At 71.8% G+C, this 55,145-nt stretch carries 59 protein-coding genes (2 of these 59 cut by a window edge); 30 read left to right on the top strand and 29 right to left on the bottom strand.

The annotated features are described in order from the left end of the window. On the top strand, positions 1-1,222 hold the 3' portion of the coding sequence (locus FHU34_RS17600) for a hypothetical protein (protein WP_145781859.1). The gene continues 698 nt to the left of window position 1, outside the view; the window shows 1,222 of its 1,920 coding nt (coding positions 699-1,920); its start codon lies off the left edge, out of view; its stop codon occupies positions 1,220-1,222. Position 1,223: 1 nt separating this feature from the next. Here the strand turns inward: FHU34_RS17600 and FHU34_RS17595 are convergent, their stop codons facing one another. Then, positions 1,224-2,207: a LysR family transcriptional regulator gene (locus FHU34_RS17595; RefSeq protein ID WP_145781857.1), complete on the bottom strand. Its 984-nt coding sequence runs from the start codon at positions 2,205-2,207 to the stop codon at positions 1,224-1,226. A 125-nt stretch (positions 2,208-2,332) separates the two neighbouring features. Between FHU34_RS17595 and FHU34_RS17590 the strand changes: the two genes are divergently transcribed. Beyond that, positions 2,333-3,589 carry an MFS transporter gene (locus FHU34_RS17590; protein WP_244311713.1) on the top strand — a complete coding sequence of 419 codons (1,257 nt, stop codon included), beginning with the start codon at positions 2,333-2,335 and terminating at the stop codon, positions 3,587-3,589. Between the two features lie 69 nt (positions 3,590-3,658). Here the strand turns inward: FHU34_RS17590 and FHU34_RS17585 are convergent, their stop codons facing one another. Further along, positions 3,659-4,402 (bottom strand): SDR family oxidoreductase, encoded by a 744-nt coding sequence (locus tag FHU34_RS17585; RefSeq protein ID WP_244311712.1) that lies wholly within the window; start codon positions 4,400-4,402, stop codon positions 3,659-3,661. A gap of 127 nt (positions 4,403-4,529) precedes the next feature. On the opposite strand from FHU34_RS17585, the gene FHU34_RS17580 reads away from it, so the two are divergent. Beyond that, positions 4,530-5,012 carry an RrF2 family transcriptional regulator gene (locus FHU34_RS17580; protein ID WP_208745022.1) on the top strand — a complete coding sequence of 161 codons (483 nt, stop codon included), beginning with the start codon at positions 4,530-4,532 and terminating at the stop codon, positions 5,010-5,012. Between the two features lie 6 nt (positions 5,013-5,018). Here FHU34_RS17580 and FHU34_RS17575 read toward each other — a convergent pair whose 3' ends face one another. Beyond that, positions 5,019-6,572 (bottom strand): ArnT family glycosyltransferase, encoded by a 1,554-nt coding sequence (locus FHU34_RS17575; RefSeq protein WP_208745021.1) that lies wholly within the window; start codon positions 6,570-6,572, stop codon positions 5,019-5,021. 123 nt (positions 6,573-6,695) lie between these two features. On the opposite strand from FHU34_RS17575, the gene FHU34_RS17570 reads away from it, so the two are divergent. Genes FHU34_RS17570 through FHU34_RS17560 form a run of 3 tightly spaced genes read left to right on the top strand, consistent with a single transcriptional unit; the run spans position 6,696 to position 8,841 of the window. Further along, entirely contained in the window at positions 6,696-7,727 is a 1,032-nt protein-coding gene (locus FHU34_RS17570; protein WP_145781855.1) for an aldo/keto reductase, read from the top strand. Continuing rightward, complete coding sequence (locus FHU34_RS17565; protein WP_145781853.1) at positions 7,724-8,230, top strand: mycothiol transferase; 507 nt, start codon at positions 7,724-7,726, stop codon at positions 8,228-8,230. Before FHU34_RS17570 ends, FHU34_RS17565 begins: the two co-directional genes overlap by 4 nt. 23 nt (positions 8,231-8,253) lie before the next feature. Continuing rightward, on the top strand, positions 8,254-8,841 hold the full coding sequence (locus tag FHU34_RS17560) for a GNAT family N-acetyltransferase (RefSeq protein WP_145781851.1): 588 nt from the start codon (positions 8,254-8,256) through the stop codon (positions 8,839-8,841). A gap of 192 nt (positions 8,842-9,033) precedes the next feature. On the opposite strand, the gene FHU34_RS17550 is transcribed toward FHU34_RS17560, so the two are convergent. From FHU34_RS17550 to FHU34_RS17535, 4 genes are all read right to left on the bottom strand, one after another. Continuing rightward, complete coding sequence (locus FHU34_RS17550; RefSeq protein ID WP_145781848.1) at positions 9,034-10,302, bottom strand: hypothetical protein; 1,269 nt, start codon at positions 10,300-10,302, stop codon at positions 9,034-9,036. Next, entirely contained in the window at positions 10,299-10,820 is a 522-nt protein-coding gene (locus FHU34_RS17545) for a SigE family RNA polymerase sigma factor (protein WP_145781846.1), read from the bottom strand. The genes FHU34_RS17550 and FHU34_RS17545 overlap by 4 nt, the downstream gene beginning before the upstream one ends. A 110-nt stretch (positions 10,821-10,930) precedes the next feature. After that, entirely contained in the window at positions 10,931-11,176 is a 246-nt protein-coding gene (locus FHU34_RS17540) for a flavin reductase (RefSeq protein ID WP_145781844.1), read from the bottom strand. Next, positions 11,176-11,451: a hypothetical protein gene (locus FHU34_RS17535; RefSeq protein WP_145781841.1), complete on the bottom strand. Its 276-nt coding sequence runs from the start codon at positions 11,449-11,451 to the stop codon at positions 11,176-11,178. Before FHU34_RS17535 ends, FHU34_RS17540 begins: the two co-directional genes overlap by 1 nt. Before the next feature lie 204 nt (positions 11,452-11,655). On the opposite strand from FHU34_RS17535, the gene FHU34_RS17530 reads away from it, so the two are divergent. Further along, positions 11,656-12,426: a DUF5753 domain-containing protein gene (locus FHU34_RS17530; RefSeq protein WP_145781839.1), complete on the top strand. Its 771-nt coding sequence runs from the start codon at positions 11,656-11,658 to the stop codon at positions 12,424-12,426. Beyond that, entirely contained in the window at positions 12,417-12,617 is a 201-nt protein-coding gene (locus tag FHU34_RS17525; RefSeq protein ID WP_145781837.1) for a DUF397 domain-containing protein, read from the top strand. The genes FHU34_RS17530 and FHU34_RS17525 overlap by 10 nt, the downstream gene beginning before the upstream one ends. Here FHU34_RS17525 and FHU34_RS17520 read toward each other — a convergent pair. Then, entirely contained in the window at positions 12,614-13,846 is a 1,233-nt protein-coding gene (locus tag FHU34_RS17520; RefSeq protein ID WP_145781835.1) for an MFS transporter, read from the bottom strand. The genes FHU34_RS17525 and FHU34_RS17520 overlap by 4 nt on opposite strands. Positions 13,847-13,914: 68 nt before the next feature. Here FHU34_RS17520 and FHU34_RS17515 point away from each other — a divergent pair, with 68 nt between their 5' ends. The 7 genes from FHU34_RS17515 (at position 13,915) to FHU34_RS17485 (ending at position 18,175) form a co-directional block, all read left to right on the top strand. Continuing rightward, on the top strand, positions 13,915-14,409 hold the full coding sequence (locus FHU34_RS17515; protein WP_208745020.1) for a MarR family winged helix-turn-helix transcriptional regulator: 495 nt from the start codon (positions 13,915-13,917) through the stop codon (positions 14,407-14,409). Positions 14,410-14,483: 74 nt separating this feature from the next. Beyond that, entirely contained in the window at positions 14,484-14,999 is a 516-nt protein-coding gene (locus FHU34_RS17510; RefSeq protein ID WP_145781832.1) for a DUF2087 domain-containing protein, read from the top strand. Positions 15,000-15,051: 52 nt separating this feature from the next. Beyond that, positions 15,052-15,528, top strand: coding sequence for a MarR family winged helix-turn-helix transcriptional regulator (locus FHU34_RS17505; RefSeq protein WP_145781830.1), 477 nt, complete (start codon positions 15,052-15,054; stop codon positions 15,526-15,528). A 76-nt stretch (positions 15,529-15,604) separates the two neighbouring features. Continuing rightward, a complete protein-coding gene (locus FHU34_RS17500) occupies positions 15,605-16,018 on the top strand; it encodes a DUF6069 family protein (RefSeq protein WP_145781828.1) in 414 nt (137 codons plus the stop codon). Positions 16,019-16,033: 15 nt separating this feature from the next. Then, entirely contained in the window at positions 16,034-16,615 is a 582-nt protein-coding gene (locus tag FHU34_RS17495) for a GNAT family N-acetyltransferase (RefSeq protein ID WP_244311711.1), read from the top strand. 68 nt (positions 16,616-16,683) lie between these two features. Further along, a complete protein-coding gene (locus tag FHU34_RS17490; RefSeq protein WP_088991665.1) occupies positions 16,684-17,109 on the top strand; it encodes an Hsp20/alpha crystallin family protein in 426 nt (141 codons plus the stop codon). A gap of 67 nt (positions 17,110-17,176) precedes the next feature. After that, complete coding sequence (locus FHU34_RS17485) at positions 17,177-18,175, top strand: tyrosine-type recombinase/integrase (protein ID WP_145781827.1); 999 nt, start codon at positions 17,177-17,179, stop codon at positions 18,173-18,175. A gap of 40 nt (positions 18,176-18,215) precedes the next feature. Here the strand turns inward: FHU34_RS17485 and FHU34_RS17480 are convergent, their stop codons facing one another. Continuing rightward, positions 18,216-18,587 (bottom strand): VOC family protein, encoded by a 372-nt coding sequence (locus FHU34_RS17480; protein ID WP_145781825.1) that lies wholly within the window; start codon positions 18,585-18,587, stop codon positions 18,216-18,218. A gap of 85 nt (positions 18,588-18,672) precedes the next feature. Between FHU34_RS17480 and FHU34_RS17475 the strand changes: the two genes are divergently transcribed. Beyond that, positions 18,673-19,518 (top strand): LLM class flavin-dependent oxidoreductase, encoded by an 846-nt coding sequence (locus tag FHU34_RS17475; protein ID WP_145781823.1) that lies wholly within the window; start codon positions 18,673-18,675, stop codon positions 19,516-19,518. 9 nt (positions 19,519-19,527) lie between these two features. Here FHU34_RS17475 and FHU34_RS17470 read toward each other — a convergent pair whose 3' ends face one another. Next, complete coding sequence (locus FHU34_RS17470) at positions 19,528-20,700, bottom strand: outer membrane protein assembly factor BamB family protein (RefSeq protein WP_145781821.1); 1,173 nt, start codon at positions 20,698-20,700, stop codon at positions 19,528-19,530. Positions 20,701-20,731: 31 nt separating this feature from the next. Further along, positions 20,732-22,435: an acyl-CoA dehydrogenase family protein gene (locus FHU34_RS17465; protein WP_145781819.1), complete on the bottom strand. Its 1,704-nt coding sequence runs from the start codon at positions 22,433-22,435 to the stop codon at positions 20,732-20,734. 137 nt (positions 22,436-22,572) lie between these two features. On the opposite strand from FHU34_RS17465, the gene FHU34_RS17460 reads away from it, so the two are divergent. Further along, positions 22,573-23,031, top strand: coding sequence for an Rv0361 family membrane protein (locus FHU34_RS17460; protein ID WP_425280534.1), 459 nt, complete (start codon positions 22,573-22,575; stop codon positions 23,029-23,031). After that, positions 23,018-24,229, top strand: coding sequence for a low temperature requirement protein A (locus FHU34_RS17455; protein WP_145781816.1), 1,212 nt, complete (start codon positions 23,018-23,020; stop codon positions 24,227-24,229). Before FHU34_RS17460 ends, FHU34_RS17455 begins: the two co-directional genes overlap by 14 nt. Here the strand turns inward: FHU34_RS17455 and FHU34_RS17450 are convergent. The 4 genes from FHU34_RS17450 to FHU34_RS17435 form a co-directional block, all read right to left on the bottom strand. Then, complete coding sequence (locus tag FHU34_RS17450; protein ID WP_145781814.1) at positions 24,196-24,912, bottom strand: thymidine kinase; 717 nt, start codon at positions 24,910-24,912, stop codon at positions 24,196-24,198. The two genes, FHU34_RS17455 and FHU34_RS17450, sit on opposite strands and share 34 nt — an antisense overlap. Positions 24,913-24,968: 56 nt before the next feature. Beyond that, positions 24,969-26,360: an MFS transporter gene (locus FHU34_RS17445; RefSeq protein ID WP_145781812.1), complete on the bottom strand. Its 1,392-nt coding sequence runs from the start codon at positions 26,358-26,360 to the stop codon at positions 24,969-24,971. Between the two features lie 19 nt (positions 26,361-26,379). Beyond that, a complete protein-coding gene (locus tag FHU34_RS17440; RefSeq protein WP_145781810.1) occupies positions 26,380-27,147 on the bottom strand; it encodes a glycerophosphodiester phosphodiesterase family protein in 768 nt (255 codons plus the stop codon). A 409-nt stretch (positions 27,148-27,556) separates the two neighbouring features. Further along, complete coding sequence (locus tag FHU34_RS17435; RefSeq protein ID WP_145781808.1) at positions 27,557-28,330, bottom strand: lysophospholipid acyltransferase family protein; 774 nt, start codon at positions 28,328-28,330, stop codon at positions 27,557-27,559. A 176-nt stretch (positions 28,331-28,506) separates the two neighbouring features. Between FHU34_RS17435 and FHU34_RS17430 the strand changes: the two genes are divergently transcribed. From FHU34_RS17430 to FHU34_RS17415, 4 genes are read left to right on the top strand one after another with little or no spacing between them, the layout of a single operon-like run. After that, positions 28,507-29,919 carry a cytochrome ubiquinol oxidase subunit I gene (locus FHU34_RS17430; RefSeq protein WP_167524956.1) on the top strand — a complete coding sequence of 471 codons (1,413 nt, stop codon included), beginning with the start codon at positions 28,507-28,509 and terminating at the stop codon, positions 29,917-29,919. A gap of 14 nt (positions 29,920-29,933) precedes the next feature. Next, positions 29,934-30,932: a cytochrome d ubiquinol oxidase subunit II gene (gene cydB / locus FHU34_RS17425; RefSeq protein WP_145781804.1), complete on the top strand. Its 999-nt coding sequence runs from the start codon at positions 29,934-29,936 to the stop codon at positions 30,930-30,932. A 47-nt stretch (positions 30,933-30,979) separates the two neighbouring features. After that, positions 30,980-31,825, top strand: a complete 846-nt coding sequence (locus tag FHU34_RS17420) for an arginase family protein (RefSeq protein WP_145781802.1) — start codon at positions 30,980-30,982, stop codon at positions 31,823-31,825. Positions 31,826-31,867: 42 nt separating this feature from the next. Then, a complete protein-coding gene (locus FHU34_RS17415; protein ID WP_145781800.1) occupies positions 31,868-33,055 on the top strand; it encodes a GNAT family N-acetyltransferase in 1,188 nt (395 codons plus the stop codon). Positions 33,056-33,097: 42 nt separating this feature from the next. On the opposite strand, the gene FHU34_RS17410 is transcribed toward FHU34_RS17415, so the two are convergent. Then, complete coding sequence (locus FHU34_RS17410) at positions 33,098-33,529, bottom strand: MarR family winged helix-turn-helix transcriptional regulator (protein WP_145781798.1); 432 nt, start codon at positions 33,527-33,529, stop codon at positions 33,098-33,100. Between the two features lie 95 nt (positions 33,530-33,624). On the opposite strand from FHU34_RS17410, the gene FHU34_RS17405 reads away from it, so the two are divergent. Then, positions 33,625-34,077 (top strand): MarR family winged helix-turn-helix transcriptional regulator, encoded by a 453-nt coding sequence (locus FHU34_RS17405; protein WP_145781796.1) that lies wholly within the window; start codon positions 33,625-33,627, stop codon positions 34,075-34,077. Positions 34,078-34,083: 6 nt separating this feature from the next. Here FHU34_RS17405 and FHU34_RS17400 read toward each other — a convergent pair whose 3' ends face one another. The 3 genes from FHU34_RS17400 to FHU34_RS34055 all read right to left on the bottom strand — a co-directional run bounded on the left by FHU34_RS17400 (position 34,084) and on the right by FHU34_RS34055 (position 36,198). Beyond that, positions 34,084-34,770 carry a hypothetical protein gene (locus tag FHU34_RS17400; protein WP_145781794.1) on the bottom strand — a complete coding sequence of 229 codons (687 nt, stop codon included), beginning with the start codon at positions 34,768-34,770 and terminating at the stop codon, positions 34,084-34,086. A gap of 83 nt (positions 34,771-34,853) precedes the next feature. After that, positions 34,854-35,315 carry a peroxiredoxin gene (locus tag FHU34_RS17395; protein WP_280116489.1) on the bottom strand — a complete coding sequence of 154 codons (462 nt, stop codon included), beginning with the start codon at positions 35,313-35,315 and terminating at the stop codon, positions 34,854-34,856. A 49-nt stretch (positions 35,316-35,364) separates the two neighbouring features. Then, a complete protein-coding gene (locus FHU34_RS34055) occupies positions 35,365-36,198 on the bottom strand; it encodes a patatin-like phospholipase family protein (RefSeq protein WP_145781791.1) in 834 nt (277 codons plus the stop codon). Between the two features lie 79 nt (positions 36,199-36,277). Between FHU34_RS34055 and FHU34_RS17385 the strand changes: the two genes are divergently transcribed. After that, on the top strand, positions 36,278-37,006 hold the full coding sequence (locus tag FHU34_RS17385) for an SDR family NAD(P)-dependent oxidoreductase (protein ID WP_145781790.1): 729 nt from the start codon (positions 36,278-36,280) through the stop codon (positions 37,004-37,006). A 32-nt stretch (positions 37,007-37,038) separates the two neighbouring features. Here FHU34_RS17385 and FHU34_RS34050 read toward each other — a convergent pair whose 3' ends face one another. The 4 genes from FHU34_RS34050 to zwf all read right to left on the bottom strand — a co-directional run bounded on the left by FHU34_RS34050 (position 37,039) and on the right by zwf (position 40,972). Further along, positions 37,039-37,164 carry an MFS transporter small subunit gene (locus tag FHU34_RS34050; protein WP_269678893.1) on the bottom strand — a complete coding sequence of 42 codons (126 nt, stop codon included), beginning with the start codon at positions 37,162-37,164 and terminating at the stop codon, positions 37,039-37,041. Beyond that, positions 37,161-38,567: an OFA family MFS transporter gene (locus FHU34_RS17380; protein WP_145781787.1), complete on the bottom strand. Its 1,407-nt coding sequence runs from the start codon at positions 38,565-38,567 to the stop codon at positions 37,161-37,163. Before FHU34_RS17380 ends, FHU34_RS34050 begins: the two co-directional genes overlap by 4 nt. 140 nt (positions 38,568-38,707) lie before the next feature. Beyond that, positions 38,708-39,526 carry a GNAT family N-acetyltransferase gene (locus FHU34_RS17375; RefSeq protein ID WP_145781784.1) on the bottom strand — a complete coding sequence of 273 codons (819 nt, stop codon included), beginning with the start codon at positions 39,524-39,526 and terminating at the stop codon, positions 38,708-38,710. A gap of 66 nt (positions 39,527-39,592) precedes the next feature. Then, positions 39,593-40,972 carry a glucose-6-phosphate dehydrogenase gene (gene zwf / locus FHU34_RS17370; RefSeq protein ID WP_145781781.1) on the bottom strand — a complete coding sequence of 460 codons (1,380 nt, stop codon included), beginning with the start codon at positions 40,970-40,972 and terminating at the stop codon, positions 39,593-39,595. Between the two features lie 155 nt (positions 40,973-41,127). Between zwf and FHU34_RS17365 the strand changes: the two genes are divergently transcribed. The 5 genes from FHU34_RS17365 (at position 41,128) to FHU34_RS17345 (ending at position 48,342) form a co-directional block, all read left to right on the top strand. Beyond that, positions 41,128-41,910 (top strand): alpha/beta fold hydrolase, encoded by a 783-nt coding sequence (locus FHU34_RS17365; protein WP_145781779.1) that lies wholly within the window; start codon positions 41,128-41,130, stop codon positions 41,908-41,910. A gap of 163 nt (positions 41,911-42,073) precedes the next feature. Beyond that, on the top strand, positions 42,074-44,662 hold the full coding sequence (gene lanKC / locus FHU34_RS17360; protein ID WP_145781777.1) for a class III lanthionine synthetase LanKC: 2,589 nt from the start codon (positions 42,074-42,076) through the stop codon (positions 44,660-44,662). A 6-nt stretch (positions 44,663-44,668) separates the two neighbouring features. Further along, positions 44,669-44,788, top strand: coding sequence for a SapB/AmfS family lanthipeptide (locus tag FHU34_RS17355; protein WP_013734295.1), 120 nt, complete (start codon positions 44,669-44,671; stop codon positions 44,786-44,788). A gap of 75 nt (positions 44,789-44,863) precedes the next feature. Beyond that, on the top strand, positions 44,864-46,585 hold the full coding sequence (locus FHU34_RS17350; RefSeq protein WP_145781774.1) for an ABC transporter ATP-binding protein: 1,722 nt from the start codon (positions 44,864-44,866) through the stop codon (positions 46,583-46,585). Then, positions 46,582-48,342 (top strand): ATP-binding cassette domain-containing protein, encoded by a 1,761-nt coding sequence (locus tag FHU34_RS17345; protein WP_145781772.1) that lies wholly within the window; start codon positions 46,582-46,584, stop codon positions 48,340-48,342. Before FHU34_RS17350 ends, FHU34_RS17345 begins: the two co-directional genes overlap by 4 nt. An 18-nt stretch (positions 48,343-48,360) precedes the next feature. Here FHU34_RS17345 and FHU34_RS17340 read toward each other — a convergent pair whose 3' ends face one another. From FHU34_RS17340 to FHU34_RS33270, 4 genes are all read right to left on the bottom strand, one after another. Beyond that, positions 48,361-48,945 (bottom strand): response regulator transcription factor, encoded by a 585-nt coding sequence (locus FHU34_RS17340; protein ID WP_145781770.1) that lies wholly within the window; start codon positions 48,943-48,945, stop codon positions 48,361-48,363. A 121-nt stretch (positions 48,946-49,066) separates the two neighbouring features. Then, on the bottom strand, positions 49,067-49,672 hold the full coding sequence (locus FHU34_RS17335) for a response regulator transcription factor (RefSeq protein ID WP_244311710.1): 606 nt from the start codon (positions 49,670-49,672) through the stop codon (positions 49,067-49,069). A gap of 198 nt (positions 49,673-49,870) precedes the next feature. Next, positions 49,871-51,034 (bottom strand): hypothetical protein, encoded by a 1,164-nt coding sequence (locus FHU34_RS17330; protein ID WP_145781766.1) that lies wholly within the window; start codon positions 51,032-51,034, stop codon positions 49,871-49,873. A gap of 422 nt (positions 51,035-51,456) precedes the next feature. Then, positions 51,457-52,218, bottom strand: a complete 762-nt coding sequence (locus FHU34_RS33270) for a hypothetical protein (protein ID WP_244311709.1) — start codon at positions 52,216-52,218, stop codon at positions 51,457-51,459. Between the two features lie 476 nt (positions 52,219-52,694). On the opposite strand from FHU34_RS33270, the gene FHU34_RS17320 reads away from it, so the two are divergent. Then, positions 52,695-53,696, top strand: a complete 1,002-nt coding sequence (locus FHU34_RS17320) for a tyrosine-type recombinase/integrase (protein ID WP_145781764.1) — start codon at positions 52,695-52,697, stop codon at positions 53,694-53,696. Positions 53,697-53,703: 7 nt separating this feature from the next. On the opposite strand, the gene FHU34_RS34045 is transcribed toward FHU34_RS17320, so the two are convergent. Beyond that, on the bottom strand, positions 53,704-54,375 hold the full coding sequence (locus FHU34_RS34045; protein WP_167524835.1) for a fasciclin domain-containing protein: 672 nt from the start codon (positions 54,373-54,375) through the stop codon (positions 53,704-53,706). A gap of 70 nt (positions 54,376-54,445) precedes the next feature. Continuing rightward, positions 54,446-55,145, bottom strand: partial view of a M14 family zinc carboxypeptidase gene (locus FHU34_RS17310; RefSeq protein WP_145781760.1) — the final stretch only. 1,412 nt of this gene lie beyond the right edge of the window; the window shows 700 of its 2,112 coding nt (coding positions 1,413-2,112); the start codon falls outside the window, past its right edge — the gene reads right to left on this strand; its stop codon occupies positions 54,446-54,448.

The following is a 55,145-nucleotide window of genomic DNA, read 5'->3' as shown; positions in this document are numbered from 1 at the left end:
GGAGTTGGCCAAGGGCAGCGCGGTCAGCAAGGCGGTCGGCAAGCAGTTGGGGCCGATCCGGCCGGGTGGCATCGACTTCTCGTCGGTCCAGTTGCGGTACGTCACCGACGGTGGCGGATCGACGGGTGACACGTACTCGTTCGAGACGGCCACCACCCCGGGTCAGGAGTCGAAGGACGGCACCGTCCAGATCTACGACGCCGACGAGGCCCTGAGCACCTGGATGACTGTGGAGTCGTCGCGGTTCTGGGTGAACCTGAACCCGAGTCAGCCGGACAAGGTGATCGACGAGTACCTCGGCCGTACCGCTGTCGGTCGCGTCATGCTCGACGCCGACCTGGAACTGAAGCGGGCCTGGACGCGCTTGCAGGACCCGAAGACGGCGCTCGGTCTGGAGTACTGGAACCGGATGACCGGCCTGGACGGGGCCTGCATCCGGCAGTGGATCGTCCCGAAGACCGCGACGATCCGCGAGGAGGGCAACCGCCTCTACATCCTCGACGCGCCGCTCGAGGTGAAGGCCGAGGCGTTCGACTTCACGATCCCGGGCGACCCGAACTTCACCTGCCCGGCCAACCCGGAGCCGTCGATGGCCGTCTACCGGGATCTGCTGCTGCCCGAGTTGAACGAGGCCGTCAACGAAGCGCCCGGGTTCAAGGACCTGCGCCGGGTCTACATCAGCCGGGTGGCCGCCGAGTGGTACCGGGCCCGGATGGCTGCCGACGGTCGCGCGGCCGAGGCCGGCATCGACAGCAACGACGTCAGCGCCCTGGAGCGGGAGGACGACTGGACCCCGACGGACGTCTTCAACCAGTACGTGAAGGAAATCAACGCCACCACGTACGAGCTGCCGAACGGCGTGAAGGTGACAGCGGGCGGCGTCGACTTCACCCAACCGGTGAAAACGACCAAGCTCAGTGACAGCGGGTTCAAGGAACAGCACGCGACGCTGCCGGCCACTGTCGACAAGTCACTCACGGCGGTCACCAAGTCCGCTGACGAGAAGCAGGCCTACCTGGGCGGCACCGACGAGATCCCCGACTTCGTGGGCCTGAACCAGGCGTCCACACGGCCGGGCGGCGGCGGAGACGGCGGAGGTGGCGGCCTGCCGGTCACCGGTGCGTCCATCTTCACCGTCGCGGCGGCCGGCGTCCTGCTGGTGCTGATCGGCGTGGTGGCCCTGTGGCACACCCGCCGGATCCGGTGGGTCGTCAAGAAGTAGGTCACGTGGTCCCGCCGCGCTCCACGGAAGGGCGCGGCGGGACCATCGTGTTTGCCCAGGTCGGCAACCAGACCTCGGCCTCGGGTATCCGCGTCCGCGTGTGTCGGGAGTCGAGGTGGTCGCGAAGCGCGCCGAGCGCGGGATGCCTGTTGTCGGCGCGCCAGATCAGGGACAGGGGATAGATCGGCGCCGGCCCGCGTACGGGCACCCGCCGCAGGTCGTAGCTGTCCGGCCACAGGTACCGCGTGCGTTCACCGGCCAGGGTCGCCAGGTGCGCGGAGTCGGCGATCTCGGCCAACAGGGCCTCGTTGCCGAAGACCGGGCCGACGAGGTCGATGGTCAGCCCGAAGGCGGTGGCGAGTTCGTCGTAGTAGTCGGCCCATTCGCTGCCGGGAGCCATGCCGGGCATCCAGATCCGGTGCCCGGCGAGTTGGGCGGGCGTGACCACGCGGGCGTTGGCGAGCGCGTGGCGCGGCCCGACGAGGATTTCGTGGTGCTCGTCGATCACACGGGCGACTCGGATCGCGTCCGGCAGGTGCCGCGCGGGCACGGGCACGGCGTGGAAGGACGCGTCGACCGCTCCCGCCTCGACGGCGGCTGTCGCGGCGTGCACGTCGGCGTCGAGGGTGACGACGTCCAGCTCGACGTGTGGGTGCGCGCGGTGGAAGTCCTGGAGCACCACGGCCGGCGCGATCCGTCGGCTGTGCACGTCGACGCGCAGGGCACGCCGGCCGGGGCGTACGGATGCGTCGGCGCGCGCCGCGACCCGGAGTAGTTCACGGGCGTGGGGCAGGAACGTCTGACCGTCGATGGTGAGGTGGACGCCGCGCGGTGTGCGGTTGAACAGGCGTACCCCAAGGTCCTTCTCCAGGGCGGCGATGCGCTTGGACACGGCCTGCTGGGTGATCGACAGCACGGCGGCGGCGTCCTGGAACTGGCCGGCGTCGGCGGCGGCGACGAAGGTACGCACGGCGTCGAGATCCACGGCGTGCACCCTACCCACACAACGTCTGGTTGTGGCTGTCCGCTCCTTCGGTTGTTTGATCAGTGGTCCTTGCTCCTGCTTTGCTCGCATCGGTCAACGAAGAGTTGTCCGGAAGCGGGGTGGGCGTGGTCGCGAGACGGTCCCTGGGGCGACGGTTCGGCTGGTTGTGGGCGGCGTACGCGGTCAGCGCGTACGGCTCCGGGTTCGGGTTCGGTGCCCTGCCGCTGATCGCCGTGCTCGTGGTGGACGCCAACCCCGCCCAGGTGTCCGCGTTGTCCGCGGTGGGCCCGGCGGTGGGCGCGCTGGTCGCGGTGCCGCTCGGCCCGTGGGTGGAGTTTCGCCGCAAGCGGCCGGTGATGATCGCGATGGACCTGGTCCGGTTCGCCGCCCTGCTGACGATCCCCGTCGCGTACGCCCTCGGCGGGGTCAGCTTCGCGCAGTTGCTGGTCGTCTCGGCCGTCGTCGCCACCGCCAGGATCGCCTTCGGGGCGGCCAGTGGTGCCTACCTCAAGGTTCTCGTCCGGCCGGACGACCTGCTCTCGGCGAACGCACGGTTCGAATCGACGACGTGGAGCGCCATCGCGCTCGGGCCGCCCCTGGGCGGCGCGGCGGTCGGTGTGTTCGGGCCGGTCACCAGCATCGGCGCCGACGCGCTCAGCTACCTGCTGTCCGCGCTGGGGATCACGGCGATCCGCGGCCGGGAGGAACGTCCGGAGCGAGGCGGCGGACGCCAGGGTCGGGCCGGTGCGGTGCTGGACGGTTGGCGGCACCTCCTCACCCACCGAGGTCTGCGGGCGCTCTACCTCAACCAACTGCTCGTCAGCGGACTGATCATGGCCACCGAGCCACTGCTGGCCGTGCTCCTGCTCGGTGACCTCGGATTCCCGCCCTGGCAGTACGGTCTCGCCTTCGCCGTGCCCTGCCTCGGCGGACTCGTCGGTTCACGCCTGGCCCGTCGGGTCGTGACGCGCTACGGCCGACATCGGATCCTGCGTACCGTCGGGACGTTGCGCGCGGTCTGGCTGATCGGCCTGGCGTTTGTCCAGCCCGGCGTCGCCGGACTCGCGACGGTGATCGCCGTCGAGTTCGCGATCATCCTCAGCATGAGCCTGTACAACCCGCTTCTCGCCACGTACCGGCTGGAGCAGACCCCCCGAGATCACACCGTCCGTACGCTCACCGCCTGGTCGATCGGCAGCAGCGCCGCCATCGCCGTCCTGAGCGCCCTCGGCGGACTGCTCGCCGACGCCACCAGCCCTCGCACGGCCATCGCGGTCGCGGGACTGCTGATCCTCGCCAGCCCCCTGTTGCTTCCCCGCCGCCCGGCCGTCGACCCGGTGCCCGATCGTGAACTGGCGACGACCGCCCCGACGTCGCCGTAACCTGAGCGCCCGCACAGCACGTCGCCGTGGCGGTCGACCGCCACGGCGACGTGCGGGCCGGTCGGCGGGTCAGCTCTGGCGGCCGAGCCACTCCCGGTAGGCGGTGGGAGCGATGACGGCCCCGGCGGGGGCGATGAGGGCGTCACCGGGGACGGCGGCGAACATGCCGGCGCTGTCGGTGGTAACGGTGCGCTGGTCGCCACGGGCGGCGAGGGTGATCCGGCCCAACTCGTCGAGGGCGAAGACGTCGGGGCCGGCGACGTTGCGGATGCCCTGCAGGGGCGCGCCCATGCTGACGTCGGCGACGGCCTGCGCCACGTCGGCGGCGGCCATGGGCTGCACCGGGGTGCTGGGCAGACGGACGGTGGTGTCGTCGGCGGTCCAGGACAGGATCGCCTCGACGAACTCGAAGAACTGGGTGGCGCGCACGATCGAGTACGGCACGGGGCCGGCCTTGAGGATGTCCTCCTGGAGGACCTTGGCGCGGTAGTAGGCCAGGTCGGGCACCTGGTCGACGCCGACGATGGAGAGCACCACCGCGTGCCCGACGCCCGCGCGCCCGGCGGCGGCCAGGAGGTTGTCCATGGTCGTCTGGAAGAAGGCGGGGGAGGCGTCGTCGAAGGTCGGCGAGTTCGTCAGGTTGACGACGACCTCGGCGCCGGTGAGCGCCTCGTCCAGGCCCTGCCCGGTGAGCAGGTCCACCCCGGTGGACAGCGAGACGGGCACCGCCTCGTGCCCGGCGGCTTGCACAATCTTGACGACCTGCGACCCGATGAGGCCGGTCCCGCCCAGTACGGCGATCTTCACGGTCATGCACCTTCCCTGCGAGTGTGTGGTCTTTTGTCCGGCTCACCACGCCCCGCCAAACTCGGACCTCTTATGTCCGGGAACTATACTCGGACAGAATGAGTCCGAGTAGCGGGGTGACTAGGGTGACGTCATGAAGATGTCCGGCGGGGTCGAGTGGGCGCTGCACTGCTGCGTGGTCCTCACGGCCAGCAACACGCCCGTCCCGGCGGCCAAGCTGGCGGAGCTGCACGACGTCTCCAGCAGCTACCTCGCCAAGCAGCTCCAGTCCCTCGCCCGCGCCGGGCTGATCCACTCCGTGCAGGGCAAGTCCGGCGGTTACGTCCTCACCCGCGCGCCGGGGAGCATCACCCTGCTCGACGTGGTGCGGGCTATCGACGGGCCGGGTCCCACCTTCGTCTGCACCGAGATCCGCCAGCGCGGCCCGTTCGCGACACCGGCCGACGCCTGCACCACACCGTGCCCGGTCGCCCGCGCCATGTGGGCAGCCGAGGACGCCTGGCGGCAGGCGCTCGCCGCGGTCACGATCGCCGATCTCGCCCGCGACGTCGACGCCAACTCCGGGCCCGAGGCACTGGTCGGCATCCAGACCTGGCTCACCAGCGGAGCCGGCTGAGCACTGTTACCCGGTGTGGCGTACCTCGGTGTCCCAGATCTGCGCCCACGGACGCCGCAGCCCTCGGCACACGTGGATCGGGCCGCCGTTCTCGTCGTTATCCACCTCGACGCGCTGGTCCACCCACCCGGCCTGCGTGCACGACTCGAACCAGGAGTTCAACCGACCGGGACCGTCCCAGCCGACGGCGATCACCACGTCCGCGTCGGCGGGTGGCCGACCGAAGTCGACCATGCTGTTGTGCCCGGAGTAGGCGCGGGGCAGGTCACGGGCCGGACCGAAACGAGCCAACGCGCCCGCCTCACCGTAGTTGCCGGTCAGGACGACGGCCCGCGAACGCTCCTCGGGAGACAGGCCACGATGGACGGCGGCGACCGAGTCGGCGAACGCCGGCCAACCGATCGTCTCGCCCGCGTCGTAGTTGACGTCGACCACGAAACCGGGCAACCGATCGGCCGGCAGCACCGGCAGCAACAGCACGATGTTGGGCAGCAGGAACGGCACCACACCCAGCACGAGCAGCCCTCGCCGCAGCCGGACCGACCCACGCGACGCCCACGCGGCGGTGACCACCGCGCCGGCCGCGGTGAGGACCAGCAGCAGCGGCGCGTCGTAGTAGCCCTTGCCGCCGGCGATCAGCACGATGCCGATCACCACCAGCCAGGCCCAGCCCACCGCCCGGTACGCCCGCCACGTCGGTCGCCGCAGCAGGGCGACGAGGCCGGCGATCCAGATCGGCACAGCGTACGGGCTGATGATGACGAACTGGAGGTAGAGGGCGTCGAGGCGGCCGCTGTAGGAGCTTTCTCCGTCGGCGATGGACGCGGCCACTCCGAGCTGCGGGAAGCCGTGCGCCGCCTGCCAGATCAGGTTCGGTGCGGCCAGCAGGGCGGCGACTCCGGCGGCGGCGAGCACCCACCGGTCGCGCAGCAGCCGACGGGGCCCGGCGATGAGCACCCCGGCGACCAGCCCCACGGCCAGCAACGCCGGCAGCACCTTGCTGAGCATGCCCACGCCGAGCGCCAGCCCGATGCCGAGCGCCCAACGGGAGTCACCGGTACGCAGCAACCGCACCGCGCACCACGCCGCGACCAGCCACACCAGCAGGTCGACGGTGGTGGTGCTGAGCAGGTGACCGCTGGCGAGCACGATGCCGGACAGCGCGGCGAGCACCGCCGCGAAGATCTGTGCGCCCCGACCGCCGCCCACCTCGCGGGCGATCGCGGCGACCAGCAGCACCGCAGCGCCGGCCAACACCGCCGACGGGGTACGCAGCACGACCAGGTTGCCCGGCGCGATCGTGTCGAGCAGCCGGGCCAACGCCGGGACCAGCGGCCCCTGGTCGACGTAACCCCAGTCGAGGTGTCGGCCGGCGAGCAGGAAGTACAACTCGTCGCGGTGGTAGCCGTACCGACCGGCGAGCAGCAGCAGCGTCACCGTGGTGGCGGCGGCCACCAGCCACGGACCGCGCGTGGGCGCGCCGGGCTCGGGTGGTGTCGCCGACGGCGGCGGCTGGGTGGGCCGGTGCGGTCGGTCGATATCGATCGCGGGCTCGCTCACACGCTCATGATGACCGGCGGCGATGCCGCCTGGGTGCCCGTGACCGCGTTCGGCACCGTGCCGTATGCGGGTGGTGGGGACGAGTGGGAAGATCAGCTTTGTCACTCGGACCGAAAGGACGATATGCGCTATCGCAATCTGGGCGCCACCGGCACTGTGGTGTCGACCCTGTGTCTGGGCACGATGACCTTCGGCGCGGAGACCGACGAGGCGGGCAGCTTCGCCCAACTGGACCGCTTCGTCGAGGCCGGCGGTACCTTCATCGACACCGCCGACGTCTACTCCCGTGGTGTCTCCGAGGAGATCGTCGGCCGTTGGCTGCGGGCCCGGCCCGACGTTCGGGACCGTCTCGTCATCGCCACCAAGGGGCGCTTCCCGATGGGTCCGGGCGCCAACGACGCCGGCCTGTCCCGGGTGCACCTCACCCGCGCCCTGGACGCCAGCCTGCGCCGACTCGGCGTCGAGGCCGTCGACCTGTACCAGGCGCACGCCTGGGATCCGCTGACCCCGCTGCCGGAGACCCTGCGGTTCTTCGACGACGCGGTCAGCGCCGGCAAGATCCGCTACGCGGGCGTCAGCAACTTCACCGGTTGGCAGTTGCAGAAGGCGGCCCTGCTCACCCAGCACCTCAACCTCACCCCGATCGTGACGGTGCAACCGCAGTACAACCTGCTGGCCCGGGAGATCGAGTTCGAGGTGGTGCCGGTCTGCGAGAACGAGGGCATCGGCATCCTGCCGTGGTCGCCGTTGGGCGGCGGCTGGCTGACCGGCAAGTACCAGCGCGACAACGCACCGACCGGCGCGACCCGGCTCGGTGAGAACCCAGAGCGGGGCGTCGAGGCGTACGCGGGTCGCAACGCAGAGGAGCGCACCTGGCGGGTGCTCGACGCGGTCCGCGAGATCGCCGGGCAACACGGCGTGTCCATGTCGGCGGTGGCGCTGGCCTGGCTGGCGGCCCGGTCGGCGGTCACCTCGGTGATCCTCGGCGCGCGTACCACCGAGCAGCTCGACGACAACCTGACCGCCGCCGACCTGGACCTCGACGCCGAGCAGATGCGGTTGCTCGACGAGGCGAGCGCACCGCCGGTGGGCGACTACCCGTACGGCAGCGCGGGTGTGCGGCAGCGCGGCCGTGACCTGCCGAGCGCGTCATGACGTCGTTCCCCGAGCCCACCGCCCCGGCCGGCAGCCGCACCGAGGTCTTCCTGCGCTACCTGGACTACTTCCGGGAGTCCATGGTGGCCAAGGTGTCGACGCTGGACGAGTCGGAGCTGCGCCGCAGCCGGCTGCCGTCCGGGTGGACCCCGCTGGAACTGCTCACCCACCTGCGGCACGTCGAGCTGCGCTGGATCGAGTGGGGCTTCCAGGGCCGCGACGTGGCCGAGCCGTGGGGTGACCGTCGCGACGACCGCTGGTACGTCGCCCCGGACACGACCCGGGAGGACCTGGTGGCGGCGCTGCGGGCGCAGGGCGCACACACCGCCGAGGTGGTGACGGCGCACGACCTGGCGGAGATCGGCGCGCCGGGCCCGCGCTGGAGAGGCGCGGATCCGGCGTCGCTGGAGCGGGTGCTGTTCCACCTGGTCCAGGAGTACGCCCGACACCTCGGCCACCTCGACGTGGTCGCCGAACTCGCGGGCGGCCCGACCGGCGAGTGAGGCGACAGCCCGATAATGGGGCAATGCCGCTGCTCGTCGAACCCGCCCTACCCGCCGGAAGCCTCGGTGCCCAGGAGCAACCAGACCTTCCGGTACGCCCCGGGCTGGCGCTGCGGCCGTGGCGCGTCGACGACGCCACGGCCGTACGGGCTGCCTTCGGCTGTCCCGACATCCAGCGGTGGCACGTCCTGCGTCTGGACGACGATGACCAGGCGCGGGCGTGGACGGCGCAGTGGGAAGGCCGTTGGCGCGACGAGACGGCCGTGAGCTGGGCGATCGTCGGTGACGACGACCGGCCGGTCGGTCAGGTGGGGTTGCGGGGCGTGCTGCTGGCCGAGGCGTCGGCACACGTGTCGTACTGGTTGCTGCCTGCGGCGCGCGGCCGGGGGATCGCCACCGCGGTGCTGCTCGCGATGACCCGGTGGGGCTTCACGCAGGCGGGGTTGCACCGGCTGGCGTTGGAGCACTCGACTGCCAACACGGCGTCGTGCCGGGTGGCCACGCGGGCCGGATTCACTGTGGAGGGCGTGGCCCGAGGGTCGGTGCGTCACGCCGACGGCTGGCACGACATGCACCTGCACTCACGGTTGCGCGCCGACGGGCCGATCTGATCACCCGATCTTCCCGATGGTCGGCAAGTGAGGGAAGCATCGCGAGCAGCACGGCCGAGACCAGGAACGACACGGCGTCGACGAGCAGCACACCTCGTAGTCCGACCAACGGGAACAGGGCAGCGGCGAGGAGCGGGCCGACCGCCTCCGCCCCGTTGGACCCGAAACCGAGGGTGGAGTTGGCGATTTGATTCAGGAAGCGACCGAGACGGTGGTGGTGGTCCCGTTGGAGTCGGTGACCCGTACGTCGGTCGCGGTCGCGGGCAGGAGTGCTGCGTTGCGGCCGGCGTCCTGCCACTGGCCGTCGCCGACCCGGTAGCTCAGCGCCGACCCTTCGGCGGCGACGACGACGCCCTGGTCGTTGGGGAGTCGTAGTCGCACAGGTAGGGGCGCCGACCAGTCCGCGGTCGTGCTGGCCACCGCTTCGAACGGAAGATATTTGCGGGCGAGCAGCGCGATGACGCGGGACGGATCGTCGTCGTACTGAACGGTTTCCACGAGGAGCCGCCGGCCGTCGGGGGTTGCCCCGTAGACCACCAGACGGGGAGAGCCGTTGTGCGTGTGCACTCCGACAGGGTCGAGATACTCGGCGAGGGCTTCGGCTGGCGCGTCCACCTCCTTGGCAGCCGGGTCGGTGCCCCACACCTGCTCCGCGCCGGGCAACGTGTGGCGAGCCAGCGGTGGTGCCGGCCGATCCTTGTTGTCGGGGAAGAGAATCTCGCTCGTGCCGTCGATGTGAATCATGTTCTGCCGTTGAACGGGAGTCCGGGAGAGCGCGACGGTGACCTTCGTGCGCTGTGGCGGCACCGACAGCACCGCCGCACCGTCTTGGAAGGCCACAGACTCGAAGGTCCGCTCGACCTTGCCATCGGGCATGGACCGTAGTTGCGCGGAGAACTGCACCGGTTGCCCGAAGTCCAGCACAAGGAGCACGTCGCGCTGCGGTCCGAGCAGCGCCGCCTGCTCGGCGCCGTCTGTTCCGTTGTTGTCGAGCTGCGTCAGGGTGCGGACGCGCGGGCCGCCGGCGGTGGGTTCGACGAACCCCACAGTGGTGCCGTGCGCGGTGGCCTGGGCGACGTAGGAGGCCGGGCCAGCTGGCGTACCTCCTGCCCACACGACGTGCGGCTCGCCGCGCGTCCGATCTCCGACCTCCTTGATCCGGCGCTGCCACGCCTGGCGGACCTGCCGCAGGTAACCCTCGTCGGCGGCCAGATCGCCGCGAGTGGGCTGGTCGAGCAGCGGTGAAGCGACCTGTGCCTCTCCGGCATCGCCGGGCAGATCGAGGACGCCGGCCACGGGCACGGCCACCACGGCCGCGCAGACCGCCGCCAACACGGCCCGCCGCCGCACCACCCGACGTCGCCCACCCCGACGCACCTCAGCGAGCAGGCCCGGCGGGCTGACCAAGTCATCTGTAGCGCGGTGCAGGATGCCGCGCACGTCACTGTCGTTCATGGTCATCGCGAACTCCCGGCTCCAGTGATGGGTATGACGAGACTCGATCCGGCCAGCACCTCTCGCAGCCGTGCCAACCCACGCGAGGCGTGACTCTTCACCGCACCCTCCGAGCAGCCCATGGCCGCCGCAACGTCGGTGACCGGCAGGTCTTCCAGGTAACGGAGGACGACAGCGGCCCGCTGCCGGGCCGGCAACGCCCGCAGCGCTCCGACGACCAGCTCGCGAACCGCGACGGCGTCGGCGTGGTCGCGGGCCACCCCGTCGTGGTCACCCAGCGACTGTTCCGGACGCCGGGCACGCCAGCGCCACCGGTTGATCGACCGATTGACCAGCGCACGTCGCGCGTACGCCTCCGGGCTGCTCTGCACCCGACGCCAGCGCACGTACACCTGCTCCAGCACCTCCTGAAGCAGGTCCTCGGCAGCGTGCCGGTCCCCGGTCAGCAGGAAGGCAACCCGTAACAGCACCCCCGACCGTGAGCGAACGAAGTCATCGAACTCCGCCCCACGCGAATCCCTCATCTGACCTCCCGGCCTCGTCACCCAGCAAGACACCACATCGGCGCGCGAGGTTTACCGGTCCGGTAACTCTGCTCGACGAATTCGACCCGTGCCCATCAGCCGGGAGTGGTTCAGCGGGTCTCCGCCCAGCCGACGAAACGCGGGGTCAGGTCGGGAAGCGCGACGCCCGGGTGGAGCGTGGTGAGGTCGGCTGTGGCCGCCTCCTGAACCTTCGCCAGGTGCGTCAGCAGACCCGGCCGATCCTCGCGGTACTCGGCGAGCAGGCGCAGCTTCGCGGCCGAGCACGGCCACAGGATGCCGCAGACCGGGCAGCGCCACGACGGCCGCGACGGGGAGTGCTTCCGGTGCCCGGGCATCAGACGGCCCGCGCGCTGGTCCGACGCCGAACGGGTACGGCTTGCCGCTGTACGCCCGCGCGCATCACGAACAGTTCACGCCGTGCCACCGCTTCACCCTTCGTGTTCAGTTGGTACGCGTCGAGCCAGAGCCAACCGTCGTAGGTGTACCGGTCGGGTATCTCGCGGATGACGCGGACGACGATCGGTTTCCGGAACTGCACGCTCGCGGCGTCGGTCAGGAGGACCACGTCGCCGGCCCTGAACCGGCCAGCCTCCTCTTTCCTCTCTGGCACCGGTCTTCCCTCTGGTCGGCGTCTGGGAAGGGGCCGCTTCCGGGAGTGCTCGCCCACCGGAAGCGGCCCCGCGAACGCGCCCGCCGGGTCGAAAATCCCTGCCGGTCGCGCCGCCTAAACCGCACTTTGCCGGTAGTCGCTGGACAAGCACACAGCGTTACGTTATGTCTTCATCGCAGCCGCTTTGCACCAGGAGAGGACGGCATGAACCACGCCTTTGTCGCAGCGCTCGCCGCAGCGGGTCACACCGCCGAAAGCCTCGCCGACCGGATCGGTGTGCACCCGAAGACCGTCGCTCGGTGGGCGAACCCGGGGCACGTTCCACAGAGTCGGCACCGGGCGACAGTCGCCGACCTCCTGGCCAAGGACGTCGACACGCTGTGGCCGGACGCCGACCGTCGCCGTGAGCCGGTGTGGTTCCGGCCGTGGGTCGATCTCGAACGCGAGGCGGTGACACTGCGGTCGTTCGAGTTGGCGTGGGTGCCCGGGTTGTTGCAGACCGAGGCGTACGCGCGCGCGACCCTGGCCGACGGGATGCTGGCGGCGGAGGCGATCGACGAGTTCACTGAGGCGCGCCTCGACCGACAGGCGATCCTCGCCCCGGGAGGCGGCGGGCCCCTGCTGGTGGCCGTGCTGGACGAGGGGGTGCTGCGACGGCGCGTCGGCGACGACAGCGCCCTGATGGCCACGCAGCTCGCGCGCCTGGTCGGCCACGCCGAAGCGGGCACCGTCCAGCTGCACATCGTCCCGGCGGACGCGCCCAGCTACCCCGGGCTCGACGGGCCGTTCACCATCGCGGACATGCCCGACGGTTCCCGGGTCGCGCACGTGGACAGCGCGGCCCAGGCGCAGATCCTGGACCAGCCATCGGACCTTGTTAATCTGGAGCGACGGTGGGAGCGGATTCGCGGAGAGGCACTGCCCCGAGGGCGTTCCCTGGCACTCCTCAGAGAAGCGGCAGCAGCATGGACATGACCGGTGCGCGGTGGCGGAAGAGTACGAGGAGCGGCGGCAACGGCGGCAACTGTGTCGAGGTTGCCGACAACCTGCCGGGTGTGGTCCTGGTGCGCGACACGAAGGATCGCGACGGCGGAACGCTGGCGGTCAGCCCCGCGTCGTGGCGGTGCTTCGTCGCGCTGGCCCGCCACGCCGCCGGACCTCGTTAGCGGACGCCTGCGGGTTCGGCCGGTTGCGGTTGCGGGGTCGCCGGCCAGGTGAGTCGGCGTACGCCGGGCACGAGTGACGTGCCGGCGCAGGAGGCGAGGACCAGCAACCCGGCGACGGCCAGCGGCACCGGCGCTCCGAAGGCGTCGGCGGCCAACGGCGCCAGCGCGTAGCCCAACGGCATGGCACCCAACGACACCAGCCAGTCGTACGAGGTGACGCGGGCCAGGACCTCGGGCGGGAAGTGGTGCTGCACGACGGTCTCCCAGACCGGGTTGAGATAGCCGAGGGCGGTCAGCGCCACGGCGTACGCGGCGATCACCGCGGGGGCGGGCGCGGCGACGGCCAGTAGGAACAGCGGCGCCGCGTAGCAGGCCAGGCCGAGGTTGGCCAACAGCACCGGCCGGTGTAGCCGGACCCGCCCGGCCAGCAACGATCCGGTGAGCATCCCGATCGCACCGGCCTGCAACAGCACCACCCAGGTCGTCTCACCGCCCAGCCGGTCGATGGCGACGGCCGGCCCGAGGGTCATCAGCACGGCGGCGGCACCGTTCCACACGCCGTGCCCGATCAGGCTGGTCCAGAACCAGTCGCGGGCGCGGACCTCACCGAAGCCGTGCCGCAGGTCGGTGAGGACGGAGCGGCGGGGCACCGGCACGTGGCGGACCCGCACCAGCACGAGCAGCGCGGCGCTGAGCGCGAACGACGCACCGTCCAGGATGAACGCCCAGCCGGGCCCGGCGGCCCAGATCAGCGCGCCGGCCAGCGCCGGGCCGGCGAGGCGGCTGGTGTTGGCGGTGATGCCCATCAGGGCGTTGGCCTGCTGCCGGTCGGCTGGTTCGACGGTGCCGGCGACCAGCGGCGACGCGGTCGGAATGGCGAACGCCGAGGCGACGCCGCCGAGCGCGGACGCCACGACGACGGTGCTCAGCGACGGGTCGCCGCCGAGCAGCTCCACGCCGACCGCGAGTTGGGCGGCGCAGCGGACCAGGTCGGCCAGCAGGGCGACCCGGCGGGCGTCGAAGCGGTCGGCGACGACACCGCCGAGGGGCAGCAGAAGCAGCCGGGGGACGACCGCGGCGGCGAGCACGGCGGCCAGTGCGCCGGTGGAACCGGTGGCCCGCAGCACGGCCAGCGCCAGCGCCGCAGGCACCACCGCGTCGCCGAGGGCGGAGATGGTGCGACCCAGGAACAGCAGCCGGAAGGAGGGGTTGCGCAGAGGGTGAGCCATGATCCGAAGGTACTTCGACGTCGAATATTTTGGCAATGAATATTTCGACGTTGAGGTAAGCTGGTGCCGTGACCCCGACCCCGGACTCCGCCGACCGACACATCGAGCGTTGGCTGCCCGTGGTCCCGGACCTCGACGCGGACGTCGAGGGGGCGGTGACCAGGATGATCCGACTGACCCGACACCTGCGGGCGGTCAAGGAACGGGTCCTGGTCGATCTCGACCTCTCGGCCCACGAGTACGAAACACTGCACGCCCTGGCCGGTCGTCGAGGCCGGGCGGCGCCCTCGGACCTCGCCGCGGACCTGGCGATGGCCCCCGCCTCCATCACGGCACGGGTGGACACGTTGCTGCGGCGGAATTTCGTGCGCCGGATTCCGTCGACAGTCGACCGTCGACGGGTCGACGTGGAGCTCACCGAGGCGGGGCAGGCCGCGTGGCATGGGGCGATGGAGGTCCAGGGTGCCGAGGAGCACCGGCTTTTCGGCGCGCTCACCGCGACCGAGCGGCGGCACCTCTCCGACCTGCTGCGCCGGGTGCTGCTCGTCGCCGAGCAACCGTAGAGCACGCCGGAGACCTGAGCAGCCCCGGGAAATTGCCTGGCGGTCCGCGTACCGCCGATGGAAGGGTGACCGGCGTGACTGGGCATGCGCTGGCCGGGGCCCTGGCCGACGACGGACGGCGACGGATCTTCGCGGCGATCGTGCTGGGTGCGACCAGCGCGACCGACGTCGCCAAGCGGACCGGCCTGCCGGCGCGGGTGGTGCTCACCGGGGTCCGCCGGCTCACCGACGCGGGTCTGGTCACCGGCGCGGACGGTGCGCTCGCGGCCGACCAGGCGTCGCTGCGGGAGGCCGCCCGCGACAGCCGTCCGGCCGACGACGCCGATCCCGGCGTCGACCCGGTGCTGCGGACCTTCCTGCGAGGGGACGTCCTGGTGGGTCTGCCGGCTCAGCGAGGTCGGCGGCGGGTGTTGCTGGCACACATCGCCGAGCAGTCGTTCGCACCGGGCACCCGCTATCCGGAGCGGGCCGTCGACGACGCGCTCAAGAAGTGGTGCGCAGCCGGTGGGTCGGACCACGCGACGCTGCGCCGCTACCTGATCGACGAGCAGTTGCTCACCCGTGAGCACGGCATCTACCAGCGACACTGATCGTCCGCAGCACAAATCGTCTGGTCACGGAGCATCTTGCTAGCCTCGGCGCATGACCTCCTGCACGCCCGCCGACGGCCCACCCGACCTGTTGTTCCTCCTCTCCTGGGCGAGTCACGCGCTGCAGACCGAGCACGCCGCAGGGTTGGCCGAGCTGGGCATCTCGCCGCGAGCGCACTACGTGCTCGCGCAGGCCAGCACCGGTGACCTGACCCAGCGCGAGATCGGTGAACGGTGCGGCGTGGACAAGACCACCATGGTCGTGACGCTCGACCAGCTGGAACGGGCCGGGCTGGCCGAGCGCCGTCCGGTGCCGACGGATCGCCGGGCTCGGTTGGTCGCTGTGACACCGGCGGGGGAGCAGGTCCTGCGGCAGGCGCAGCAGAGGGTTCGGCGTATCCAGGATGAGCTCCTCGCCGCCCTACCCGAGCAGGACCGAGACGTGTTCCTACGGTCCCTGCTGGCGCTGGTCGGCGGCCCACTGGCCAACACCTCCCCGTACGCACCGGGTGCCCGCTCCGGCTATTAATCCCGGGGGAGATAGTTCCGAACAAGACTATCTGTTACGGTCGTACTCGTTCGTTTCCCCTGAACGAGGAGCCGTCATGAGTGCTGCCGCCGTCACGAGCCTCACCACCTCATCGCTACGCCGCCGCGCCCTCGGCGTCGGCGCCGCCGTCGTCTCATGCCTGGTCATCTGGTCGATCGGCGCGTTGGCCGGGGTCGACTACACGGTCGAGAGCCCGGGGCAGCCCGCCACGGTCATCGGGGTTGGCGCGATCGTCATGGTCTCCCTGGGTGCCGCCCTGCTCGGCTGGGCGACACTGGCCCTGCTGGAACGACTCGCCCCACGCGCCGCCCGCCCGGTCTGGATCTCGTCGGCCGTCGTGGTGACGCTGCTGTCCTTCGCCCCGCTGCTCAACGTCGATGCCACCGGCGGCGCCAAACTGGCCCTCGGCGCGACGCACGTCGCCGTGGCGGTCGCGCTCATCGCCCTGCTGCCCCGACCCCGCCGATAACCGGCGGTCAGCTGCTTGATCACCGATCTGGTCAACTCGGGTTCCTGGAAACCGCGGTGTGCGAGCTGCCGCGACACCCCGGTCTTCAGGAAGCCGAGCCCGATCTGGTCGATCAGTGCCACCCGACCCGACCAGCCCGATGCGGTGCAACTGCTGCGCGAGTACATGACCGAGATGGTGGTCCGCTACCACCGTCGACCCGCCCTGCCCGGTGAGGTCGACGCGGCGCTGGCCGAGATGCCCAGCGACGATCTGACCCACCCGAGTGGACTGCTGCTGCTCGCCCACCATGGCTCCGAGCTGGCCGGCTGCGCCGGACTGCGCTGGCAGTCGGGCTGGGCCGAGCTGACCCGGGTGTTCGTCCGGCCCGAGCATCGAGGCGCCGGAGGAGGTGCCGCGCTGCTGGCCGCCGTCGAGCAGGCGGCCCGTACCGCCACGGTGGACCGGATCCGCCTCGACACCCGCAACGACCTGGTCGAAGCCCGTGCGCTGTACGCCCGGCACGGCTACGTAGAGATCCCTGCGTACTCGTGGGGCCCCTACGCCGAGCACTGGTTCGAGAAGGAGTTGACGAACGCGTCCGAAGGCGTTAAATAAGAGGAGGAAGTTGAGTCGCCCCGGCTCAACTCATCACCTTCGGCCAGGAGAACCGAGGAGGCATGACCATGTTGATGCGTACCGACCCGTTCCGCGAGATCGACCGGCTCGCCGAGCAGTTCTTCGGTACGGCAGCCCGTCCCGCGACGATGCCCTTGGACGCGTACCGCGACGGGGACCACTTCTACGCGGCATTCGACCTGCCCGGCGTCGACCCCGACACCATCGACTGCACCGTCGAGCGCAACGTCCTCACCGTTCGGGCTGAGCGTCGCCGGCCCAGCGGCGACGGCGTCGAGCTGGTGGCCGCCGAACGTCCGATGGGCACCTTCACCCGGCGACTGTTCCTGGGCGACACCCTGGACACCGACAAGCTCGAGGCCGGGTACGAGCACGGGGTGCTGACGCTGCGCATCCCCGTCGCCGAGCGGGCCAAGCCCCGGCGGGTCACCATCAGCGCCAACGGCGAAGGACGCCGCCAGATCAACGCGTGATCACGGCCTCGGGTGGGATCGGCGCGCCTGCACGCCGATCCCACCCGAGGCTGAGAGCCTTTTTCACATGGTGTTCCCCGACGCTCCGGTGCTCGCCCGCCCGTCCGCGACCCCCGCTCTTCCGAGCGGACCGGTCGAGGTCACCGAGGCGTGGCTGCGCAACCGGCGGTTGTCCGAGCACACCCGCGACGCGTACCGCCGCGACGTCACCAGTTGGCTCACCTGGTGCGCCGGCCGGGACCTGGACCCGCTGCGGGCCACGTTCCTGCACGTCAACGAGTACGCGCGGGCGTTGGAAGCCACCATCGGCGCCCGCAGCGGCCGCCCGCTGACACCGGCGACGGTGGCACGGCGACTCTCCGCGCTGTCCAGTTGGTACGACTTCCTGGTCAAACTGGGCGCGGTCCCGGCCAACCCGGTCTCCGGCGCGGACCGGCCCCGCGTCGACCGGGATCACTCCGCCACCCTGGGGCTCACCCCCGAAGAGGTCGACGCGCTGCTCGCGGCCGCGGACGCGGACACCGGAGCGACCGCCGCCCGCAACCGGGCGGCGATCGCGCTCCTCGCCGACCTCGGCCTGCGGGTCGGGGAGCTGATCTCACTGGACCTGACCGACCTCGGCACGGAGCGCGGACACCGCAGCGTGCGCTTCGTCGGCAAGGGCGGCAAGCAACGCCGCCGCGCCCTCACCCCCAGCAGCGGGTACGCCGTGGACGCCTACCTGGCCGAACGGGCCGCCGCCGTCGGTGTGCCGGTAACGCAGCTGACCGGGCCGCTGCTGGTCACGGCGACCGGGGGCCGGCTGGACCGGCACTCGGTGTTCCGGCTGGTGCGTCGGCTCGCCCGAGCAGCAGGCATCCCGGCGTGGGCGAAGCTGTCCCCGCACTCACTGCGACACGCGTTCGCCACCACCGCCCGCTCCGAGGGCGTGCCGTTGGAGGACGTGCAGGACGCGATGGGGCACGCCGACCCGCGCACCACCCGCCGCTACGACCGGGACCGGCACAACCTCGACCGCGACCCGGCCTACGCGGTGTGGGCGGCCCGGTCGCGTCGGCGCGCCTGACCCAGCCCGCTCCCTGTCGGCGCGGGCCGACCCAGCCTGGTCAGCTTTGTGGGCGGGGGCAGATGCAGAACGGCTGCCCGATCGGGTCGAGCAGCACCACCCACCGGTCACCACCGGGCTGGAAGTCCGGCTTGGACGCGCCCGCCGCGACGAGCTGCTGCTCCGCCGCCGCCAGGTCGTCGACGTAGAGATCCAGGTGGTAGCGCTTGTCGCCGGTGGAGTCCGGCCAGGACGGCGGCTGGTAGCCCTCCACCAGGCCGAAGCCGATGGAGACGCCACCGGACCTGATCATCGCGTACTCCGGTTGGCTGTGGGTGACCTCCCAACCCAGCGCCTGGTGGTAGAACGCGGCGTGGCCGGCGGGGTCGGAACTGTCGAGGTTGACCATCGCGAGGTCGGCAGAGACTGTCACGCGGGCAGTATCCCGCCGAGGTCCGACAATCGGGCGGCAGCACTCGCCGGGACACACCGTCGGACCCCCGCCATACGGTCGAGGGATGAGACATGGTCTGGAAATCTCCTGCGGCGGCGCCTCGGTCGAGGTGTCCACCCTGGTGGAGCTGGGTGAGCTGGCCGAACATGCCGGGTGGGACGGCGTCTTCCTGGAGGACTATCTGATCCACTACTCCGGCGACGAACCGTTCACCTACGATCCCTGGCTGGTTCTCGCCGCGATCGCCGGCCGCACCGGGCGGGTGCGGCTGGGCACCACGGTTACCGCGCTGCCCCGGCGTCGCCCAGCGAAGCTGGCGCGGGAGGTCCTCACCCTCGACCACCTCAGCGCAGGCCGCGCCGTCGTGGCGGTCGGTGTCGGCGACGCCGGCGACCGGGGCCTGGCCGCCTTCGGTGAGCAGACCGAGGTGTCCGTGCGGGCCGCGATGCTCGACGAGGGTCTCGACCTGCTGACCGGCCTGCTCAGCGGCGAGCGGGTCACCCACCAGGGCACCCACTACCGCGCGGACGGGGTGGCCCTGCGACCTGCGCCGGTGCAGTCACCCCGGGTGCCGGTCTGGGTCGGCGGGAGCACCCAGGCGGGAGCGGTCCGCCGCCGGGCGGCGCGCGCCGACGGCATCGTGCCGTACAAGCTCACCGACACCGACGGGTGGTCCGACTTCACCCCCGACGAGGTACACGACCTCGCTGCTGCGTTGCCGTCGACGCGCGCCGACGGTCAGCCGTTCGACGTGGCGGTCGGCGGGCGGCGACGCCGCTCCGACGAACGCGCCGAGCGGGCGTACCTCGCTGAGTTGGCCGCCGCCGGCGCCACCTGGTGGCTGGAGTTCGTCCCGGCCGGCGATCCGGCGACGATGCACGCTGCCGTCACCCGAGGACCCCTACGCTGACCCGCAGGGTCAGGGGCCGTCGAGGGGCCAGAATGTCTGCCGTGCCGCGCCATCGCGGCAGAGCAGCCCGGTGCCGGCCCGCCGGCAGTCGGTCACACCCGCCGGGAGCACCGCGGACACCCAGTGACCGTCGCGACCCACCGTCGCGACCAGGGAGCGTCTGCCGTCCGCCGCCATTCCCAGCACCAGCAGGGGTTCCGGGGCGCCCCGGGGAGCGGGCACGGTACGCCAGCGGGCGCCCGCCGGCCACGTCCACAGCCGCACCCCGGTGCCCGCGTCGATCGCCCAGCGTCCCCGCTCGTCCTGCCCGCAGATCAGCCCCTGGCAGGGCCGAAGGGTCACCTCGCCCGGCTGCACCGGCACCTGCCAGCGCGGTGCCAGCCCCGGTAGGTCGTACCCGGACAGCGCCGCCGCGCCGCCGCTCGGGTGGCGCAGCACCAGATGCGCGCCGGCGACCTGGGGATTGTCCGGGCCATAGTCGGCCGGCGGGAGCCGCCCCCGACCCCGCTCGGTGCCGTCATGGGCGTCGAGCAGCCGGGTCAGCCCGTCGTCCTGCACCAGCAGCACCCGCCCGGGCAGGCCGGGAAGTGGCCGCAGCACCGCCGTGGAGGGCAACGGGACCGACCACCGGGTTGCGCCGGTGGCCGGGTCGACACCCTGCACCGTGCCCTCGACCCGCCGTCCCGGTTCGGAGACGCTGCGCACCTCGCTCACCGCAACCGCCGCGTCCCCGGCCGCGTACACCCGCTCGGGTCGCCGCCACACCGGCTGGCCGGTCCGCATCGACCGCGCGGAGGTCGCCCGGGCCCCGCGCGCCTGATCGCGTTCGACAAGCAGGAGCAGGTCACCGGCGACCTCGGCGGACCACCCGGCCGCGGGCGGCACGGTGACCCGCCACCGGGGCGGGCCGCCCGGCGCGGCCGGGTCGTAGGCGCTCAGCGTCGGTGGGTTCTGGTCGGGGTCGACGACCAGCAGCAGCGGCCCCGCACCGAGCACCGTCGCCCGGGCGGGCACCGCCGGCCCCACCTGGGGTGTCAGGCGCGCGGCCGGGGCGGCGCCGCCGAGCAGGGCACACGCCGCCACCAGCATCGCCACCCGCCAACGGCGGGACAACTGCGGCGGTGGCGGGCGGTCGTCAACTGGCGAAGCCCAGTCGTCTCCCAGCTCGATCAGTACCGACATGCGCACCCACCCGTCTGTTCGCGCCGGCCGTTCAGCAGAGCAGATCGAGGTGGTGGTGGGCGTCCTCGGCGATCTCCTCGTGCCGCAGCCACCGGCGCGCCCACAGCCGGGCGGCCAGTGCCGCCTGCTCGTCGCCCCAGGCGGCGTGCTCGACGAGTAACGCGGTGGTCAGCGCGTACGCCAGGCGCAGCGCCAGACCACGGGCGCCGGCGAGCACCCCCGGCGAGGCCGGGTCGACGGTCACCGCGGCGATGGTCTCGCCCAACTGCGCGGCGGTGGCGGCCAGCGTGTCGGCCAGCACCGGCGACAACGGTCGGGCCAGGTCGGCGGCGGCAGCGAGTCGGGCCAGCAGGGGCGCCCCAGCGTCCTCCCGGGTCAGCGCCCGCAGCACGTCCAGGGCCAGCACGTTCGTGGTGCCCTCCCAGATCGGCAGCACCTGGGCGTCGCGCAGCAGGCGGGGCACGCCGGTGTCCTCCACGTAGCCGGCCCCGCCGAAGCTCTCCACGTACTCGCTGGCGGAACTGACGGCCAGTCGACCGGTGGCCAGCTTCGCCAGCGGCGCCACGATCCGCAGCTCCGCTGCGGCCACCGGATCGGCACCGACCTCGACCCGCCCGAGCAGGGCGAACGCGTGCCCAGCCAGAGCGAACGCGCCCGCCGCGTCGACCGCCAGAGTGCCCAGGGTGGCCCGGTGCAGCGGCGAGGACACCAATGGGCCGCCCGCGACGTGCCGCACGTCGGCGTACGCCCGGGCGTAGGCGAGACCCCGTCGCATCCCGCCCGCCGCCGCGGCGGCGTTGTGCACCCTTGTCACCACGACCAGGGTCATCGCCCGGACCAGACCGGGGACCGCCGGGTCGCCCAGCGGCAGCGCGTACGCGTCGTGCAGACCGATCTCGGCGGTCGGCAGCGCCCTCGTGCCGAGCTTGTCCTTGAGGCGGTGCACCGTGACACCCGGCGCCGGCGCTCCCGGGGCGGTGCCGTCGGCCAGCGGTGAGTCGACCGCGTACCGGGGAACGAGGAACGGCGCGAGGACCCGGCTGCCGCGCCCGGCGCCCTCGGGTCGGGCCAGCGCCACCGCCATCGCCGCGTCGGCGGCGGAGCAGAACCACTTCTCCCCGGTCAGCCGCCAGGAACCATCCGCCGCGGGCCGGCCGATCGTGCTGGAGCGGCCCAGGTCGGAGCCGCCCTGCGCCTCGGTCATCCACTGCCCGCTGGTGATCGCCTCGGCCGGGTCGGTGGAGATCAGCCGGGGCAGCCACGCGTCCCGGATCCCGTTGTCCACCTCGGGCAGGCTGAGCAGCGCGGCAGCCCCGTCGGCCATCGCCACCGGGCAGGAGAACGTCGCCGACTCCGGCCCGTACAGGTGCAGCAGGGCGTGCTGCACCACCCGAGCGGCGGCGCCCCAGGTGCCGCGCGCGTCCGGCAGGTAGGGCAGCGCCACCACCGCGTGCCGGGCGGCGGCGGCCCGCTGCGCCTGCCAGCCGGCGGAGGTGTCGATCCGGTCGACCCGCGCACCCCACGCGTCGTAGCGGACCAGCGTCGGCGGGTGCGCCTCCGCGTCGGCGTGCGCCGCGCGCAACGGCCCGGCGACGTCGGCGGCCAGGTCGGCGAGGCGGCCCTTCGCGGCGGCGTGCCCGGCCGGGCCGAGGTGACGCTCCAGCCAGGACCGCAGCAGGCCATCACCGGCGTACGGGTCGACGGGGGGTGGTACCGGCTGAACGAAGCGGCTCATCGATCGGCTCCTGGCACTGCTCGGGGGTGTGCGCCGACGGTAGACGATCCGTGGCCGCCGCGAACAGTGTGAGTCCTCGGACCCGATTTTCCGCTTGTCGTACCTCGGTGCGACGACGTTCTCTACGGTCGGTAGTCGTGGGTGCCGGTCAGTCGTGGAGCCGACCGGCCCGGCGCAGCCGCCCGATGCGCACCGGGTTGGCGTTCGCCGGGTTCGGTGTGGCGCTGTGCTGCGTCGGGGTGGCCGGCCTGGCCGCCTGGAACCTGCAGACCGTCCGTCAGGCCGCCGGCCCGATCCGGGAGACCGCCGACGGGTTCTTCAGCGAGGTGACCCTCGGCGACAGCGACCGGGCGTACGAGCGGCTCTGCGAGGACGCCCGCAGCAGATGGAGCGCTGTCGGCTTCACCAGTTGGGTGCGTACCCCGCCGATGGTCACCGACTACGAGATCACCGACGTGTCGGTCGCCACCCGCAGCGGCCGACCGCAGGGCACGGTGACGGTGAAGGTGACCCGCGACGGTGGACTCAGCGAGGAACGTCGCCTGCCGGTGGTCCGCGAGGGCGGAGACTGGCGGGTGTGCGGTGACCCCTTCTGAACCGCCGGCCGTCACCCCGGCGCATCCCGGGCTGCTGCGCATGCGCAAAGGGGTCCAACCGACCACCTCAACCGAGCTGTTCTTCGACCTGGTCTTCATCTTCACGATCACCCAGCTGTCGCACTACCTGATCGAACACCCGGGCTGGCGTGGTGGCGGACGTACCGCGCTGTTGCTGGCGCTCGTCTGGTTCGTCTGGGTCTACACCACCTGGCTGACCAACTGGCTGCACCCGGACCGGGGTCCGGTGCGGGCGATGTTGATCGGGGTGGCGCTGGGTAGCCTGCTGCTGTCAGCGGCGATCCCGCAGTCGTTCGCCGGGACCGGCCTGCTCTTCGCGGTGGTCTACGTGACCCTGCAGGTGGGCCGGACGATATTCGCGTTGTGGGCGGTGCAGGGCACCCCATGGCTGGTCGACGGCTTTCAGAAGTCGCTGCCGTGGATAGTCGGGACGTCGGTGCTCATGGTGGTCGGCGGCCTGGTCGGCGGGGCCGCCCGGGAGGCGTTGTGGGCGTCGGCGGTCGTGCTCGACGTGGTCGGCCTATTGATTGGCTACCCGTTTCCGGGGCGGGGGCGTAGCCGCCCCGAGCGGTGGATGGTGGAGGGCGGACATCTGGCCGAGCGGTGCGCGGCGTTCGTCCTGATCGCGCTGGGCGAGTCGATCCTGGTCACCGGCATCACTCTCACGTCGAACCTTAACCGGGTGACGTCCGGCGCGTTCCTGCTTGCCTTCGCCGGTTCGGTGGCCCTGTGGTGGGTGTACTTCGCCCGCTCGGCCCCGGCCGCGACGGAGGTCATCGCCCACGCCGGGGACCGCACCGGCGCGTTGAGCCGGGTGGCGTTCAACTTCCTGCATCCCGTGATCGTCGCCGGTGTCATCGTCACCTCGGCGGGTGACGAACGGCTGCTGCGCGAGCCCGGCGCGCCCGCCACCGAGGAGGTCGTGATGCTCACCCTGGGCGGCCCGGCGCTGTTCCTCGCGGGACACGCCGCGTACCAGGCGTTGCTGTGGCGGACCCTGCCGACCAGCCGGATCGTGGCGGTGGTGGTGCTGCTGGCGCTGATGCCGGTCTGCGTGGGGCTCGGGGTTCCGGTCGCGGGGTGCGCCACGGTGGCGGTGGTGGTGACGATCGCCGTGATCGTCGCCGACCGGTTCCGGGGTGTTCAGTCGCGCGGGCCCAGGTCGCCGCTGCGGTAGTGCCGGCGGCACAGCACCTGGTAGCGCACCTCGGCGGTGTCCACGGTGTCGCCGATGACGACCTGCGCGCCCTCGCGGACGACCCGCCCGTCGACGACGCGGGCGTTGAGCAGCCCTTCCCGGCCGCACCAGCAGAGCACCTCGACCTGGATGCGGGCCACCTCGTCGGCCAACTCGAAGAGACGTTGCGCGGCGGGGAACAGGCTGGACCGGAAGTCGGTGGCCAGCCCGAACGCGAACACGTCGACGTCGTAGCTGTCGACCAGCTCCGCCATCTGCTCGACGTGCTCCACGGTGTAGAAGCACGCCTCGTCGCAGATCAGATAGTCCACGCGTACCCCGTCGGCCCACCGCCCGCGCACCAGGGCCCGCAGGTCCAGGTCGTCGGTGACCTCGATGGCCTCGTGGGCCAGCCCGATGCGGGTGGTGACCTGCGGGCCCAACGACCTGTCGATGCGGGTGGTGACCAACCCCCGACGACCCTGCCGGGCGTGGTTGTAGTTCATCTGCAGCGCCATCGTGGACTTACCGCAGTCCATCGGTCCCCAGAAGAACTTCAACGCCGCCGCGTGCACCGGCCGCCCGTCCAACCCACGCGCCGCCGCGCACCCGGCCGGAGCGTGCGGCTGACCGGGGAACGGGTGGGCGAGGCAGGTCGGGGCGGTGGTGGCGTCGTCAGTCACGGTCGGGCAGCCTAGCCGATCGGCCACTCCTGATCTGTCGGGCGCGGGATGCGTGCTCAGAGCACCCGCGGTGGCGTGTTGCCGGCGGCGACGATGGCACGGCGCATCGGCACGGCGGCGAGGAGCAGGAAACCGACCACGAAGAAGATCAGCAGTGAGACCAGGCCCACCCGGTAGGAGGAGGTGAGCTGGAACACCAGGCCGAAGGCGAGCGGGCCCAGCCAACTGGTGCCCTTGTCGCTGATCTCGTAGAAGCCGTAGTACTCGCCCTCCTTCCCGGTGGGGATGAGCTGGCTGAACAGCGACCGGCTCAGCGCCTGACTGCCGCCCAGGACCAGGCCGATGGCCGCGCCGAGGACCATGAACGGCACGGGCGCCTCGGCGGGCAGCCGGAACGCGGCGATGATCACACCGGTCCAGAGCACGAGGCTGAGCAGCACGGTCTTCCACGCGCCGATGCGCCGGGCCAGCGCGCCCAGGCTCAACGCTCCGCCGAAGGCGAGGAACTGCACCAACAGGATCGTGATGATCAGGGTGCTCTGTTCCAGGCGCAGTTCCTCGGTGCCGTACTGGCTGGCCAGGGTGATGACGGTCTGGATGCCGTCGTTGTAGACCAGGAAGGCGAGCAGGAAGTACAGCGTCAGCGGGTACGCCTTGATCTCGCGGACGGTGCGGCCGAGTTGGCGGAACCCGTCGGTGAGGACGTTGCCGCCACCGGTCAGCGCCGCCGCCGACGGGCGCTCGCGCAGCCACCGCAGCGGGACCAGCGTGAACAGCGCCCACCAGACTCCGGCGGACACGATCGACCAGCGGGCCAGGTCCAGGGTGCGTTGCGGGTTGTCACCGTCGTCGAGCAGGGTGATCGCGACCAGGTTGAGCGCCAGCAGCAGACCGCCGCCGAGGTAGCCCAGCGCCCACCCGCGACTGGAGATGCCGTCGCGTTCGTCGGGGCCGCCGAGCTGCGGCAGGAACGAGTTGTAGACCACGATCGCGGCGCCGAAGGAGATGTTGGCGACCAGGAAGAGCGCCCCGCCGAGCAGGTAGCGGTCGCCGGTGACGAACGCCATCGCGATGGTGGCGCCGGCGCCGGTGAACGCGGCGCCGCCGAGCAGCCGCTTCTTGTGCGCCGACCGGTCCGCGATCGCCCCGATGACCGGCAGCACGAACACGGTGAGGAACACCGACAGCGAGATCAGGTACGGGTAGTAGGACCCGGCGGCGACCTTGATGCCGAGCGGGTACACGAAGCCGTCGCACGAGTCCGCGCCCAGCTCGCAGCCGGCCGCCACCTCGGCGACGGTGGTCAGGAACGGGCCGAGGAACACGGTGATGACGGTGGTCTGGAACGCGGAGTTGGCCCAGTCGTAGATGTACCAGCCCCGACGCTCCCGGCGGGTGCTCGCGGGAGGCGGAGTGTCGTCCACCGTGGGGGTCACGGTCTCGGCCATCGGGGGTCCTTGGAATGGCTCAGGCGGCCCAGTGGCCGCGGCTGCGGTAGACGTCGCGCAGCACGCCGACGTGATCGGTCATGATGCCATCCACGCCACGATCCAGTAAGTCGTGCATCTGGGCGGGTTCGTCGATCGTCCAGACGTGCACCTGAAGGCCGATCCGGTGGCAGTAGTCGAGGAACCGGCGGTCCACCACCGGCACCCGCCCGTAGCGGGGCGGCACCTGCGCGGCGACCACCGACGGGGGCAGCCGCAGTGGGCGTCCGTGCAGGGAGGCGAGGCGTAGCCGGGCGACGCCCCGCATGCCGAGGCTGGTGGCGACCCGCCCCTCGGTGAGCGCGCGCATCCGGGTCAGGCGGGCGTCGCTGAACGAGGCGAGCAGCACCCGCTCGCCGGCGGCGGCCCGGGTCACGGTCGAGACCGTCGGCTCGACGCCGCCGTCGGCCTTCACGTCGATGTTGAAGCGGACCTGCGGCCAGGCGCCGAGGACCTCGTCGAGCCGGGGTACGACGGCGGCGCCGGCGACGCGTACCGAGGCGAGGTCTGCCCAGCTCATCTCGGCGATGCGCCCCGGTTCGCCGGTGACTCGCTGCAGCGTCGGGTCGTGGAAGATCACCGCGACGCCGTCCGCGGTGGCGTGCACGTCGGTCTCCACGTACCGGTAACCAAGCCCGATGGCCCGGGCGAACGCCTCGGTGGTGTTCTCGTCGCCGTCGGCGGCGCCGCCGCGGTGGGCGAACGCCAGCGGCGCGGGCGCGTCGAGGTAGCCGGATCGGGTCAGCACGCGACGCAGTATGCCCGCCGCTGGTGGAGCGCGGGTGACCTACCGGCGAAGATCAGGCCCGGTGCACCGGGGTTGCGGCACGGGTGGCCGCCGGGTGGCCTTCTCCGCAGTGGCGGCAGGCCTCGCGTCCACGCTGGTCTGACCGGTGCGACCGTGCCGTCTCCGTGACCGGCCGGGATGCTCCTCCCGGCGCGGCCCACGGCCACCACCCCCCCGGACACCTGTCCTTCGTCCTTTGCTCTGCACCCACGGGCGCACCAGCTACCGACGGTGACTGTTGCCTCCGTGGGTGCAGAGCAAAGGACGCGTGGGTGGGGTGGGGGGTCGGCCGCCGGCGGGCCTGGCTGAACTCGGCGCCGCAGGCGCCCCGCCGGCAGTCTGCGCACGGGTGCAACCCGACGTTGCGGCCTCAGGACGAGCGGCGGCGGTGGACGCGACTGAGGTCGCTCGGGCGACCAGGATCGACGTGCCGGGGCAGGTCAGGCTCGTCGGGGCGCAGCGGGGCGAGGGTGTCGGTGAGCGCGTCGATGATCCGGTCGGTGGCCCGGCGGGCCGCGCCAGGACTGGCGGCGGTCGACTCGCCCAGGTCGACGGGGGCGCCGAAGTGCACCCGAATGAGCGGGCGACGCCACAGTGAGCGGGCGACGCCACGCAGCATTCCCCGGGGTGCCTGGTAGGGGAGCACCTCGTGCGCGCCCCACTGGGCCACCGGGACGACCGGGGCGCCGCAGACCAGGGCGAGGCGGGCGGCACCGGTCTTGCCGCGTTCGGGCCACATGCCGGGGTCCAGACCGATGCGACCCTCGGGGTAGATCAGGATCACCGAGCCGCGGGCGACAGCGGTGGCGGCGTCGTCGAGAGCCTGGTGGACGGCGCTGGTGCCCCGGTCGACGCGGATGTGTCCGGCGTGGCGCATGGCGGCGCCGAGCAGCGGCGCGCGGAACAGTCCGGCGGTCGCCATGATCCGGGGGGCGATGCGGCGGGTCTGGCAGGCGGCGACCATCACCAACGGGTCGAACGGGCTGATGTGGTTGGCGGCCAGCACCAGCGGCCCGCGACGCAGGTGCGCGGGGACGTCGCCGGTGACCTCGAGGCGGGCCAGCAGGCCGACCAGGGCCCGGGCCAGGAGCAGGGCGCCGCGCCAGATGAGCGGCGGCTGCCAGGTGGCGTACGTGGTGTTCATCAGCGCGACATCGTCGCACGCGGCGCCACGGTCGTGCGGGCGGGTCGGCCGGATGCCCCGGGGTGATCAGGGTCATTGGTCCCGGGCCGTTCCGGGCCGCCTGGCCCTGCCCATCGGTCTACGACAAGCAGTAGTATTTACTACGTCTCGTAGTACGGATGGTTGGGGGTTTTCAGGTGGACGCGTTGGACGTCGCCCGCTGGCAGTTCGGTGTCACCACCGTCTACCACTTTCTCTTCGTTCCGCTGACCATCGGCCTGTCCGTACTGGTGGCCATCCTGCAGACGATGTGGCACCGCACGGGCAACGAGCGCTACCTCAAGCTCACCAAGTTCTACGGCAAGCTCTTCCTGATCAACTTTGCCATGGGTGTGGTCACCGGCATCGTGCAGGAGTTCCAGTTCGGCATGAACTGGAGCGACTACTCCCGCTTCGTCGGCGACATCTTCGGCGCACCGCTGGCCATCGAGGCGCTTGTCGCGTTCTTCCTCGAATCCACCTTCATCGGCCTGTGGATCTTCGGCTGGGACCGGCTGCCCAAGCGAGCGCACCTGGCCAGCATCTGGGCCGCCGCGATCGGCACCAACCTCTCCGCGTACTTCATCCTCGCCGCGAACTCGTTCATGCAGAACCCGGTCGGCTACCGGATCAACCCCGACAGCGGGCGCGCCGAGCTGACCGACTTCCCGGCCGTGCTGACCAACAAGGTCGCCCTGATCACCTTCCCGCACACCCTGGCCGGCTCGTTCCTGGTCGCCGGGTCGCTGGTCGTGGCCGTCGGGCTGTACCACGTGATCCGCAACCGCGACTCCGCCGACACCGGCGCCTACCGCTTCGCCACGAAGTTCGGCTCCTGGGTGGTCCTGGTCGCCTCCGCCGCCGTGCTGTTCACCGGCGACATCCAGGGCAAGATCATGACCGAGGTGCAGCCGATGAAGATGGCCGCCGCCGAAGGGCTCTACACCACCGAGAGCCCCGCCTCGTTCTCCGTGCTCACCATCGGCAGCCTCGACGGCAGCCGCGAGGTGTTCGCCCTCAAGATCCCGTACCTGCTGTCGTACCTGGGCACCGGTGACCCGAACGGCACCGTGCACGGCATCAACGACCTGCAGGCCCAGTACGCCACCCAGTACGGCGCGGGCAGCTACACCCCGATCATCCCGGTCACCTACTGGAGCTTCCGCTTCATGATCGCCTTCGGGATGGCCGCCGGCGCGATCGCCCTGCTGGTCCTCTGGAGCCAGCGCAAGGGCCGTACCCCGAGCAGTAAATGGCTGCTGCGCGCCGGCCTGGCCATGCCGGTGCTGCCGTTGCTGGCCAACTCGTTCGGCTGGATCTTCACCGAGATGGGCCGTCAGCCGTGGATCGTCTTCGGCGAGATGCTCACCCGCAACGGGGTGTCCCGCAGCGTCTCGCTGGCCGAGGTGCTCACCTCGTTCACCGCGTTCACCCTGATCTACGCCACCCTCGCCGTGATCGAGGTCAAGTTGCTGCTGCGCTACGCCAAGGCCGGCGTACCGGACGTCAGCGACCAACCCGCCACCGACGACACCGACGACGCCGAGCGCCCGCTCGCCTTCGCCTACTGATCCCGGAGCCCATCGTGGAACTGACCACCATCTGGTTTCTCCTCGTCGCCGTGCTGTTCACCGGGTACTTCATCCTGGAGGGCTTCGACTTCGGCGTCGGCATGCTGCTGCCCGTCCTGGGCCGTGACGACCGGGAACGCCGCGTACTGATCAACACCATCGGGCCGGTCTGGGACGGCAACGAGGTCTGGTTGATCACCGCCGGTGGCGCGATGTTCGCCGCGTTCCCCGAGTGGTACGCCACCCTGTTCTCCGGCTTCTACCTGCCGCTGCTGCTGATCCTGCTGGCCCTGATCGCCCGGGGCGTCGCGTTCGAGTACCGGCACAAGCGCCCCGAGGCGTCCTGGAAGCGCCGCTGGGACACCGCGATCGTCGTCGGTTCGCTGCTGCCGGCGTTCCTGTGGGGCGTCGCCTTCGCCAACATCCTGCGCGGGGTGCCACTGGACGCCGACCACGAGTACGTCGGCGGCCTCGTCGACCTGCTCCACCCGTACGCCCTGCTGGGTGGCGCGACCACCCTCGCGCTGTTCCTCACCCACGGCGCGGTGTTCCTCGCCCTGAAGACCACCGGCGACATCCGCGAGCGTGCGGGCGCGCTCGCGGTGCGCCTGGGCGTCGCCGCCGTGGTGCTCGCGGTCGGGTTCCTGACCTGGACGTTGAGCATCCGTTCCAGCACGGCCGCCGTCGTGCTCGCCGTCGGCGCGGCCCTCGCTCTGCTCGGTGGTCTGGCAGCCGCCCGGGTACGCCGGGAGGGCTGGGCGTTCACCGGCACCGCCGTGGCGATCGGCCTGGCCGTGGCGACCCTGTTCGCGGCGCTGTTCCCGAACGTGCTGCCCTCCACCCTGGACGCGGCCGGCACGCTGACGGCCACCAACGCCGCGTCCACCCCGTACACCCTGAAGATCATGACCTGGGTGGCGGTGATCTTCACTCCGGTGGTGCTGGCCTACCAGGGCTGGACGTACTGGGTGTTCCGCAAGCGCATCGGCGTGGCCAACATCCCGCAGCACTGACCGCTCGCCCGGTGGCGCGGGGCCGGGCCGCTGGAAAGATCGCCACCATGTGGAACCGGGATCTCGACGTGCTGGTACCGATGTGGCAGGGCGCGGACGACACCCGTGTGCGTGAGGGAGCAGCCGCGTTGGGTGCCCAGACCGAGCCGGGGACGCGGCGGGTCACGGTACCGGTCCCGTCCGGCGGGTCGGAGCGGCAGGACGGGGTCCGAAACCGGGCCGTGCTCGTCGAGGCCTACCGCGCCCACCGTGGGGTGCTTGCGGAGCACCGCCCGCAGCGGCTGCTGACGCTGGGCGGGGACTGCGCGGTCGAGGTCGCGTCGGTGGCCCACCTCGCGGACCAGTACGCAGAACGGCTGTTCGTGCTCTGGATCGACGCACACGGCGACCTCAACACACCGGCGAGTTCGCCGAGCGGGGCGGCGCACGGTATGCCTCTGCGCCTGCTGCTCGACGCGGCCGCGGACGGTGCGCTGCCGGCGCCTGGTTGCCTCACGCCGGGCCAGGTCGCGTTGGTGGGGGTCCGAGATCTCGACCCCGCCGAGGTCGAGTACGTGCACCAGCACGACCTGACGGTGGTGGACTGCGCGACTCTGGGCGCGCAGCCGACCCGGCTGGCCGAACTGCCCCCACCCGGTGCCGCGGTGTACGTGCACCTCGACCTGGACGTGCTGGACCCGTCCGCGTTGCCTGCCGTGGCGGTGCCCACCCCCGGCGGCCTGACAGCCGCCGCGCTGGCACGGTCGCTGACCGCCGTGCGCGCCCACCACCAGGTGGTCGGAGTGGGAATCACCGAGTACGTTCCGCAGCTCGAGCACGACCAGCGGGTGCTCGGCGACGTGCTGGACGCGCTCGGGCTCATCGGAGAGCGACAGACTGTACGACGGCCGTAAAACGGCTGTCGGCGCGCGGAGCCGCCTCGCTACGGTGTGCCGATGCCCGCCACCCCGCACGTACGTGAACTTACCGCCGACGACCTCGACGCCGCCTGGGAACTGGGCCGGTTCGCGTTCGGCTCCGACCCGCAGCGACCGGCGCAGGTCGCCGAGGTGCCCGGGTTGACGCGCTACGGCGCGTTCGACGAGGCCGGGCGGCTCGTCGGTAAGGCCGTCGACCTGCATCACGACCAGTGGTGGTCGGGGCGGGCGGTGTCGGCGGCCGACGTGGCGGGTGTGGCGGTCGCCCCCGAGGCCCGTGGTAGGGGAGTGGCTCGTGCCATGCTCACCGCGTTGCTGCGCGGCGCCCGCGAGCGCGGTGCGGCCGTCAGCGCGCTCTACCCGACCGTCGCCGCTCCGTACCGGGCCTGCGGGTGGGAGACCGCCGGGGTGCTGCGGACCGTCGACCTGGCCACCGCCACATTGCCCCGGCACCGACCCGACCCGCGGTTCGCGGTGCGTGCGGGCACCGCGGCCGACCTGCCGGCCGTCGCCGCCCTCTACGAGCAGGTCACCCGGCACCGCAACGGGCTGTTGACCCGCCAGGGCGAGTTGTTCGACTTCCACGCCGCTGACGGTGGCCTGCCCGGCGACGGGCTCACCCTCGTCGAGACCGACGGCGCGCTGGTCGGCTACGCCACCTGGCAGCGGGGCCGCGGTTACGGTGCCGACTCGGTGCTCACTGTCGACGAGGCCCTGGCGGTCACCGCCGAGGCCGCCCGGGAGCTCGTCGGTGTGCTGGCCAGTTGGGCGAGCGTCGCGCCGACAGTGCGACTGTGTCCGCTCGACGGCGACGCGGTGAGCACCTGCCTGCCGTTGGAGTCGGCCCGCGACCACGAACGGGATCTGTGGATGCACCGGCCTGTCGACGTCGCCCGCGCGGTGAGCGCCCGTGGGTGGCCGGCCCACGTCCGGGGCTTCGTGGACTTCAGCCTCACCGATCCGCTTGCCGAGTGGAACACCGGCACCTGGCGGTTGGCTGTCGCCGACGGCGCCGCCGAGCTGGTCCGCCTCGACGGTGAGGCGGATCTGCGGCTGGATGTTCGCGGTTTCGCGTTGCTGTACACCGGGGCGTCCGGTGCCCGGTCGGTCGCGCAGGCGGGCCTGCTGCACACCGCCGGTGTCGCACCGGACGCTCTGGATCTGCTGGGCGCGGGCGGCCCGGCCCAGGTGCTCGACTACTTCTGACCGGTCGAGGCCCCTGGCCGGTCCGGCCCGCGCGAGTGCCGCTCAGGCCGCCAGTTCGGCGTTCGCGCGTTGGGTGATGACTGTGAGCGCCCGGGCGGCGGCGCTCGCCTCGTCGGCGGGGATGTCCGCGTAGAGGCGGGCGGTGATGCCGGAGACGGCCTCCGCGACGCGGGCCTGCGTCGCGTGACCGGTGTCGGTGAGCCGGAGCCGTGTGCCGTCGGTGTCGTCCTGCGCGAGGTTCGCGTCGACGAGGCGAGCGATCACCTCCTGCACGGCCGGCCCGTCGACCTTGAGTGTGCTGGTGATCCGGTGCGTGAGGTGATCGCGTTCGACGGGCCCGTCGGCGAGGACGTTGAGCACGAGGACCTGGCCGAAGTTGAGCCCGAGCGGCGCGACGGCACGCTCCAGCAGGGCCCGGGTGGCGTAGTGGGCCTGGCCGACGACCTGGCCGTTGAGGGTGGGAGCGGTGGACATGACGCCTCCTTCTGAACGTTGGTGGCACCAACGTTGGCGCAACCAACGTAACACGGATCGTGGGTCACGCCAACGATTCCTGTTAGGCTGCCGCCATGGAGTCGACCGCCCCGCAGTCACCCGCCGGGCTCCGCACCTCCCCGACCTGGCTGCTGAACCAGGCCGCCGCCCACGCCACCCGGCTGCTCAGCGACGGCTTCGCCGCGCACGACCTGCGCGGCTACCACTACCGGCTGCTCGCCGCGCTGGCCGAGGACGGCCCCGCGAGCCAGGCCGACCTGGGCCGACGCTGCGGCATCGACCGCAGCGACGTCGTGGCCGCCGTCAACGACCTGGCCGGTCGGGGGCTCGTCGTACGCGCCCCCGACCCGGCCGACCGCCGCCGCAACGTCATCAGCCTCACCGACGCCGGCGCCGACGAGGCCCACCGGATGGGCGACACCGTCGGCCGGGTCCAGAACGACCTGCTCGCCCCGCTGTCCACCGCCGAACGCGACCAGCTGACCCGCCTGCTCAGCCGGCTACTGGAGCACCACGCCCGACGCTGAGTACCCTCAGCGGGCCTCGCGCAGCTCCGCCAGACGCGCCTCGATCTCGGCCAGCTCGGCGCGCAGCTTCTCGGCCTGCTGCTCCGCCTCGGCCCGCTCGGAGCCGAGGATCTGCTCCACCGCCTCCTGCACCCCGGGCACGTCGACCAGCGCCACCATCCTCAACGCCTCGGCCGGCTTCACCACGTACGGCTTCGCCAGGGCCTTGCTGCCCTGCTGCGCGGCGACGGTCCACTCGCCGTCGGCGTACGCCAACGTCACGGTGAGACCCGCGGGGCCCTTCGGCTTGACGGCCTTGACCGCCCGCCGCGCCGGCGGCTTCTCCGTCTGCTCCACCTTCGGCTCCTCCTGTCGCTGCGCGGGCACCCGCGGCGTGTCCAACACGAACTCCGGCGCCGCCACGGGCTCGGGCTCCGGCTCGGGCTCCGGTTTCGGCTCCGCAACCACCCGACGACCGGCGCCCTTGGGCGCCACCGCCAGGTCGGCGGGGGAGAACGGCAACTCGTCGCGGCCGAAACGCACCACCACGAACTCGTCGGACACCTCCGGGTCGGTCAGCTCGATCACCTGACCGACCTGGCCGGCGATCTGCCCCGCCGAGGCGGTGAACACCACCCGTGGCTTACGCCCGGCCGCCAACGCCTCCCGGATGCTCTGCACCTCGTCAGTGGACAAACCCTGGCCGGCATCCATCACAACCCTCTTCCGTACACCTGTTTGATTTCTGTCTTGATACCAGCCGGCTGCGACAGCCGCCGCACAGGGCCCACGCCCCTTCAGCCGCCCAACGTCCGCAGCGCCCGATCCGCGTGGTCGTTCATGCTGACCTCGCTGTGGATCACCTCGATGATCCGCCGGTCGGCACCGATCACGAACGTCATCCGCTTCGTGCTCAGCGCCCCCAGCGGCACCCGCCGCTTCACCCCGAACTGCTGCGCCACAGTGCCGTCCACATCGGACAGCAGCGGATAGTCGAACCCGTGCAGCTTCGAGAACTCCGCCTGCTTGGCCACCGGGTCCCGGCTGATGCCCACCCGGGTCGCGCCCAGCGCCGTGAACTCCGCCGCGAGGTCCCGGAAGTGGCAGCTCTCCGCGGTGCAACCCCGGGTCATCGCCCCCGGGTAGAAGAACAACACCACCGGCCCGGTCGCCAGGAACTCCGACAGCCGCCGCGTCGTGCCTGTCTCATCGGGCAGCTCGAAATCCTGCACCACGTCGCCGACACCCACACCCGCCACCGCGCACCTCCGTTGTCCGATCGACCGAACGCGCGCAGAGCGTAAGCGATCACCCCCAGAGCGCCGACACCTCGTCGGCCACCGCGTCGGCCTGGCTCCGCCCGGCGCGCGCCGCACCCGCCCGCCGCGCCGGATCCAGCAGGTTACGGCCGATCGCCGTGCGCGCCGCCGCGTCCGGCGTCACCACCACCACCGTCGACCCGGCGGCCCGCAGCTCGTCCACCTGCGCCGACAACCGTGGCATCGGCCCGAACGCCGCCGACGTCGGCGCGAGCACCAACACCCGCTGGGCCCCCGCCGCGAGGTCCGCGTTCACCGTCGAGCGCATCCCGCCGTCGACGAACCGGCGCGCGCCGATCGTCACCGGCGGCCACACCCCGGGCACCGCGCAACTCGCGCCCACCGCGTCCACCAGCGACACCCCGCTGTCGCTGTCGAACACCACGAACTCACCGGAGACCGCATCCACCGCCGTGACCAGCAGCCGCCGCGCCGGCCACTCCCGGGCCGCCAGGCGGGCCTCGATCACCGCGCGCTGCGACGCCTCCGACGGGGTACGCGCCGCCAGCGCCATCGCCCCGATCCGCGCCCGTGAGCGCACCTCGTCGCGGGTACGGCCACCGGCCCACACCAACCGGGCCAGCGCCACGACGCCCAACCGTGCCGCCGACCCACCCGACGGCGGGGCCAACTGCTCCTCGTAGAACCGCTGCACCGGCAACCCGGAGCACACCTGCGCGCCGACCACCGAGCCCGCCGACGTGCCGACCACGAGATCCGCGCCGGTGACCGGCACACCCCGCTCGACCAGCCCCGCCAGCAGCCCCAACTCCCAGGCCACCCCGGTCACCCCGCCACCACCGAGCACCAACGCGCGCTGCATGTGACCCTCCTCTCGACGACCGCATCGCGCCGGTCACGGTAGCGTCGGCACATCCTGCTCCGACAGCCCTGGAGGCACCGTGGCACCCGTCACCGTCATCACCGGCGGCGGTCGCGGCATCGGCGCGGCCACCGCCCGCCGCCTCGCCGCCGCCGGTCACCACGTCGCCCTGTGCTACCGCCGCGACGAGGCCGCCGCCGCGACCGTCCTGGCCGACCTGCGCGCGACCGGAGCGAACGCCATCGCGGTACGCGCCGACACCACCGACCCCGACCAGGTCGCCGAGCTGTTCGACGCCGCAGCGCAGCTCGGCCCGCTCACCGGCCTGGTCAACAACGCCGGTGTCACCAGCCTCATCGGACCCTTCACCGAGCTGCGCGTCGAAGACCTGCGCCGGGTCGTCGACGTCAACCTCGTCGGCTACGTCCTCTGCGCGCAGCAGGCCGCCCGCCGGCTGACCGACGGCGGCGCGATCGTCAACGTCTCCTCGGCCGCCGCGACCCTCGGCAGCCCGGGGGAGTACGTGCACTACGCCGCGGTGAAGGCCGCCACCGACACCCTCACCGTGGGCCTGGCCAAGGAACTCGCCCCGAAGGGCATCCGGGTCAACGCCGTCGCGCCCGGCATCGTGCGTACCGACATCCACGCCGACTCCGGCGTGCCCGACCGCCCCGACTCGGCTGTCGGCCGCATCCCGCTCGGCCGCGCCGGCGAACCCGACGAGATCGCCGCCGCCATCGCCTGGCTGCTCGGCCCTGACGCCTCCTACGCCACCGGCACGGTCCTGCGGGTGTCCGGCGGCCTGTGAGCCGGGACGCCGCGCGCCCCGGCTCACCGCTCTCAGTGGGTGAACAGTTTCGCCGCCGTGATGACGGTCTGCGCCACCCCGTAGCCGAGCAGCACCGCCACCACCAGCCAGGAGATCCACAACCGGGCCTGCTGCCCGTTACGGCTGTCGTCGCTCATCGCGTCCCACTCCTCTGCTCGGTCTTCGGCTCGTCCACATCCCCCGCCGGCTCGTGGTAGCGCTGCGGCACCGGCCGCACCAGCAGGTTCGCCACGAAGCCCACCGCGAGGACCCCCACCATGGTGAACAGCGCCGGCCGGTACGCCGCCGCGGTCAACGTGCCCGGCTTGCCCTGCGCGTCGAGGAACCCGTTGACGATCAGCGGACCGGCGATCCCCGCCGCCGACCATGCGGTCAGCAACCGGCCGTGGATCGCGCCGACCTGGAACGTGCCGAACAGGTCCCGCAGGTACGCCGGCACGGTCGCGAACCCACCGCCGTAGAACGACAGGATCACGCAGGCCAACAGCACGAACAGCGCCGTGGCGGTCTGCCCCACGAGGGCCAGCAGCGCGTACAGCACCATGCCGACACCCAGGTACACCAGGTAGATCGGTTTGCGGCCGATGACGTCCGACGTGGACGACCACACGAACCGGCCGGCCATGTTGAACAGCGACAGCAGGCCCACGAACCCGCCGGCCGCCGCGACGGTCACCGCGGACGTGCCGTTGTCCCGGAAGAAGTCCTGGATCATCGGGCTGGCCTGCTCCAGGATGCCGATTCCGGCGGTGACGTTGCAGAACAGCACCACCCACAACAGCCAGAACGAGCGGGTCCTCACCGCGTTCGCCGCCGACACGTTCGCCGTGGTCACCAGCGGTTTCGCCGCCACGCTGGCAGGGTCGAAGCCGGCCGGCCGCCAATCCTCGGCCGGCACCCGCACGTTCGCCACCCCGAACATCATGATCACGAAGTAGCCGAGGCCGAGCGTCACGAACAACCAGACCAGGGCGCTGCCCGACGCCGTCGACCCGGCGTTGGCCGGGTCGTAGCCGGGGTCGTAGAACGACAGGAGCTGCCGGGACAGGGGAGAGGCGACCATCGCCCCACCACCGAAGCCCATGATCGCCAGACCGGTGGCCAGGCCCGGCCGGTCCGGGAACCACTTGATCAACGTGGAGACCGGGGAGATGTAGCCGATCCCCAGACCGATGCCGCCGAGCAGGCCGTAGCCCAGATACAGCAACCACAGTTGCTTCGTGGCGATGCCCACCGAACCCACCAGGAAGCCCGTCGCCCAGAAGCAGGCCGAGACGAACATCGCCTTACGCGGCCCGTTCGCCTCCACCCAGGTCCCGGCGACCGCGGCGGACAACCCCAGCATCACGATCGCGATGCTGAAGATCACCCCGATCGCGGTCTGGCTGGTGTCGAAGTGGGCGATCAGCGAGTTCTTGTAGACGCTTGTCGCGTAGACCTGGCCGATGCAGAGGTGGATGGCCAACGCCGCCGGGGGGATGAGCCACCGGCTGTAGCCGGGCGGCGCGATGGTGTGCCGACGATCGAGTGCGGAAAGCATGCGCTGCTTCCTCTCCGATGAGGACGAGACGTCCCCACAACGTGCCCCCCGCACACACCGGCGGCAAACCTCGGCAGCGCCGGGTGGTCGATACCGTGAGCTGAGCGGTCACTCAGCCACGCCATCTGTCAGCCCCCGGGCTACGCCTGCCACACCCAGTTACGCCGCTCGTACAGCGGGCTCATGCCCAGCCGGCGCATGTTGTCCAGCGACGGATTCGACGAACCCGGCGCGGGCCGGCCCGTCTCGGCGGTGACCCACCGGCAACCGGCCGCCGCAGCCGCGGCCACCCGGGCCGCCAGCAGGCCCGACTGCGCGCCCCGACCCCGATGCGTCGGCAGCGTGGCACCGGTGTTGAGCGAACCGACCTCGCCGTGCACGAACAGGTTCGCGGCGGCCACCATCTCCGCACCGTCCCACGCGGCGAACGGACGGAAGCCGGGGTCGCGGACGCTCGCGGTCAGCATCGGGCCCAGGTGTTCCTCGGGCATCCCGAAACACCGCAGGACCACCGACGCCCACTCGTGCACCGACTCGTCCGGGACCGGACCGACCCGCAGGTCGGTGCCACCGGGCTTCAGGGCGTCGATCTCACCAGCGAGCTTGACCCACACACCGCCCGCCGTGATGTTCTCCCGCGCGCAGATCTCGTCCCAGTCCGCCGGCAGCCGGTCCGGGGCGATCTGGATGACCGCGCTGGGCGTGCCCTCGGCGCGGTAGACGTCGCACACCTGGGCGATCAACTCGCCGGTCACCGGCTCGTCGACGCCGAACCCGAGCGCCTTGGACCAGTAGCCGGTCGGGTCGTGTCGCATCGACAGCACCACCCCGCCGCCCATCCTGGCCGTCCGGATCCCGAGCGCGTCCCGGACGTCGGCCGACGCACCCGACTCGTACCGGAACATGAACTCGGCCTCGGCCAGTTCGGCGAGCGCGCCCACCGTCTCATCAGTTGCCATTCGGCACACCCTGCCAGGGCGCGGCGCGCTCCGACGCCGGCAACGCCGGCGCCGTGAGCAGCGCCACTACCGCAGGTACGGGGCGTGCCAGCCGCCGGCGAGGGCCTCGGCGTCCGCCGGACCCCAGGTGCCCTTGTCGTACGACAGCACCGGTGCCGGCAGGTCCAGGATCGGCGCGACGATGCGCCACTCCTGCTCGATCGTCTCCGCGCGGGCGAACCGCAGGTGTTGCCCGTCCATCGCGTCGTCGAGCAACCGCTCGTACGCCTCCTGGCGGCGACCGAGAGCCGACCCGAAGTCGACGGACAGGTCCACCGGACGACTCGCGACCTCGGCGCCCGGGCTCTTCGCCTGGATCGACATCGTGATGCCGTCGCCGCGCCCGAGGCGGAACCGCAACAGGTTCGCGGCGGTCGCCGTGCCCCGCTCCGCCGGGATCAGCGACCGCTGCGGCTGCTTGAACTCGACCACGACCTCCGTCGCCGTCCCCGGCAGGGACTTACCGGTGCGCAGGTAGAACGGCACACCCGCCCAGCGGGGGGAGTCGACGGTCAACCGGGTCGCCACGAACGTCTCGGTGTTGGAGTCGGCGGCGACGCCCGGCTCGTCGCGGTAGCCGGCGTACTGCCCCCGGACCGTGGACTCCGGCGACAGCGGCGCGATCTGCCGCAGCACCGCGGCCTCCGCCTCCCGGAACGCGGTCGTGTCGTCACTGGCGGGCGCCTCCATCGCGATCAACGCGACGACCTGCAGGATGTGGTTCTGCAACACGTCCCGGGTGGCACCCACCGTGTCGTAGAACCCGGCCCGCCCCTGCGTACCGAAAGCCTCCGCGAGGGTCACCTGGATGTTGTCGATGTGCTCGTTGTTCCACAACGGCTCGAACAACCGGTTGGCGAACCGGAAGGCGTAAAGGCCCTCGACGGCCTCCTTGCCCAGGTAATGGTCGATGCGGAACACCCGCTCGCTGTCGAACGCCGCCCGCAGCGTGCGATCCAGCTCACGCGACGACTCCAGGTCACGCCCGAACGGCTTCTCCACGATCACCCGGCCCCGGCCGGCCAACCCGACCGCCGCGAGGCCCTCGACGACCGACCCGAACACCGCCGGAGGAATCGCCAGGTAGAAGACGGGCCGCTCGGCGTCGCGCAGACGCTCGGCCAGACGCTGGTAGGTCGTCGGGTCGGCGTAGTCGCCGGAGATCATCGAAAGGTTGGCCGCCAGCCCGTCGAAGGTCTCCTCGTCGATCTCGTCGTTGGCCTCCAGCACCGACTTGCGGGCCATGGTGACGAGCTGCTGGTCATCCCAGGGGGAGCGGGCCACGCCGATCACCGGGACATTCAGGCGGTCGCGACGGGTCAACTCGTACAGCGCCGGGAACAGCTTCTTCGAGACGAGGTCTCCGGTAACGCCGAACAGCACCACCGCGTCTGAGCGCATGTGCATGGCACTTCCATTCGATCATCTGATTCTGATCTTCCGAACGGACAACGGCGCGACCCACCCGCGGAATTCCCGGCGGGCGACGCACGTAAGGTCAGCCACAACGACGGCGCTCACCGGGAACCCCCGCGCTCCACCACCCGATGCAGAATTCGACAATGCGCCTCACATTCGACCAGTCAGCGGGAACCGGGCCGAAGATCATCTGCCTGCCGATGTTCAGCATGACCCGCGCCGCCACGGCCGCCGCCCTGGCACCCGCCTTCGCCGGCACCGACCTGCGCGAGACGTACCTCGACCTGCCCGGCCACGGAGACACCCCCGCAACCTGCCCGGCCACCTCCCAGGCGGTGCTGGACGTGGTGTGCGCGTGGCTCGACGACCACGTCGACGCGCCCGTCCTCCTGGCTGGCGCCTCCTACGGGGCGTACCTCGCCGCCGGGATCGCCCGCCAACGACCCGAACTCGTCCGCGGCCTGCTCCTCGTCTGCCCCGGTGTCACCATCGCGCCGAGCAGCCGCACCCTGCCCGAGGAGCGCCCGACACCGGGACCCGCCGGTTGGCTCGACGAGGCCCCCACCGACCTTCGCGCGCACCTCGACGCCGCGCTGGGCCACCGCACCCCGGCCGTCGTCAGCACGGTGCTCGCCGCCCTCACCGCCGGCGGCCCCGGCGACGACACCTTCCAACGGACGCTGCGGAGCGGCCCCGGGTACGCGCTCCCGGACGAGCACGTCGACACACCCTTCCACGGGCCCGTCACCGTGCTCACCGGCCGACAGGACGGCGTCGTCGGGTACGCCGACCAGTTCCACGCCATGCGCCGCTACCCCCGTGGCACCTACACCACCATCGACCAGGCCGGCCACTACCTGCCCTTCGAACAACCGGCCCTGCTGCGCGCACACGCCCAGGACTGGCTGCGGCGAACCCGCACGTGAGCGACCGATCCGGCAGCAGGCCCTGACTTTTGTCATGAACACCTGTGCACCACGCATCGAACCTCATGACTAACTGCACTGTGGGGCGCCCCGTCCCGTCCACGAGACTCGATCCAGAGCGCCGGCACGACAGCCGGCCAGGTTCGAGACGGGAGGCGGGACGGTGGACGAGCGCTACGACAGCTACTGCGCCGCTGATCGACTGTTCTACGACTCGCTCGGCGCCGCCGTCGCGCAACCCGTCTTCCCGGCCGCCGATCGGCCGGTGCCGCACGGATGGCGCCGCGAGCCGCTCGACGACTGGCTGATCTACGGCCCGGACGGCGGCTCACTGCCCCAGCAGGGCTGGAAGATCCACATCTCGGCCACGCTGGCCAACGCCGAGCGGATACTCGACACCGTCTTCGACTACTGCGTACCCCGAGGTCTGTCCTTCAAGTTCCTGCGCGGACCCCGCACCCTGCTGCTGCGCAACTCCAAGTACGCCGCCCGAGCCGCCAGCGGCAAGTTCGTCACGGTCTACCCACGCGACGACGCGGAGCTGGAGCTGACCTGCAAGGAACTCGACGAACTGCTGGCCGGCGAGCCCGGACCGTACGTCCTCAGCGACCTGCGCTACGGAACCGGACCGGTCCACGTGCGCTACGGGGGCTTCGCCGCCCGCTACTGCCACTCCCCGGACGGCCAGGTCGTGCCGGCGATCGAGGACGACTCCGGCACGCTCGTGCCCGACCGCCGCGAACCCGTGTTCCACCTGCCGGCCTGGGTCACCCTGCCCGACTTCCTCGGCCCCCACCTGGCCGCCCGCAACGACACCAACACCAACGAGGTGCCCTACCGCATCGAGCGGGTCATCCACTTCTCCAACGGCGGCGGACTGTACGTCGGCCGCGACCTGCGCACCGACACCCAGGTGGTCCTCAAGGAAGCCCGGCCGCACGCCGGCCTGGACGCCGACGGCACCGACGCCGTCGCCCGGCTGGCCCGCGAGGCCACGGCCCTACGGCAACTCGCCGACCTACCGCAGGTCCCGCGCGTACACGACGAGTTCACCCTCGGCGAGCACCACTTCCTCGCGCTCGAATTCATCGAGGGCCGACCGCTGAACAAGGCGCTCGTCGACAGGTACCCCCTCATCGACGCCGACGCGACGCCCGACGACCGCACGGCGTACACCCGCTGGGCCCGACACGTCTACGAACAGGTCGACGCGCTCATCACGGCGATCCACGACCGCGGCCTGGTCTACGGCGACCTGCACCTGTTCAACATCATGATCCGCCCCGACGACCAGGTCGCCCTCGTCGACTTCGAGGTCGCCGCGCCGATCGCCGGACACCGCCGCCCCGGGCTGCGCAACCAGGGCTTCGCGGCCCCACGCGACCGCACCGGGCCTGCGGTGGACCGCTACGCCCTGGCCTGCCTGCGACTGGCGCTGTTCCTGCCGCTGACCCAACTGGTCCGCCTCGCCCCCGCCAAAGTGGCACACCTGGCCGACATCATCGCCACGAACCTCCCGGTGCCCCGGTCCTTCCTCGACCCGGCCGTCCAAGAGATCACCGGCGACGCACCGGCCACCACCGCCCCCGACGTGCACCTCGGCGACTGGCCGACCGCACGGGACCGACTGACCACGGCCATCGTCGCCAGCGCCACACCCGAACGCGACGACCGGCTCCACCCCGGCGACATCGAACAGTTCCGCACCGGCGGCCTCAACCTCGCCCACGGCGCGGCAGGCGTCCTGTACGCCCTACACGCCAGCGGCGCCGGCCGACAGCCCGAACACGAGCAATGGCTGGTACGGCGAGCAACGGCACCACCCTCCGGCACCCGCTGCGGCTTCTACGACGGCCTGCACGGCGTCGCCTACGCCCTGGAACACCTCGGCCGCCGACAGGACGCCCTCGACGTCCTCGACATCTGCCTCCGCGAACCCCTCGACGGGCTCGACCACAGCCTGCACAGCGGACTGTCCGGGATCGCCCTCAACCTCGCCGAACTGGCCGCCCGCACCGGCGAGACGACGCTGCGCGACGCCGCCTGGCAGGCCGCCGAACGCGTCATCGACCAACTCGCCGACGACCCCGGCCCCGACATCAGCGGCGGACGCCACCCGTACGCCGGGCTGCTCCGCGGCCGCACCGGCGCGGCGCTGATGGCCCTGCGACTGCACGAACTGACCGGCGACGACACCCTGCTCCGGCACGCCGCCACCGCACTACGGCAGGACCTGCGCCGCTGCGTGGTACGCCCAGACGGCGCACTGGAGGTCAACGAAGGCTGGCGGACCATGCCCTACCTGGCCAACGGCAGCGTCGGCATCGGACTGGTCATCGACCAGTACCTACGCCACCGCGCCGACGACCAGTTCACCGAGGCGAGCGCGGGCGTCCGCCGCGCGGCACGCTCACCGTTCTACGCCCAGTCCGGGCTCTTCGCCGGCCGCGCCGGCATCATCACCTACCTCGCCGCCTCACCCGACGACACCGACCGCCGCGACCTCACCGCGCAACTGGACCGGCTGACCTGGCACGCGCTGCCGTACGCCGGCGGCACCGCCTTCCCCGGCGAACAGCTGCTCCGCCTGTCCATGGACCTCGGCACCGGCACCGCCGGCGTGCTGCTCGCGCTGGCCTGCGCCCAGCACGACACACCACCGACGCTGCCGTTCCTCACGCCCCTCACGGGCGCACCGACCCCCTCGCCACAACGAGGGCACCTTCTCCACCGACGAAACGAAGGGAGGTGACACGACATGGCGCTTCTGGACCTCCAGGGCCTGGAGATGGCTCCGGCCGACCGCACGGGTGGCGGTAGCCGGGCGAGCCTGCTGCTCTGCGGCGACAGCTCGCTCTCCGTCACGACCTGCAACTGATCCAATCGCACACGGTTGCCCTGGGCGGGTAGACGTACCCACCCAGGGCGACCGCGCATCACCGGGAGGGAACCGATGTCGGCGTTCGCCACGGGCGACCGGTTGCTCCGACGCACCGCCCTGGCCGGCGGCGGCTGGACCGCCACACTCGCAGCGGTCGCCCTGCTCGGCGCGACCGCCGAACTCCTGCTCCCCGCAGCCCTCGGCCACGCCGTCGACACCGCCCTCACCGGCGGCTCCGGCTGGTGGACCGCCTGCGCGCTCGTCCTCGTCCTCATCTGCGTCGACACCCTCAGCGACCTGGCCACCGGACTCGGCGCGGCACGCGCCACCGCAGGGCTACGCCGCCACCTGCTACGCCACCTGTTCACCCTCGACGTCCGCGCCACCCGCCGTCACCCGGTAGGCGACCTCGTCGGCCGGCTGGTCAGCCAGGCCGCCGACGCCGGACAGGCCGGCAACGCCCTCGTCCTCGCGACCGTGGCAGTTCTCCCACCACTGGGCAGCGTCGTCGCGCTCACCATCATCCACCCCACTCTCGGGATCACCCTCCTCGCCGGCCTGGGCCTCCTCACCGTCCTCATGCGAGCCTTCGTCACCGACGCCTCGACCGCGACCGCGAACTACCAACGGGTCCTGGGCGGCATCGCCGGCCGACTCCTGGAATCACTCAACGGCGCCCGCACCATCGCCGCCGCCGCCACCACCCACCGCGAACAGGAACGCGTCCTCGCCGCCCTACCCACACTGAACCGGTACGGCCACCGCGGATGGACACTCCTGGCCACGGCAAGCGCCCGCACCGCCGCCGTCGCGCCGCTGCTGCACCTCAGCGTCATCGCCGTCGGCGGATACGCCCTGACCGTCAACTGGCTCACACCAGGACAACTGGTCGCCGCGGTCCGCTACGCCGCCCTCGGCGCCGGACTCGGCGGCGTACTCGCCACCCTGAACCACCTGGTCCGCAGCCGCGCCGGCGCGCACCGCATCGCCGACGTGCTCGCCCAACCCGCCGCACCCACCGGCACCCGACCCCTGCCACCCGGCGGCGGCACACTACAACTCCGCGCGGTCAGCGTGCACACCGACGACGGCCGCCCCATCCTGGACCGCATCGACCTGGACGTACCAGCCGGCGCCACCGTCGCCGTCGTCGGCACGTCCGGCGCCGGCAAGTCGACCCTCGCCGCCATCGCCGGACGACTACACGACCCCGACACCGGCGACGTACGACTCGACGGCGTACCCCTGCGCCACCTCGACCCGGCCGCGCTGCGCCGCGCCGTGGGCTACGCCTTCGACCGACCCGTCCTGATCGGCGCGACCATCCACGACGCCATCGGCCTGGCACTGCCGACCGAGTCGGCGACACCACCACCCGAACCGACCCCGGCCACACCGGCCGTCCTCGCCGCCACCCGCGCCGCGGCCATAGCCGACGTCGTCGAACGACTCCCCGACGGCTACCGCACCCCACTGACCCACACACCGCTGTCCGGCGGCGAAACCCAACGCCTCGGCCTGGCCCGCGCCTTCACCGCCGACCGACTACTCATCCTCGACGACGCCACCTCCAACCTGGACACCGCCACCGAACACCGCATCACCCAGGCAACCACCCGACGAACCGACCACCGCACCCGACTCCTGATCACCCACCGGCCCGCGACCGCGGCAGCCGCAGACCTCGTCGCCTGGCTGCACACCGGCCGGCTACGCGGCCTCGCGCCACACCACCAACTCTGGGCCGACCCGGAATACCGCGCCGTCTTCACACCCACAAGCAGCGCGCCGTGACCCACCCCGGCGTACGACAGGTCACCTGGCGGGCCGCACTGGCCCGCCGACGGGACCTGACCCGACTCGCCGGCTGGTCACTCGTCGAAGCGATACCCGCACTGCTCTCCGGCTACCTGGTCGCGCACGCCGTCGACGAAGGATTCCTGGCCGGGCGTCCCGTCACCGGCCTGGCCTGGCTGGGCGCCCTCGCCGCCGCCGTACTGCTCGGCGCAGCGGCCACCGGCCGCACATACCGGTGCCTCGGCGCCGTTGTCGAACCCTTCCGCGACGAACTCGCCACCCGCATGGTCCGGGGAGCGCTGCACGACGCCACCCGAACCGGCGCACACCCGGACAACGCAGCCCTGGCCCGCCTGACCCACCAACTGGAAATCGTCCGCGACACCTTCGCCGGCCTGCTCATGGTCACCCGCGGCTTCCTCTTCGCCGCCGGCGCGGCCCTCCTCGGACTCCTCGCCCTGGCACCCGTCGTCGCGGCGCTGGCCGCCGCGCCACTGGCCGCCGGCCTGGCCGTGTTCCTCGCCGCACTACCAGCCATGATCACGCACCAACGCACCTACGTCCGCACCGGCGAACACCTCAGCCACTCGGCCGCCACCGCCCTGACCGCGCACCGCGACGTACTCGCCTGCGGCGCCCAGACACGCGTCACCACCGACGTGGACCAGCAGGTGTCCGCACAGGCCACAGCGGAACGCACCCTCGCCCGGATGGCCGCGATCCGCAGCCTCAGCCTCGGCATCGGCGGCTGGCTCCCACTGATCGTCCTGCTGATCGCCACACCCTGGCTGGTCGAACGGGGCCTGACCGCCGGCGCGGTACTGGGCGCGCTCATCTACATCTCCACCGGCCTGCAACCAGCCCTGCACACCCTGCTCCAAGGCATCGGCGGCGGGGGACTGCGCTACCTGGTGACCCTGGAGAACATCCTGCGCACCTACCCGGAACCCAACACCACCCACCCGACCAGATCCCACACCCCACCCCGGTCGACCACCAACCCGACCCCAGCCGCCGAGATCCGCAACCTGACCTTCCGCTACGGCCCACACGCCCGACCCGTCCTGGAAAACCTCTCGCTGACCCTCAACCCCGGCGACCACCTCGCCGTCGTGGGCCCCAGCGGCGCGGGCAAATCCACCCTCGCCGCCCTCCTCGCCGGCCTGCTACCACCACAGACCGGCACGGTCCACCTCGCCGGCCACCCGGTCACCGGCACCGAACCAACAATCCTCGCCACCAGGCGGGTACTGGTCCCGCAGGAGGCATACATCTTCACCGGCCGACTCGCCGACAACCTGCGCTACCTACGGCCCGACGCCGACGACCACACCCTGGAAACCGCCATCGACACGCTCGGCGCACGCCCCCTGGCCACCCGACTGGGCGGCCTGACCGCGCCGATCACACCAGCCCAGCTCTCCAGCGGCGAGCGACAACTCATCGCCGCCGTCCGCGCCTGGCTCGCACCCGCCCCACTGGTGATCCTCGACGAAGCCACCTGCCACCTGGACCCGGCACTGGAGGCAACCGTCGAAGACGCCTTCGCCCGGCGACCCGGCACCCTGGTCGTCATCGCCCACCGCATCAGCTCCGCGATCCGCGCCCACCGACTACTCGTCCTCGACGGCACCGAACCCCAGGCCGGCACCCACGAGCACCTGCTGGAACACTCCACGACCTACCGGCTGCTCATCGGCCACTGGCAGGAGCGCACCACACCACCCCTGCCCACCCCAACGCGACGCGGGTGAACCCACCACCCACACCGCTCAGATCCAACCCGCCTCACGCGCCACCCGCACCGCCTCTACCCGCGTACGCGCACCAACCTTGCGGGCGATCCGACCGAGATGGTTGCGAACCGTCCCACTGGTCAACCCCAACGACACCGCGACCTCCGCCACCGGCGCCCCCTCCGCGGTCAACGCCAGCACCTCCGTCTCCCGCTCGGTCAACGGACCGTCCGCGTGCAGCGCCGCGACCACAAGGTCCGCGTCGAGCACCGGCTCCCGGCGAGCCAGCAGACGAATCCCCTCGACCACCCGCTGCGGAGCGACATCACTGCGCAGGATGCCGATCATCCGCGTCCCACACCGCATCCCACGCAACCGCCCCGCCCGCCGCGGATGAGCCAACACCAGCACCGGACACTGCCCCAGACGGCTGGCCTCGACGCCCTCGACGAAATCCAGATCAGCCACCACCACGTCGGGACGCCCATCCCGCACCGCCTCGGGAACCGCGTCACCCCGGTCCACCTCCGCCACCACCCGGATGTCGTCCTCGGCAGCAAGGACGAACGACAACGCACCCAACACCAGGGCACTGTCCAACGCGAGCAGGGTACGGATCATCACGAACCTTCCCGTGCACCCCCACAACGATCACCCATCGTTAGCATTCAAACACGCATCCGACGCATCCGCACGGCGGGGGAGCGGGCCCGGTCGCACCACCGAACCCGCCCCCCAACTGCTACAACCAGCCGTCACACCGCGCGCGCCACACCGCCTCCAACCGGTTACGCGCACCGGTCTTGGCAAGGATCGCCGACAGATGATTACGCACCGTCCCATGCGCCAGATGCAGACGAACGGCGATCTCCTTCAGCGGAAGACCCTCGGCAGCCATCCGCAGCACGTCCATCTCCCGCGGCGTCAACGGACTCTCCGCCGGCCACAACACCGCCGCCGCCGCGCTCGGGTCGAGCGCCCGCTCCCCGGCGGCAACCGTACGGATCGCCCGCACCAACTCCGGCAGCGAACCATCCTTGCCGACCAGACCACGCGCACCGGCCGTCAACGCCGCTTCCACCAGCGCCGGACTCCACCGGGGACTCATCGCCAACACGGCAACCTCCGGCGCCTCCACACCAATCCGGGTCACCACCTCCACCGGATCAGGCAGATCCGGCGTCAACGCGAGCACCACCACCTGTGGGCGGTACCGCCGAACCACCTTCACCACATCGCCGACACCCTCCACGTCAGCGACAACCTCCATGTCCTCCTCACCCGACAGCGCGGCGCTCAGCGCCCCGCGCAGCAAACACATCTCCTCGGCGACAACAACGTGGATCACCACGTCTCTCCGATCTCAGATGCGCGTCAGACAGCCACCCACCCCGGACAACCCACAGGGTTCGGCACGGCCGGTCACGCGCGACAGACGGACAGGCATCGGCCCGCACCGCCGTCACCTACCGACGGGCACGGGCACCGATCGGCCCGCAGGTCGACCTGCCGGAGCAGACCAACCCCCACGCCGACCCGGCCCACGTCAGCCAGGCCGCGCACCCACCGACGGGAAGCCGGCCGCCACCACGAGTGGCACCACATCGAAGACCTGTTCGGAGCAGGTGGGCGACGGCCGGGCCACCGCAAACCCCGACCCCGGCCCAGGCGGCGACCTGTCACCGGCACCGACGGCATCCTGATCGACCGGCAGCACCGGGCCGGCCGGCGCCACCGGCCACACCGGACCGCCCACCCTGGCAGCCGTCAGACCCGACAGCCCGGCACCGCGCGCAGCCGACGCCGCCCCGCTCACCGCCCCGCCGGCGAACACCTCCGCCGCCGGCGACGAAACCACGCGCACCGGAGCGACCATCGGTCGCACCGGCGACGCCGACACCGCCTGACCCGCCGCGTCGGACACCGCGACGGGAGCGCACCCCGGCGCCGGCCGCTCCGGCGCCGGGACCGGCGCCGGAGCGGGTAGCCGCGGAGACGCCGGTACGACCACCTCGCCGAGAGCGACGTCGACGACCCGGCCGAGCACGACGACGACAGGCCCGACCGTCGGGCCGAGCACAGCGTGTACGGCGTGCGACGAGCGATCGGCGACCAGCCCCACCGTGGAGGTCACGACGGGCAGCACGGCCAGGCGGGGATCCCGGACGGCATCAACGCCGATCGGCACCTTGCCGGACGTACCGGCCGGACGGTGGCGCGCGCCACCGTCCGTCTCCGACGAGGGCCGCAGCAGGCGTTCCCCGTCGCGCGCCGCGCCGCGCACCACGTCCTGGTCGACCCGGGGGAGCGGCGCCGACCGGGACGAACGTGCGCCAGGCCGCGGTGACGAGACCGGCGGGCGGACATCGGCGGGGGAGACGACCCTGCTGACGCGGGCCGGCACATCGGGACGACCTTCGACCACGGCCGTGACCTGCTGGCGGCGCCGCTCGGGAGCCTCGCCCAGACCGAGCCGGACGACCCGCTCGACCAGGACACCGGCCTGCTGATGACGCTCGCCGCCGGAACCGTCGTGACGCCCGTGCGCGGCGGCCGGGTCCTGCAGCAGGAAGGCCACGACGAAACCAGCCCCGACGGCAGCCAGGATCAACGCCCACCGTCGAGCGAGCGTGCGAATCTGGTCGGGGGAGAGCAGAAGAATGTGCCTCGGCGCGGGCGTGGACGCGGTTCCACTGACGGGACAATGCACGCGGACACGATCCCTTCGCCTCGGACTGCTGACTCATCGTAGCGACGTGAACGCAGGAACGCACCCCGCGACCTTTTGATCACCGTCCGTCGTTCTGCTCATCCGTGCGGAGGCGCGCCGCGCTTGCTGTCAGTCCTCATTGCTGAGTCGAACGCGGGTTGCTCTCGTGCGCGCTCGAAGATTGAGCGTCGGGGCGGTAACCACGCGGCGCTAGCTCGGGCCTCGGCCTGGCGCTCGCAGCCGGCGAACATCTGGTCGGAACCGCGTGACGTACCGACCAGTTCGACGGGCTCAAGGCGCCGTCTACGACGGACACCCGGAAGGCTGACGCACCGCTCACTGTGCATCGGGACGAGGCGGGACGCTGATTCGATAATGCACATTATGTAAAGTAACGTTATCTGACGGTCCCCCCACCGTTGTCATTCGCGGGTCAGTCCGGGCGGGCAGGCGTCCTCGTCCGGCCCGACGGGGCGGGCGTTGACCAGCGGATTGCGCCGCAGACGCGCCACCATCTCCGCGCTGCCACCGAAGTCGGTCCACGTGTCGTCCCACAGCGCGGAGACCAGCCAGGAGCGATCCGCCGGGAAGAGCAGATCCGGCAATGGACCGTCGCCGCGCATGTGGCCGGACCTCCAGGTGAGCGCCTGCTCGGGCCCAGCTTCGACCAACACGTAGGGATGGTCCCAGTAGAGGGACACCCTCGGGGCGTTCGGGAAGACGACGTCGTGGGCGCCGGTGTCGAGATAGCCCAGCCACCAGGGCTGGCCCGGGGTGCACCCCGCCAGTTCGTCCACCACGGCGCGCTCGTGGGCGGCGAAACCGACACCTTCCGGCGGATAGAACGTGGCGTAGGCGTCGAACACCGGTGGGATCGCGGTAGTGATCGAGAAATCCTGCGTGGTCTGCCCGGCGAGCCAGGCGACGTCGTGGGGGGTGCCGATGCGCCACGTTCGTCCGTCCTTGTCGACGTCCATGGGCTCCGTCCAGGTCGATGTGCCGTCCGCGCCGTAGCGTCCGGGTACGGCAGCCGGCGACGCGCAGGGAGCCCAGCCAGGTCGGCCGGCAGCCCGCCACTGGTGGCCCTCGGGGCAGACCAGGTCCGTCGGTTCGCCCGGCTCCTGATACACGAAGACCGTGCCGGGTCGCCCGCAGTGTGGGCAGGTGGTGACGGGCGGCGTCATGCCGCGCAGGATACGTGCTTCTCGATCCGCGCGACCCGTCGTCGTGCGCTACGGCCGGCGCGTTGAAGCCGGTGGGTGACGTGGGGTTCCTGCTGGCTGGCCGTGCTGACTGCCGTCACGGGTTCGGACGCTGCGGCGCTTGGGCCGGCCGGCAGGTGGCTGCCCCGGGCCTGTAGAGCTGCCCCATGCGCGGGGCACGCGAACAGCACGGCAACGGGGCACGGGAACGTTCGGCGCGGGGTCGTCGTCGCTGGTGGGCGTCGGGACCGTTGGTGCCGTGTGGACATCCCGCGCGACCGGAGGCTGTCGTTCGCGTCGTCGGTCAGACCGATCCGTTCGGGTGGGCACTGTCCGCCCCAGATCTGGGGCAGGTCTACAGGGGGGTTGACACCCCCTCGCCAGGTGCACCTCTCCCCCCGTCCAGTCCTTGTAGGAGGCACTTTCCGGAAACCCGAAAATGCTGCATAATATCCCTTATGCATGACAAAAAGGACGAATCGCTCGCGGTGCTGATCGAGGAGTTCCTGACCGCCCGCGCCACCCGCAAGCCCTCCCCCCACACCCTGGCGGCGTACCGGCGGGACCTGCTCGCGGTGGCGGCCCTGGTCGCCGAGGATGCCGCCACTCCCCTCCCCCTGGACGCCTTGTCGATCACCGAGCTCTCCCCCAGGGTGATGCGGGCGGCCTTCGCCCGGTTTGCCGCACCCCGGGCGCCCGCGTCGGTGCACCGGGCGTGGTCCACCTGGAACAGTTTCTTCACGTTCCTGGTGGCCGACGGGGTCGTGGCCGGTAACCCGATGCCGGCGGTCGGGCGACCCCGGGCGCTACTCCCCCAGCCAAAGCCGTTGCGGGGCGCGGACACCCCCGAGGTGCTGCTCGCGTCCGTCGCGCGGGATGAGGGCAGGCAGCGCGACCCGTGGCCGGAGCGGGACGTCGCGGTGGTGGCGGTGGCGCTCTGCGCCGGGCTGCGCCTGTCGGAGTTGCTGGCGTTGCGCGTCGGCTCGCTGGGTGGTCGGCCTGGTGAGCGGCGGATCGAGGTGCTCGGGAAGGGTGGGCGGCCCCGGGTGGTGCCGATCGAGGCGGACCTGGACCGGGTGCTGAAGGACTACCTGGACAGTCGGGTGCGGCGTTTCGGTTCGCGGTCGGTACGCCCGGACTCGGCGTTGCTGGTGGATCGGCGTGGTGAGCCGTTGCGCCGGGGTGGGCTGCAGTATCTCGTCGAGTCGTGTTATCGGCGGGCGGGCATCGGTGACCGGGTGCCGCGGGGTGCGCGGTTGCACGCGTTGCGGCACACGTTCGCGACGCGGCTGGCCGAGGACGGGGCGAGTGCGGCGGAGATCATGCGGTTGTTGGGGCATGCGTCGTTGGCGTCGTCGCAGACGTACATCGAGGTGACGGCTGGGCAGCAGCGGGATGCGGTTCGGGCCAACCGGACCAATCGCGCGTTGGCGGCTCTGCTGCCGCCACGGTCGGAGTGAGGGGCGGTCAGTGCGCGCGGTGGCCGGTGCCGGCGGTGACGGGCAGTGGGCCGAGGACGGCGTTGATGATGTGGATGCGGGCGTTGGTGGCCTGGTAGTCGGCGCAGACGGTGTCGGCGCGGTCGCCGAGGCGGGTGGTGGGTCCGGTGCGGGTGACGGTGATGGCCGTGCCGTCGATGGTGGTGGTCGTGCCGGCGGTCGTGAGGTCGTCGATCGGGTGCGCTCCGTTGACGAGGTGGGCCTTGAGCAGGGTGCGGAGCTGGTCGGTGTGGTGGGTCATGAGGTCGTCCCAGTTGTCCTCGGAGAACGTGGCGGCGAAGGCGTCGTCGGTGGGGGCCAGGATGGTGACGCCGGTGCCGGCGGGTAGGTCGGTGAGGACGCCGCTGGTGCGCAGAGCCGCCTCGAAGGTGGTGAGGGTGGGGATCCAGCGCAGTGCCTCATCGGCGGGTTGGCTGGCGAGGAAGGTGGGGTTGCCGGGGTCGGTGCCGGTGGGTAGGGCGGCGCAGAGGGGCCCGGTGACCTGGGGTGTGGTGGTGCTGGCCGGTGGTTGGGCGTCGGCGCGGGGAGTTGCGGGGTTGCTGGTGCAGGCGGCGAGCAGCAGTGTCGGCACGAGGAGGCCGAGGGCCCGCAGTCGGGGGTGTCGCGGTGCGGTGGCGGGGTGCGACACGGTGGCCTCCACGGGTTCGAGGTTGGTGGGTGCCGGCGGCGCGGGCTGTGGTTCCCGCGCCGCCGGCTTGTTCAGGTGACGGTCACAGTGCCGCGCACTGGTTGGTGCGGGGGCCGTGGACGGTGTTGGCGATGCCGAGGTTGCTCGGGGTGGGGTTGTTGCCGGTGCAGGTGAGCGGGCCCCGGATGGTGGTGCCGGCCAGCAGTGGGGTGTCAATGCCGGTGGTGTTGGTGGAGAGGTCGACGGGGCCGGCGATGGTGACGTCGATGACGGACACGGCGTCGGTGGTGTTGGCGATGCGGACCGGGCCGTTGACGGTGCTGTCGGCGAGGAGGACGCCGGCGGCACCGGTGGCGGTGAGGGGGCCGCTGATGGTGGTCGCGGTCGTGACGAGTGCCGCGCCGGGTCGGACGGTGACCGGCCCGTTGATGGTGGCGTTGGTGGCGCAGGTGAAGCCGGTGACGGTCAGGGGTCCGTTGCGGCGGCCGGTGAGGGTGGGGTGGACGCGTTCGCCGTCGGTGAGCTTCTCGACGCCGAGCGGGTCGAGGAGCAGTGGGATGAGGCCGCGTTCGGGTTGGTTGAGGGGGACGTAGTAGCCGTCGGCGGTCTTGATGACTTTCCAGCCGTGGGCGGCGATGCGCTGGGCGACGGTGGTGCCGACGCCGCCGGGGCCGTCGGTGCGGGCGCCGTTGTACTGGGCGTCGGTGAGTTTGTAGGCGCAGGGCGCGTTGTCGAGGATCAGGTTGGCGGGGGGCGCGTCGAGCGGCGGCGGGCTGTCGCCG

The sequence above is a fragment of the Micromonospora taraxaci genome (assembly GCF_007830095.1).
Classification (GTDB): domain Bacteria; phylum Actinomycetota; class Actinomycetes; order Mycobacteriales; family Micromonosporaceae; genus Micromonospora; species Micromonospora taraxaci.
The sequence above is the reverse complement of the archived record's forward strand: the minus strand, read 5'-3'. Positions and strand labels throughout refer to the sequence as shown.

What these genes read in the sequence shown, in the direction of transcription:
- FHU34_RS17540 (WP_145781844.1), bottom strand. Translation starts at nt 11,176, where the DNA reads ATGCCCGGGCACCGGAAGCACTCCCCGTCGCGGCCGTCGTGGCGCTGC.
- FHU34_RS17485 (WP_145781827.1), top strand. Translation starts at nt 17,177, where the DNA reads ATGGTGTTCCCCGACGCTCCGGTGCTCGCCCGCCCGTCCGCGACCCCC.
- FHU34_RS33270 (WP_244311709.1), bottom strand. Translation starts at nt 52,218, where the DNA reads ATGACGCCGCCCGTCACCACCTGCCCACACTGCGGGCGACCCGGCACG.
- FHU34_RS17475 (WP_145781823.1), top strand. Translation starts at nt 18,673, where the DNA reads ATGAGACATGGTCTGGAAATCTCCTGCGGCGGCGCCTCGGTCGAGGTG.
- FHU34_RS17585 (WP_244311712.1), bottom strand. Translation starts at nt 4,402, where the DNA reads ATGACCGTGAAGATCGCCGTACTGGGCGGGACCGGCCTCATCGGGTCG.
- FHU34_RS17380 (WP_145781787.1), bottom strand. Translation starts at nt 38,567, where the DNA reads ATGCTTTCCGCACTCGATCGTCGGCACACCATCGCGCCGCCCGGCTAC.
- FHU34_RS17525 (WP_145781837.1), top strand. Translation starts at nt 12,417, where the DNA reads ATGGACATGACCGGTGCGCGGTGGCGGAAGAGTACGAGGAGCGGCGGC.
- FHU34_RS17320 (WP_145781764.1), top strand. Translation starts at nt 52,695, where the DNA reads ATGCATGACAAAAAGGACGAATCGCTCGCGGTGCTGATCGAGGAGTTC.
- FHU34_RS17435 (WP_145781808.1), bottom strand. Translation starts at nt 28,330, where the DNA reads ATGAACACCACGTACGCCACCTGGCAGCCGCCGCTCATCTGGCGCGGC.
- FHU34_RS17580 (WP_208745022.1), top strand. Translation starts at nt 4,530, where the DNA reads ATGAAGATGTCCGGCGGGGTCGAGTGGGCGCTGCACTGCTGCGTGGTC.
- FHU34_RS17375 (WP_145781784.1), bottom strand. Translation starts at nt 39,526, where the DNA reads ATGGCAACTGATGAGACGGTGGGCGCGCTCGCCGAACTGGCCGAGGCC.
- FHU34_RS17530 (WP_145781839.1), top strand. Translation starts at nt 11,656, where the DNA reads ATGAACCACGCCTTTGTCGCAGCGCTCGCCGCAGCGGGTCACACCGCC.
- FHU34_RS17355 (WP_013734295.1), top strand. Translation starts at nt 44,669, where the DNA reads ATGGCGCTTCTGGACCTCCAGGGCCTGGAGATGGCTCCGGCCGACCGC.
- FHU34_RS17465 (WP_145781819.1), bottom strand. Translation starts at nt 22,435, where the DNA reads ATGAGCCGCTTCGTTCAGCCGGTACCACCCCCCGTCGACCCGTACGCC.
- FHU34_RS17415 (WP_145781800.1), top strand. Translation starts at nt 31,868, where the DNA reads ATGCCCGCCACCCCGCACGTACGTGAACTTACCGCCGACGACCTCGAC.
- FHU34_RS17570 (WP_145781855.1), top strand. Translation starts at nt 6,696, where the DNA reads ATGCGCTATCGCAATCTGGGCGCCACCGGCACTGTGGTGTCGACCCTG.
- FHU34_RS17500 (WP_145781828.1), top strand. Translation starts at nt 15,605, where the DNA reads ATGAGTGCTGCCGCCGTCACGAGCCTCACCACCTCATCGCTACGCCGC.
- FHU34_RS17410 (WP_145781798.1), bottom strand. Translation starts at nt 33,529, where the DNA reads ATGTCCACCGCTCCCACCCTCAACGGCCAGGTCGTCGGCCAGGCCCAC.
- FHU34_RS17365 (WP_145781779.1), top strand. Translation starts at nt 41,128, where the DNA reads ATGCGCCTCACATTCGACCAGTCAGCGGGAACCGGGCCGAAGATCATC.
- FHU34_RS17350 (WP_145781774.1), top strand. Translation starts at nt 44,864, where the DNA reads ATGTCGGCGTTCGCCACGGGCGACCGGTTGCTCCGACGCACCGCCCTG.
- zwf (WP_145781781.1), bottom strand. Translation starts at nt 40,972, where the DNA reads ATGCACATGCGCTCAGACGCGGTGGTGCTGTTCGGCGTTACCGGAGAC.
- FHU34_RS17490 (WP_088991665.1), top strand. Translation starts at nt 16,684, where the DNA reads ATGTTGATGCGTACCGACCCGTTCCGCGAGATCGACCGGCTCGCCGAG.
- FHU34_RS17550 (WP_145781848.1), bottom strand. Translation starts at nt 10,302, where the DNA reads ATGACCATGAACGACAGTGACGTGCGCGGCATCCTGCACCGCGCTACA.
- FHU34_RS17560 (WP_145781851.1), top strand. Translation starts at nt 8,254, where the DNA reads ATGCCGCTGCTCGTCGAACCCGCCCTACCCGCCGGAAGCCTCGGTGCC.
- FHU34_RS17400 (WP_145781794.1), bottom strand. Translation starts at nt 34,770, where the DNA reads ATGGATGCCGGCCAGGGTTTGTCCACTGACGAGGTGCAGAGCATCCGG.
- FHU34_RS17420 (WP_145781802.1), top strand. Translation starts at nt 30,980, where the DNA reads ATGTGGAACCGGGATCTCGACGTGCTGGTACCGATGTGGCAGGGCGCG.
- FHU34_RS17520 (WP_145781835.1), bottom strand. Translation starts at nt 13,846, where the DNA reads ATGGCTCACCCTCTGCGCAACCCCTCCTTCCGGCTGCTGTTCCTGGGT.
- FHU34_RS17405 (WP_145781796.1), top strand. Translation starts at nt 33,625, where the DNA reads ATGGAGTCGACCGCCCCGCAGTCACCCGCCGGGCTCCGCACCTCCCCG.
- FHU34_RS17505 (WP_145781830.1), top strand. Translation starts at nt 15,052, where the DNA reads ATGACCTCCTGCACGCCCGCCGACGGCCCACCCGACCTGTTGTTCCTC.
- FHU34_RS17340 (WP_145781770.1), bottom strand. Translation starts at nt 48,945, where the DNA reads ATGATCCGTACCCTGCTCGCGTTGGACAGTGCCCTGGTGTTGGGTGCG.
- FHU34_RS17545 (WP_145781846.1), bottom strand. Translation starts at nt 10,820, where the DNA reads ATGAGGGATTCGCGTGGGGCGGAGTTCGATGACTTCGTTCGCTCACGG.
- FHU34_RS17470 (WP_145781821.1), bottom strand. Translation starts at nt 20,700, where the DNA reads ATGTCGGTACTGATCGAGCTGGGAGACGACTGGGCTTCGCCAGTTGAC.
- FHU34_RS17445 (WP_145781812.1), bottom strand. Translation starts at nt 26,360, where the DNA reads ATGGCCGAGACCGTGACCCCCACGGTGGACGACACTCCGCCTCCCGCG.
- FHU34_RS34055 (WP_145781791.1), bottom strand. Translation starts at nt 36,198, where the DNA reads ATGCAGCGCGCGTTGGTGCTCGGTGGTGGCGGGGTGACCGGGGTGGCC.
- FHU34_RS17565 (WP_145781853.1), top strand. Translation starts at nt 7,724, where the DNA reads ATGACGTCGTTCCCCGAGCCCACCGCCCCGGCCGGCAGCCGCACCGAG.
- FHU34_RS34050 (WP_269678893.1), bottom strand. Translation starts at nt 37,164, where the DNA reads ATGAGCGACGACAGCCGTAACGGGCAGCAGGCCCGGTTGTGGATCTCC.